General features: G+C 34.1%; 58 protein-coding genes (1 of these 58 running past the window's edge). 40 read left to right on the top strand and 18 right to left on the bottom strand.

The features are described 5' to 3' along the window. Positions 1 to 258, bottom strand: partial view of a hypothetical protein gene (locus H600_RS0112035; protein ID WP_026729013.1) — the 5' portion only. Its footprint begins 591 nt before the window's first position; 258 of the gene's 849 nt are visible here — the first part of the coding sequence; its start codon is at positions 256 to 258; its stop codon lies beyond the left edge, outside the window. 269 nt (positions 259 to 527) lie between these two features. Further along, complete coding sequence (locus H600_RS0112030) at positions 528 to 1277, bottom strand: RDD family protein (RefSeq protein WP_026729012.1); 750 nt, start codon at positions 1275 to 1277, stop codon at positions 528 to 530. Between the two features lie 20 nt (positions 1278 to 1297). Here H600_RS0112030 and H600_RS0112025 point away from each other — a divergent pair, with 20 nt between their 5' ends. From H600_RS0112025 to H600_RS0111960, 14 genes are all read left to right on the top strand, one after another. Then, the gene (locus H600_RS0112025) at positions 1298 to 2269 is read left to right on the top strand and encodes a stage II sporulation protein M (protein WP_026729011.1); all 972 of its coding nucleotides are present in this window, start codon (positions 1298 to 1300) and stop codon (positions 2267 to 2269) included. A gap of 23 nt (positions 2270 to 2292) precedes the next feature. Beyond that, positions 2293 to 3066, top strand: coding sequence for a hypothetical protein (locus H600_RS0112020; RefSeq protein ID WP_026729010.1), 774 nt, complete (start codon positions 2293 to 2295; stop codon positions 3064 to 3066). After that, on the top strand, positions 3059 to 4264 hold the full coding sequence (locus H600_RS0112015; RefSeq protein ID WP_026729009.1) for a DUF4350 domain-containing protein: 1206 nt from the start codon (positions 3059 to 3061) through the stop codon (positions 4262 to 4264). The genes H600_RS0112020 and H600_RS0112015 overlap by 8 nt, the downstream gene beginning before the upstream one ends. A 41-nt stretch (positions 4265 to 4305) precedes the next feature. Next, complete coding sequence (locus H600_RS0112010) at positions 4306 to 5319, top strand: AAA family ATPase (RefSeq protein WP_026729008.1); 1014 nt, start codon at positions 4306 to 4308, stop codon at positions 5317 to 5319. A 79-nt stretch (positions 5320 to 5398) separates the two neighbouring features. Beyond that, the gene (locus H600_RS0112005; RefSeq protein ID WP_026729007.1) at positions 5399 to 6730 is read left to right on the top strand and encodes a DUF58 domain-containing protein; all 1332 of its coding nucleotides are present in this window, start codon (positions 5399 to 5401) and stop codon (positions 6728 to 6730) included. A gap of 33 nt (positions 6731 to 6763) precedes the next feature. Continuing rightward, complete coding sequence (locus H600_RS0112000) at positions 6764 to 7849, top strand: alkaline phosphatase family protein (RefSeq protein WP_026729006.1); 1086 nt, start codon at positions 6764 to 6766, stop codon at positions 7847 to 7849. Positions 7850 to 8009: 160 nt separating this feature from the next. Then, the gene (locus tag H600_RS0111995) at positions 8010 to 8798 is read left to right on the top strand and encodes a TrmH family RNA methyltransferase (protein ID WP_026729005.1); all 789 of its coding nucleotides are present in this window, start codon (positions 8010 to 8012) and stop codon (positions 8796 to 8798) included. A 170-nt stretch (positions 8799 to 8968) separates the two neighbouring features. Further along, a complete protein-coding gene (locus tag H600_RS0111990) occupies positions 8969 to 11188 on the top strand; it encodes a RelA/SpoT family protein (protein WP_026729004.1) in 2220 nt (739 codons plus the stop codon). Between the two features lie 216 nt (positions 11189 to 11404). Continuing rightward, entirely contained in the window at positions 11405 to 11947 is a 543-nt protein-coding gene (locus H600_RS22725; RefSeq protein WP_026729003.1) for a hypothetical protein, read from the top strand. 184 nt (positions 11948 to 12131) lie between these two features. Beyond that, complete coding sequence (locus H600_RS0111980; protein WP_026729002.1) at positions 12132 to 12596, top strand: Fur family transcriptional regulator; 465 nt, start codon at positions 12132 to 12134, stop codon at positions 12594 to 12596. A gap of 97 nt (positions 12597 to 12693) precedes the next feature. After that, on the top strand, positions 12694 to 13965 hold the full coding sequence (locus H600_RS0111975) for an adenylosuccinate synthase (RefSeq protein WP_026729001.1): 1272 nt from the start codon (positions 12694 to 12696) through the stop codon (positions 13963 to 13965). Positions 13966 to 14020: 55 nt separating this feature from the next. After that, the gene (locus tag H600_RS0111970; RefSeq protein WP_026729000.1) at positions 14021 to 14602 is read left to right on the top strand and encodes an NUDIX domain-containing protein; all 582 of its coding nucleotides are present in this window, start codon (positions 14021 to 14023) and stop codon (positions 14600 to 14602) included. Positions 14603 to 14775: 173 nt separating this feature from the next. Next, positions 14776 to 15660: a L,D-transpeptidase gene (locus H600_RS0111965; protein ID WP_026728999.1), complete on the top strand. Its 885-nt coding sequence runs from the start codon at positions 14776 to 14778 to the stop codon at positions 15658 to 15660. A 208-nt stretch (positions 15661 to 15868) separates the two neighbouring features. Then, on the top strand, positions 15869 to 17008 hold the full coding sequence (locus H600_RS0111960; protein ID WP_026728998.1) for an FAD-dependent oxidoreductase: 1140 nt from the start codon (positions 15869 to 15871) through the stop codon (positions 17006 to 17008). 252 nt (positions 17009 to 17260) lie between these two features. Here H600_RS0111960 and guaB read toward each other — a convergent pair whose 3' ends face one another. The 4 genes from guaB to H600_RS0111940 form a co-directional block, all read right to left on the bottom strand. After that, the gene (gene guaB, locus H600_RS0111955; protein WP_026728997.1) at positions 17261 to 18733 is read right to left on the bottom strand and encodes an IMP dehydrogenase; all 1473 of its coding nucleotides are present in this window, start codon (positions 18731 to 18733) and stop codon (positions 17261 to 17263) included. A 281-nt stretch (positions 18734 to 19014) separates the two neighbouring features. Further along, positions 19015 to 20415 (bottom strand): DUF5723 family protein, encoded by a 1401-nt coding sequence (locus H600_RS0111950; protein WP_026728996.1) that lies wholly within the window; start codon positions 20413 to 20415, stop codon positions 19015 to 19017. Then, the gene (locus H600_RS0111945) at positions 20412 to 20969 is read right to left on the bottom strand and encodes a hypothetical protein (RefSeq protein WP_026728995.1); all 558 of its coding nucleotides are present in this window, start codon (positions 20967 to 20969) and stop codon (positions 20412 to 20414) included. The genes H600_RS0111950 and H600_RS0111945 overlap by 4 nt, the downstream gene beginning before the upstream one ends. A 79-nt stretch (positions 20970 to 21048) precedes the next feature. Further along, entirely contained in the window at positions 21049 to 21915 is an 867-nt protein-coding gene (locus tag H600_RS0111940; RefSeq protein ID WP_026728994.1) for a beta/alpha barrel domain-containing protein, read from the bottom strand. Positions 21916 to 22347: 432 nt separating this feature from the next. Between H600_RS0111940 and H600_RS0111935 the strand changes: the two genes are divergently transcribed. Further along, entirely contained in the window at positions 22348 to 22959 is a 612-nt protein-coding gene (locus H600_RS0111935; RefSeq protein ID WP_026728993.1) for a hypothetical protein, read from the top strand. Next, entirely contained in the window at positions 22956 to 23672 is a 717-nt protein-coding gene (locus H600_RS0111930; protein ID WP_026728992.1) for a DUF3307 domain-containing protein, read from the top strand. Before H600_RS0111935 ends, H600_RS0111930 begins: the two co-directional genes overlap by 4 nt. On the opposite strand, the gene H600_RS0111925 is transcribed toward H600_RS0111930, so the two are convergent. Next, positions 23658 to 24692, bottom strand: a complete 1035-nt coding sequence (locus H600_RS0111925) for a quinone-dependent dihydroorotate dehydrogenase (protein WP_026728991.1) — start codon at positions 24690 to 24692, stop codon at positions 23658 to 23660. The two genes, H600_RS0111930 and H600_RS0111925, sit on opposite strands and share 15 nt — an antisense overlap. Positions 24693 to 24998: 306 nt before the next feature. Between H600_RS0111925 and H600_RS0111915 the strand changes: the two genes are divergently transcribed. The 5 genes from H600_RS0111915 to H600_RS0111890 all read left to right on the top strand — a co-directional run bounded on the left by H600_RS0111915 (position 24999) and on the right by H600_RS0111890 (position 30524). Next, positions 24999 to 26219: an OprO/OprP family phosphate-selective porin gene (locus tag H600_RS0111915; protein ID WP_026728989.1), complete on the top strand. Its 1221-nt coding sequence runs from the start codon at positions 24999 to 25001 to the stop codon at positions 26217 to 26219. Between the two features lie 79 nt (positions 26220 to 26298). Continuing rightward, positions 26299 to 27294, top strand: a complete 996-nt coding sequence (locus H600_RS0111910) for a DUF6515 family protein (protein WP_026728988.1) — start codon at positions 26299 to 26301, stop codon at positions 27292 to 27294. 104 nt (positions 27295 to 27398) lie between these two features. Then, positions 27399 to 28538 (top strand): formylglycine-generating enzyme family protein, encoded by a 1140-nt coding sequence (locus H600_RS0111905; RefSeq protein WP_026728987.1) that lies wholly within the window; start codon positions 27399 to 27401, stop codon positions 28536 to 28538. Between the two features lie 120 nt (positions 28539 to 28658). Beyond that, positions 28659 to 29936: a peptidase T gene (gene pepT / locus H600_RS0111895; RefSeq protein ID WP_026728986.1), complete on the top strand. Its 1278-nt coding sequence runs from the start codon at positions 28659 to 28661 to the stop codon at positions 29934 to 29936. Further along, positions 29937 to 30524, top strand: a complete 588-nt coding sequence (locus H600_RS0111890; RefSeq protein WP_084157383.1) for a YdeI/OmpD-associated family protein — start codon at positions 29937 to 29939, stop codon at positions 30522 to 30524. Positions 30525 to 30837: 313 nt separating this feature from the next. On the opposite strand, the gene yajC is transcribed toward H600_RS0111890, so the two are convergent. From yajC to H600_RS0111875, 3 genes are all read right to left on the bottom strand, one after another. Further along, positions 30838 to 31113: a preprotein translocase subunit YajC gene (gene yajC, locus H600_RS0111885; protein ID WP_026728984.1), complete on the bottom strand. Its 276-nt coding sequence runs from the start codon at positions 31111 to 31113 to the stop codon at positions 30838 to 30840. A 49-nt stretch (positions 31114 to 31162) separates the two neighbouring features. Beyond that, positions 31163 to 32074, bottom strand: a complete 912-nt coding sequence (gene nusB / locus H600_RS0111880) for a transcription antitermination factor NusB (protein WP_026728983.1) — start codon at positions 32072 to 32074, stop codon at positions 31163 to 31165. Between the two features lie 381 nt (positions 32075 to 32455). Next, positions 32456 to 33562 carry a Glu/Leu/Phe/Val family dehydrogenase gene (locus H600_RS0111875; protein ID WP_026728982.1) on the bottom strand — a complete coding sequence of 369 codons (1107 nt, stop codon included), beginning with the start codon at positions 33560 to 33562 and terminating at the stop codon, positions 32456 to 32458. 203 nt (positions 33563 to 33765) lie between these two features. Between H600_RS0111875 and H600_RS0111870 the strand changes: the two genes are divergently transcribed. From H600_RS0111870 to H600_RS0111855, 4 genes are all read left to right on the top strand, one after another. Further along, positions 33766 to 35544, top strand: coding sequence for an ABC transporter ATP-binding protein (locus H600_RS0111870; RefSeq protein ID WP_026728981.1), 1779 nt, complete (start codon positions 33766 to 33768; stop codon positions 35542 to 35544). 69 nt (positions 35545 to 35613) lie between these two features. Next, positions 35614 to 35982: a PUR family DNA/RNA-binding protein gene (locus tag H600_RS0111865; RefSeq protein WP_026728980.1), complete on the top strand. Its 369-nt coding sequence runs from the start codon at positions 35614 to 35616 to the stop codon at positions 35980 to 35982. Positions 35983 to 36151: 169 nt separating this feature from the next. After that, a complete protein-coding gene (locus H600_RS0111860; RefSeq protein WP_026728979.1) occupies positions 36152 to 36982 on the top strand; it encodes an alpha/beta hydrolase in 831 nt (276 codons plus the stop codon). Positions 36983 to 37000: 18 nt separating this feature from the next. Then, a complete protein-coding gene (locus H600_RS0111855) occupies positions 37001 to 37546 on the top strand; it encodes an RBBP9/YdeN family alpha/beta hydrolase (RefSeq protein WP_026728978.1) in 546 nt (181 codons plus the stop codon). A gap of 79 nt (positions 37547 to 37625) precedes the next feature. Here H600_RS0111855 and H600_RS0111850 read toward each other — a convergent pair whose 3' ends face one another. Continuing rightward, on the bottom strand, positions 37626 to 37961 hold the full coding sequence (locus H600_RS0111850) for a tRNA-binding protein (protein WP_026728977.1): 336 nt from the start codon (positions 37959 to 37961) through the stop codon (positions 37626 to 37628). A 123-nt stretch (positions 37962 to 38084) separates the two neighbouring features. Here H600_RS0111850 and H600_RS0111845 point away from each other — a divergent pair, with 123 nt between their 5' ends. The 3 genes from H600_RS0111845 to H600_RS0111830 all read left to right on the top strand — a co-directional run bounded on the left by H600_RS0111845 (position 38085) and on the right by H600_RS0111830 (position 40436). Beyond that, on the top strand, positions 38085 to 38978 hold the full coding sequence (locus H600_RS0111845; protein WP_026728976.1) for an alpha/beta fold hydrolase: 894 nt from the start codon (positions 38085 to 38087) through the stop codon (positions 38976 to 38978). Between the two features lie 133 nt (positions 38979 to 39111). After that, on the top strand, positions 39112 to 39666 hold the full coding sequence (locus H600_RS0111840; RefSeq protein WP_026728975.1) for a thioredoxin family protein: 555 nt from the start codon (positions 39112 to 39114) through the stop codon (positions 39664 to 39666). A 374-nt stretch (positions 39667 to 40040) separates the two neighbouring features. Then, positions 40041 to 40436: a GreA/GreB family elongation factor gene (locus H600_RS0111830; RefSeq protein ID WP_026728974.1), complete on the top strand. Its 396-nt coding sequence runs from the start codon at positions 40041 to 40043 to the stop codon at positions 40434 to 40436. 104 nt (positions 40437 to 40540) lie between these two features. Here the strand turns inward: H600_RS0111830 and H600_RS0111825 are convergent, their stop codons facing one another. The 7 genes from H600_RS0111825 to H600_RS0111795 form a co-directional block, all read right to left on the bottom strand. Further along, on the bottom strand, positions 40541 to 40840 hold the full coding sequence (locus H600_RS0111825) for a cytochrome c (protein ID WP_026728973.1): 300 nt from the start codon (positions 40838 to 40840) through the stop codon (positions 40541 to 40543). Positions 40841 to 40940: 100 nt separating this feature from the next. After that, the gene (locus H600_RS0111820; RefSeq protein ID WP_026728972.1) at positions 40941 to 41873 is read right to left on the bottom strand and encodes a peptidylprolyl isomerase; all 933 of its coding nucleotides are present in this window, start codon (positions 41871 to 41873) and stop codon (positions 40941 to 40943) included. A 47-nt stretch (positions 41874 to 41920) separates the two neighbouring features. After that, positions 41921 to 43063, bottom strand: coding sequence for an MFS transporter (locus H600_RS0111815; protein ID WP_245176558.1), 1143 nt, complete (start codon positions 43061 to 43063; stop codon positions 41921 to 41923). A gap of 191 nt (positions 43064 to 43254) precedes the next feature. Beyond that, positions 43255 to 43605, bottom strand: a complete 351-nt coding sequence (locus H600_RS0111810) for a cupin domain-containing protein (RefSeq protein ID WP_026728970.1) — start codon at positions 43603 to 43605, stop codon at positions 43255 to 43257. A 33-nt stretch (positions 43606 to 43638) separates the two neighbouring features. Continuing rightward, positions 43639 to 44511, bottom strand: coding sequence for a sugar phosphate isomerase/epimerase family protein (locus H600_RS0111805; RefSeq protein ID WP_026728969.1), 873 nt, complete (start codon positions 44509 to 44511; stop codon positions 43639 to 43641). 51 nt (positions 44512 to 44562) lie between these two features. Then, positions 44563 to 45108, bottom strand: coding sequence for an NADPH-dependent FMN reductase (locus H600_RS0111800; protein ID WP_026728968.1), 546 nt, complete (start codon positions 45106 to 45108; stop codon positions 44563 to 44565). A gap of 98 nt (positions 45109 to 45206) precedes the next feature. Further along, the gene (locus H600_RS0111795; protein ID WP_026728967.1) at positions 45207 to 45572 is read right to left on the bottom strand and encodes a hypothetical protein; all 366 of its coding nucleotides are present in this window, start codon (positions 45570 to 45572) and stop codon (positions 45207 to 45209) included. 273 nt (positions 45573 to 45845) lie between these two features. Here H600_RS0111795 and trmD point away from each other — a divergent pair, with 273 nt between their 5' ends. The 12 genes from trmD to H600_RS22720 all read left to right on the top strand — a co-directional run bounded on the left by trmD (position 45846) and on the right by H600_RS22720 (position 57233). After that, entirely contained in the window at positions 45846 to 46526 is a 681-nt protein-coding gene (gene trmD / locus H600_RS0111790) for a tRNA (guanosine(37)-N1)-methyltransferase TrmD (RefSeq protein WP_026728966.1), read from the top strand. Positions 46527 to 46759: 233 nt separating this feature from the next. Then, positions 46760 to 47110 carry a 50S ribosomal protein L19 gene (rplS, locus tag H600_RS0111785; protein ID WP_026728965.1) on the top strand — a complete coding sequence of 117 codons (351 nt, stop codon included), beginning with the start codon at positions 46760 to 46762 and terminating at the stop codon, positions 47108 to 47110. A gap of 282 nt (positions 47111 to 47392) precedes the next feature. Continuing rightward, positions 47393 to 49615 (top strand): NADP-dependent isocitrate dehydrogenase, encoded by a 2223-nt coding sequence (locus H600_RS0111780; protein WP_026728964.1) that lies wholly within the window; start codon positions 47393 to 47395, stop codon positions 49613 to 49615. A gap of 152 nt (positions 49616 to 49767) precedes the next feature. Beyond that, positions 49768 to 52152: a TonB-dependent receptor gene (locus H600_RS0111775; RefSeq protein WP_026728963.1), complete on the top strand. Its 2385-nt coding sequence runs from the start codon at positions 49768 to 49770 to the stop codon at positions 52150 to 52152. Positions 52153 to 52179: 27 nt separating this feature from the next. Next, on the top strand, positions 52180 to 53001 hold the full coding sequence (locus H600_RS0111770) for a DUF4249 domain-containing protein (RefSeq protein ID WP_026728962.1): 822 nt from the start codon (positions 52180 to 52182) through the stop codon (positions 52999 to 53001). An 11-nt stretch (positions 53002 to 53012) separates the two neighbouring features. Beyond that, a complete protein-coding gene (locus tag H600_RS0111765) occupies positions 53013 to 53495 on the top strand; it encodes a GyrI-like domain-containing protein (protein WP_026728961.1) in 483 nt (160 codons plus the stop codon). A 13-nt stretch (positions 53496 to 53508) separates the two neighbouring features. Then, positions 53509 to 53961 (top strand): DinB family protein, encoded by a 453-nt coding sequence (locus H600_RS0111760; protein WP_026728960.1) that lies wholly within the window; start codon positions 53509 to 53511, stop codon positions 53959 to 53961. Positions 53962 to 54051: 90 nt separating this feature from the next. Continuing rightward, positions 54052 to 54714 carry a thiamine diphosphokinase gene (locus H600_RS0111755; RefSeq protein WP_026728959.1) on the top strand — a complete coding sequence of 221 codons (663 nt, stop codon included), beginning with the start codon at positions 54052 to 54054 and terminating at the stop codon, positions 54712 to 54714. Positions 54715 to 54800: 86 nt separating this feature from the next. Then, positions 54801 to 55844, top strand: a complete 1044-nt coding sequence (xerA, locus tag H600_RS0111750; RefSeq protein ID WP_026728958.1) for a site-specific tyrosine recombinase/integron integrase — start codon at positions 54801 to 54803, stop codon at positions 55842 to 55844. Between the two features lie 210 nt (positions 55845 to 56054). Continuing rightward, positions 56055 to 56429, top strand: coding sequence for an ArsR/SmtB family transcription factor (locus H600_RS0111745; RefSeq protein ID WP_026728957.1), 375 nt, complete (start codon positions 56055 to 56057; stop codon positions 56427 to 56429). After that, a complete protein-coding gene (merTP, locus tag H600_RS0111740) occupies positions 56426 to 57025 on the top strand; it encodes a mercuric transport protein MerTP (protein WP_026728956.1) in 600 nt (199 codons plus the stop codon). Before H600_RS0111745 ends, merTP begins: the two co-directional genes overlap by 4 nt. Before the next feature lies 1 nt (position 57026). Then, positions 57027 to 57233, top strand: a complete 207-nt coding sequence (locus H600_RS22720; RefSeq protein WP_084157382.1) for a GDCCVxC domain-containing (seleno)protein — start codon at positions 57027 to 57029, stop codon at positions 57231 to 57233. The last annotated feature ends 438 nt before the right edge of the window (positions 57234 to 57671 follow it).

Below are 57671 nucleotides of genomic sequence, written 5' to 3'. Positions count from 1 at the left end.
TGACGGCGTAACATCAAAAGTTTGGGAACGCCCGCTTGCAAAATCAATTTTTGCAATCTGCGAAACATCTAAAACAATAACCACAGTTTCGCCAGGCAAAGAATATTCAACAGTTTTATCAGATATTTTAGCAACCGTACATTCAATAATCTGATAATCTCTTTTTATAATTTTATCTAACTTTTTGCCGCCTTGAGCGAAAACAGCAACACATAGAAATAACATTAAAATCGTAGCAAAAACATTTTTAATTCTCATCTTGATTAAATTTAGATCCCCATTTTTCAGGCTGTTATATAATTCGTTTTCGATTTCAAAGCAAAAACATTATTTTGCCTCAAAACAAAGTTAACAAATCATCTTTCGAAACAGGAATTAAATGACAAAAATTGTTTGAAAAATAACACAATATTTAAGGAGCTGTTCCTGCTGTCCGCTGTATCTTTTTCCTGCTAAAGAAGCAGTAAAAAGGATGCCGCTTCCATCAGGGCTAGGGCATTCATTTTCAAAAGAAATCTTTCAAAAAATCACATATTTTGAGTATAGAAATTATAGTCTTTTAAAATCACTCTGATAAAATCGCTTCCATTCCCAGATTGATTTTTAATTCCGGTTACGCTTTCAATTTTTGCAACTAATTTATAGATAATTTCGAAGTCGTTTTTAGCAACCGCTTTTTTGAAAGTTTCTTTGATGATTCGCATATCATTGTCAGATAATTTGATAACCAATGGGTATGTTGGTACATAAGCTGTTCCAATATCTTCTAAAATCGTATGACTAATATTGATTTTGCTTTTTAAAGTAATCACAGCTGTGCCTGCCGCCATATCGCCAAAACGTTGTGATTTTTTATTTGATATAACCGTAATCAATGCCACAAATCCATATAGTGGCGGAATAAAAAAATCAACTATTCCAAAAAACCAACGAATCAAATAATCACCAAAACCGGCTTGATAGCCATCAATTTTAACCACTCTTATTTTAAGCAATATTTTTCCGATTGATTGTCCTTCAAAAATACTTTCTAAAGCAAGCGAATAAAACATTAGTGGAAGACCAAAAAGCGACATTATAGCTCGTTCTGACCAGCTATCTAAATTATTGATCAAAAGACCAAGCTTTAGCCAATAAAAAAAGATAAAATAAACGATAAGAATATAAGAAATCTTTACCGCTGCATCAATAAAATAAGCTCCTAAGCGCTCTCCTACAGAAGCCGCAATAAAATTTATTTTAACATTTTGTGTTGTGTTAATAGATAATTCTGACATATTTTATATTTTAGCCTGCAATGAGAGAAATCGCCTTCATAAAACAAAATAAAGAAAAATGGCTGGAATTTGAGCTAGCTATTTCGGGTAAAGCTAAAAAAAATCCTGATGAATTAGCCAATTTATACATTCAAATGATGAATGATTTGTCGTATGCGCAAACGTATTATCCTAAAAGTAAAACAGTTATTTACTTAAATCATCTTGCATCACAAATTTATCAGAAGATTTATAAAACAAAAAGAACCGAGAAAAATAAAGTTGTAGAATTTTTTGTAACTGAAGTTCCGTTGCTTGTTTACCAGTACAGACGGTATTTGATTTATGCTTTCATTTTATTTACTGTAACAGTTTGCATTGGCGTGATTTCGGCAAAATATGATCCTAATTTTGTTCGCCTTATTCTTAGCGATGAGTACGTAAACGAAACTTTGGAAAACATCAAAAAAGGAAATCCAATGGCCGTTTATGGTTCTGGAAGCAATTGGGGAAGTTTTATTGCCATTACAATGAACAATCTGTTAGTTGGTGCAAAATGCTACTTTTTTGGCATTTTTGCTGGGATTGGAACTTTTTACATTTGCATGTACAACTCAATTATGCTGGGTTCGTTTCAGTATTTCTTTTATGAGCAAGGCGTTTTCTGGAAAAGCGTTAGAGGAATTTGGATTCACGGCGCCATGGAGATTTTTGGAATTGTAATCGAAACTGCAGCCGGATTCATTTTAGGTGCCTCAATCTTATTTCCAAAGACATTTTCTAGAATAAATTCTTTTAAAATTGGATTCAAAAATAGTTTTAAAATCTATTTGAGTACTTTTCCTTTTACAATTGGTGCAGGATTTCTGGAGGGTTTTATAACGCGATATTCGATTGATATGCCAAATTGGCTAAGCAGTTTTATCATCTTATTTACATTAGGAATAATTTCATTTTACTATTTGGTTTATCCTTTCATCGTTCACAAAAAAACACAACAATTATCAGCCTAAATTAGATTAATTCGGAGACCATAATGAATAAAATTTTCTTCATTTTATTTTTTGCTTTTTGTTGCAGTTTTTCAAATGCACAGGATTCTCTTGTGACAGAAGAACCACCAAAAATCGAATCTATTAAATATACCGAAAAAGACATTCAAATTGATTCGGCAACAATAGCGCCGAAAACTTTTGATAAAGATTTCAAAGAAAAATACAAAAGCGCTGATTTTGTTTACGAAACCAAAACTCCAGAAAAAACATTTTGGGATGATTTCAAAGAATGGCTTGCGCGCGTACTTAGCAAAATATTCACTTTTAGCAATCCGCAAGCTTCTGTGAATTTTGTTGCCATTCTATTTAAAACATTGGCTGTTATAGTTGTTATAATTGTTATTTTCTTGATTGTAAAAGCATTAATCAATAAGGAAGGACAATGGATTTTCGGCAAAAATGCACAAAAAAGAACCATTTACTATTCTGATGCCGAAAAGAATATACATCTTTTAGATTTCGAAAAACTGATTGCAGAAAATATTGAATCTGGTCAAAAAAGAATTGCGATTCGTTATTATTATTTGTGGTTGCTGAAAGTGATGGCACAAAATAATTATATCGAATGGGATATTGAAAAAACAAATTCAGATTACTTATACGAGATTCAAAGCCCCTTGCATAAAGAAGAGTTTACTTATTTATCGTATTTATACAATTACATTTGGTACGGCGAATTTGACATTAATGAGCCTATTTTTCTAAAAGCCCAAAACCGTTTTAAAACAGCCATAAAAACCTTTAGCCATGGATAAAACTATTAAAATATACATAGGTATTCTGGTTTTTATATTTGGCTTGATTTTACTCACAAGCAAAGGACAATCAAAACCAATTGACTGGCGTCCAACGTTTTCTGTACATGACAAAATTCCGTACGGTTTGTATATTTTTGATAAAGAAATCAAAGGTCTTTTAAAAAATCAAAAAATCGAAAGGATTTCCGCCACAACACCTTATGAGTACTTGGATTCTCAATATAATGCAGATACTTTAGTTGAAGATTACCGAATTAAAGGCACTTTTTTGAACATTGCAGCCCAAAATGAAATTGACGAACAGTCTGTAAAAGAACTATTTTATTTTGTTTCAAGAGGCAATAATGCTTTTTTAAGCATGAGAAATTTTCCGCAAATTTTATTGGACAGCTTAAAATTGGACATTCAAAATGATTTAAAGCCATTTCATAAGACTTCAATTTGGATGGCAAATCCAAATGCGAGCAACAAAAAATACATTTTTAAGCAGTCTGTAGAAGATTACTTTTCTAAAATCGACACCGCTGAAACTACAGTTTTGGGTTATCAAAGCACGGCAAAAAATGAAAAACACATTAATTTCATAAAGGTTCGCTACAACGGAGGCTATTTTTATCTGCATACGCAACCGGCAGCTTTTACAAATTATCATTTGCTCAAAGACAATCATTATCAATATGCTGAAAAAGTATTGTCGCAAATTCCAAAAGGGGATGTTTTTTGGTACACCAAAGGGCAAAATAACGAATCCATTTCTGGTTCTCCACTGCGTTACATTTACAGTCAGCCGGGCTTAAAGTGGGCTTATTTACTAAGTATTATCGGAATCTTGATTTTCATTTTTTTCAATGCAAAAAGAAAACAGCGTATTGTTCCAATTGTAAAACCGTTGGTCAATTTGACCGTCGATTTTACAAAAACAATCGGGAATTTATATTATCAAGAAGGTGATCATACCAATATTATCGACAAGAAAATCATTTTTTTCCTTGAAAAAATACGAAACGAATATTTGATTGATACCACAAAACTTGATGCTGATTTTATTAAAAAGTTACATCATAAAACTGGAAAAAACATTGCCGATATTGAGGAACTTGTTTTTTTGATCAATGAACACCGAAAGAGTTACCACGGAAGTCTTAAAGAAGATTTAATCAGAATCAATAATGCAATCGAAAAAGTTATACATTAGTATTTTTAACCGAAATTCACAAAAAGAAAACATACCAAAATATGGACGAAAATAGCATCGCAGAAAACGAAATCACAAACGAAAATGTGAATTTTGAAACTAGAATAAATTTAACACCGCTATTAGAGCACGTTAATGCCATTAAAAAAGAGATTGAAACTGTAATTGTTGGACAACATAAAATGGTCGATCAGCTTTTGGTTGCTATTTTGTCTAACGGACATGTTTTGTTGGAAGGAGTTCCGGGTGTTGCCAAAACTATCACTGCAAAATTATTGGCAAAAACGGTGAATATTGATTTTAGCCGAATCCAGTTTACACCAGATTTGATGCCATCAGATATTTTAGGAACTTCTATTTTTAATTTGAAAAGCTCAGAATTTGAATTCAAAAAGGGACCTATTTTCTCTAATTTAATTTTAATTGACGAAATCAACCGTGCGCCGGCAAAAACGCAGGCAGCACTTTTTGAAGTTATGGAAGAGCGACAAATTACAATTGATGGTTCAGCTTACCAATTAGATGCGCCGTTTTTGGTAATTGCAACTCAAAATCCAATTGAGCAAGAAGGAACATATCGTTTGCCTGAAGCACAATTAGACCGTTTTTTATTCAAAATAGCTGTTGATTATCCAAAATTAAATGAAGAAATCCTCATTATCCAGCGTGAACATTTATTGGAAAATCATGGCAAATTAGAAGCTATAAAGTCTGTACTTTCTGCTTTAGAAATTAAACAATATCAGGCTCTGATAAAACAAATCAGAGTGGAGCAAAATTTATTAGAATATATTGCCAGAATTGTAGTTAATACGCGTGAAAATGCCTTTTTATATTTGGGTGCATCGCCTCGTGCTTCTATCGCTATTTTAAATGCTGCTAAAGGTTTTGCCGCCATCCGCGGACGCGATTTTGTTACTCCAGAAGATATCAAGGAAGCTGCAATTCCGGTTTTACAGCACCGTGTTATCGTCGCTCCAGAAAGAGAAATGGAAGGAATTACAAGTTCTGAAATTATCAAACAGATTATTGAAACAGTCGAGATTCCGCGATAAGTAGTATTCAGTCTCTGTTTGCAGTCACAGTTCAAAACTGCAAACGGAAACTGAAAACCGTGACTGAAAACTAAAAAAGATGAAATTCATAAAAAGTCTATATCTCAACAACTTCTTTTTCTATGTGCTTGCGGGCATTGTAGGATTATTTGTATGTGCTTTTTTCTTTCCAAATATTTATGATGCAGTTTGGTTTGGGGTTTTGATTTTGGTGACTTTTTTAGGTTTGGACATGCTGCTTTTGTACTTGACCAAAACAGGATTTGAAGCAGACCGCGTCACTCCCGAAAAATTATCAAACGGAGACTTGAATCCGATAAATTTGATTCTGAAAAATCATTATACTTTTCCGGTTTCGGTAAAAATAATTGATGAAATTCCGGTGCAGTTTCAAGTTCGTGATTTTAAAATCATCAAAACTGTAAAAGCGTCTGAGCAAAAAGAAATAGGTTACGATCTACGTCCTACAGAGCGTGGGGAATATTATTTTGGTCATTTGAACATCTATGTTTCATCGCCTTTGCGATTGATTTCTAGACGATTTACTTTTAATAATGAACAAATGGTGCCAACGTATCCTTCTTACATTCAATTAAGAAAATACGATTTATTGGCGTTTTCGAATAATTTATTCCAATACGGAATAAAGAAAATCCGCCGAATTGGCCATACAATGGAATTCGAACAAATCAAAGAATATGTTCAAGGCGACGATTTGCGAACACTGAATTGGAAAGCGACTGCAAAGAAAAATGCTTTGATGGTCAACCAATTTCAGGATGAAAAATCGCAATCGGTTTACATGGTAATTGACAAAGGCCGTGTAATGCAAATGCCTTTTGATGGCTTGAGTTTATTAGATTATGCTATAAATTCAACTTTGGTTTTATCCAATGTGATTTTGAAAAAACAAGATAAAGCCGGACTTTTTTCTTTTTCTAAAAAGGTCGAAAACAGAGTTTTTGCAGAAAAAAGAGGTGCCCAAATGCAAAAGATTCTTGAATCGTTATACAATATCAAAACTGATTTTTTTGAAAGCGATTACAGCCGATTGTATGTTGATATCAAGAAAAACATCAATCAGCGAAGTTTGATTATCCTTTATACAAACTTCGAAACAATGGACGGTTTGAACCGACAATTGCCTTATTTGAAAGGAATTGCAAAAAATCATTTGTTAGTTGTAGTCTTTTTTCAAAACACAGAATTGAATTCGATCATCAACAAAAAAACAGACACAATTCAAGAGGTTTACGACAAAATAATCGCCGAAAAATTCATGTTTGAAAAACGATTAATTGTCAATGAATTAAAGAAATACGGAATTCATTCGGTCTTAACGCAACCTGAGAATCTTACGCTTGACGCAATCAATAAATATTTGGAAATTAAAGCGAGAGGAATTTTGTAAATATGAACAATTTCGCATCTTAAATCAAAAAAAATGAAAAAATTATCTTTACTAATATTCCTTTTTGCAAGCTTTTTAAGTTCTGCCCAAAAAACAGAAAACATTATTATCATCACAACAGACGGATTTAGATGGCAAGAAGTTTTTAAAGGCGTAGATAAGGCAATTGCCAATGATAAAAAATTCAATCAAGGTGACAGTGCTTACATTTATAAAAAATATGTCAACGCTGATTTTAAAATTTCACGCAAAAATATAATGCCTTTTTTCTGGTCGGAAATTGCTTCAAAAGGGCAAATTTATGGCAATCGTGATCTTGGAAACAAGGTTGATGTTGCAAATCCGTATTGGTTCAGTTATCCTGGATATAGTGAAATCATGACCGGAAATGTCGATGTAGCTGTAAATTCAAACGGCTACAAAGCAAATCCGAATGTGAATGTTTTGGAGTTTTTGAACAAACAAGCCAAAATTAAAGGAAAAGTTGCAGCATTTGGTGCATGGGATGCTTTTGACCGAATTTTGAATGAAGAAAGAAGCGGATTTCCAGTAATTTCAGCATTTGACAAAATTGGTGGAAATAAGCCAACTCCATCTCAAAAATTATTAAATGAAATGCGTGACAACTCCTACAAGCCATTTCATGATGATGAATGTCTGGATGTTTTCACACATTATCAAGCCATGGACGAACTTAAAACAAAAAAGCCAAAAGTACTTTATATCGCCTACGGAGAAACGGATGAATGGGCGCACCACGGACAATATCGTTCGTATCTTGACGCAGCAAATCAAGTCGACAAATGGATTCAAGAAATCTGGACTTTTGTTCAAAATGATCCGCAATACAAAAACAAAACGACTTTATTTATCACAGTTGATCACGGTCGCGGTGACAAAAACAAAAAACAATGGACAGATCATGGCTCTGATGTTGAGGGAGCATCTCAAATTTGGTTTGCAGCAATAGGTCCAGAAATTGCTCCAAAAGGCGAAATCAAAACGGAATCACAATTGTATCAAAAACAATTTGCGCAGACTTTAGCAAAAATTCTCGGCTATAATTTCACAACAGACCATCCTGTTACTGAAGAGATAAAAGAAGTTTTTGAGAAATAGTTTTTTTCCGCCACAAATTTCACCAATTCTTCACGAATTAGAATTAGTGTAATTCGTGGCGGAAAAACTTTACCGTTAAACCTACAAGGTTCTAAAAACCTTGCAGGAAGAAAAAAACTCTGTACCTTTGCTCCTTTGCAACTTTGAGCCTTAAAACAAAATGAAACAAATCACTTCAGTTCAAAATCCGTTTATCAAATCTTTGGTTTTACTTCAAGAAAAATCCAAAGCCAGAAAACAAACCGGAACATTTTTAATTGAAGGTTTACGTGAAATTTCATTAGCCATAAAAGGCGGTTACGAAATTGAAACCGTTTTATTTTTACCAGAATTGGTTTCTGAATCAGAGATCAACAAACTGATTTCTGCTCCTTTTCAGATCATCGAAATCAATAAAGAAGTCTATCAAAAACTAGCTTATCGCGATACAACTGAGGGGATTTTGGCTGTCGCCAAAACCAAATCGCTAAAATTATCAGATTTAAAATTATCTGAAAACCCATTAATTCTGGTTGTAGAATCCTTAGAAAAACCAGGAAATATTGGAGCTGTTTTACGTACAGCAGACGCAGCTAAATTAGACGCTGTGTTAATTGCCAATCCAAAAAGCGATCTATACAACCCGAATATTGTCCGTTCTAGCGTTGGTTGCTTATTTACTAACCAAATTGCGACTGGAACAACTACAGAAATCATTTCTTTTTTAAAAGAAAAAAACATCGATTTTTACAGTGCGACGTTGCAAAACTCAACTTCGTATCACACTCAAAACTTCACCACGCCAACCGCTTTGGTTGTTGGAACAGAAGCAACTGGCCTAACGCAAGAATGGCGTGATAATGCTACGCAAAACATTATTATTCCTATGCAAGGCGAAATCGACAGCATGAATGTTTCGGTTGCTGCTGCAATTTTAATTTTTGAGGCGAAACGTCAGAGAGGGTTTTGATATAAGGTTCTAAGGTTTAATTTAAAACTTTTCACTTTTCAATTTTTAATTTTTAATTTTCTTTAGCAAAAAATCTATCCCGAGGCTTCGGGACTGCATTCTAAAATCTAAATTTATTCCCTTGCGTATATTCAAACTAATGCGTATTTTTAGTACTTGAATATGCCGTTATGATAGAAATAGATATTGAGAAAGAAAACAAAGCGATTGCGCAAGAATACAAAGAATTACTTCGAATAAGTTATCAGACTTTAACACCTGCCGATAAAAAATTAATTCGGAAAGCATTTGATGTCGCTGTCGATGCTCACAAAGAACAAAGACGCAAATCTGGCGAAGCGTATATCTTTCATCCTATTGCAGTTGCAAAAATTGTTGCCTCAGAAATTGGTCTGGGCGCGACCTCTATTGCCGCGGCCTTATTGCACGATGTAGTTGAAGATACACCAATGACGGTGCAAGAAATTGAGCGATTATTTAACCCGAAAGTTGCACAACTGGTTGAAGGTTTAACTAAAATTTCATTGGTTCAAAAAGACTTGAATGCTTCAATGCAAGCCGAGAATTTTAGAAAAATGATCCTTACATTGAATGATGACGTGCGTGTGATTTTGATAAAATTGGCCGATCGTCTTCATAATATGCAGACTATGGATTCGATGGCGGAATACAAACAAACCAAAATCGCATCAGAGACACTTTATATTTACGCTCCTCTAGCCCATCGCTTAGGACTTTACAATATCAAAACCAAATTAGAAGATTTAGGATTAAAATATACCGAACCAAATGTTTACAATGACATCGTAAGCAAAATCAGAGAAACTAAGGAAGAACAAGATGCATACATCAAAGACATTTCTGACGTTTTAAAAAAATCCCTTGATGCTGAAAATATCGATTACATCATAAAAGGCCGCCCGAAATCTATTTATTCGATTCGCCGAAAAATGCGTGCGCAAAATGTGAGCTTCGATGAAGTTTACGACAAATTCGCGCTTCGAATTGTTTACAAATCAGATCCACATGATGAAAAATTCATTGCCTGGAAAATTTATTCGATTGTAACCGATCATTATAGACCAAGCCCAAGCCGCTTGCGTGATTGGATTTCATCTCCAAAATCAACTGGTTACGAAGCGCTTCACATCACCGTTATGGGACCAAAAGGACGCTGGGTCGAAGTTCAGGTTCGAAGCGAACGTATGGATGAAATTGCGGAAAAAGGTTATGCAGCGCATTATAAATACAAAAATGGGGCTACTGAAGAAAGCGGACTTGACACTTGGTTGAATTTGCTTCGCGAAGCTTTAGAAAATCCAGAAACAAATGCAGTAGATTTTGTGGAAGATTTCAAGATGAATTTGTATTCAAAAGAAATCTTCGTCTTTACGCCAAAAGGAGAAATAAAATCGCTTCCAAAAGGTGCCACTTCATTGGATTTTGCTTTTAGCATTCACTCTGAAATTGGAATCAAAACCAGAGGAACGCGTGTCAATGGACGATTAGTACCGCTAAATCATGAATTAAAAAGCGGTGATCAGGTTGAAGTAATTACATCGGCAAGCCAAAAACCAACCGTGAACTGGCTTGAATATGTGACTACTTCTCGCGCAAAAAATAAAATCAAAAACGTTCTTAACGAGAATACGAAAAAAATTGGCGAAGAAGGAAAAGAACTTCTTACCAGAAAATTAAAACATTTAAAAGTCACACTAAACGAGCAAGTTACAAACGAGCTGGTTAACTTTTTTAAACTAAAAACAAGTTTAGATTTATTTTACAGAGTTGGAATTGGTGCAATCGAAAATCAGCAATTAAAGGATTATGCGGCACAAAAAAGCAATTCGTTTATAAATTTCTTTAAAAATAAAATCAAAAGAAACAAAGATACTGCAGACGAGGATATTCACAAACCAGTCATCAGCAGCAACTACGACATGCTGGTTTTTGGAACTGAACATGACAAACTTGATTACAAGCTTTCGCAATGCTGTAACCCAATTCCTGGAGATGATGTTTTTGGTTTTGTTACCATAAATGAAGGAATAAAAGTGCACAAAAAAGATTGTCCAAACGCAATTGGGATGCAGTCGAATTATGCTTATAGAATTATGAGCGCCAAATGGATTGATTCATCTCAGGAAGAGTTTAAGGCAATTATCAACATTACCGGAATGGACGTTTTAGGGCTTACCAACCAATTGACAAAAGTAATTTCAAACAATATGAGTGTGAATATTCAGAGTATTTCGTTGAGTACAGATGCTGGAATTTTTCACGGACAAGTTGCGGTAATTGTGAAAAACAATACCATTTTGAAAAAAATGATTAATGCTATCAAAAAAATAGATGGCGTAGATAAAGTTACAAGAGAATATCGAACATAATATTCACGACTAAAGAGTGTATAAAAAATATTTTAACACATAGAAACATAGATTTGGAACACGCAAAAAAGGCGTTTCACTTTTAATAACAAACAGAGACTATGTGTTAGAAACTAATTTCTTTTTGCCTTCTTTTTTAGAACTAAAACCTATGTTTCTATGTGTTTAAAATAATTACGCATAAAGAGAACAAACAAGAACTTAAATATTTTTTTTATGGAAAATGAAAACTTAGAAATTCCTGAAATCCATTTTGATACAAATGGCGAACTTATTATTACAGCTTCTGAATCTTCTTCAAAAGATGATTTTGATTTTTTTCAGGGAAAGTCTTTCATTCAAAATAAAAAACTAAAAAAGCGTTTTGCAAATTGCACCGAATGGATTGAGTTTCCATCAACGCAGGAAATGTATAAAATCCTGAACGGAATTGGCAATATTGATAATTTTCTTGCCACATTTGACGGAGAACCTTTTGAAGGAATGACCGTTCGATTGTTTAATCCAAAAACCAAATTGTGGAGCATATATTGGTCTGACTCCAATACAGGAGTTTTAGACAAACCTGTTGTGGGCTCTTTTGAAAACAATGTCGGCCATTTTTTTTCTAAAGATATTTTTGAAGGAAAAGCTGTTATTCAAGTATTTCGTTGGGATGCTAGAGACCAGAAAAACCCAATATGGAGTCAAGCGATGAGTGATGACAAGGGAAAAACATGGGAATGGAACTGGTATATGTTTATGACAAAAGCCAATTAAACATTTGTTAGTTTTATTGCAAATCAAAATAAATATGTTAATAAACTTTTCGTTCAGGGATAAACAAAATATAATGTAAAACCTTAAAAACAGAAGCGTTGACGCCACTAAATTCTGAATTTGAAAGTTAAACTTTGAACCATAAACTTTTATTCATTAAAATAAAAAATTATCTTTGCCAGATATGACACTTATTTCAACTGACAACACTAAGAATCAAGAAATTGTAAAAAATGTATTTACAATGTATCTTGAGCAAAAAGGGCATCGCAAAACTCCTGAGCGTTATGCTATACTTCAGGAAATTTACGATAGCGAGGAACATTTTGATATTGAAAATCTTTATATCAAGATGAAAAACAAAAACTATCGTGTGAGTAGAGCTACTTTATACAACACGATCGAGTTATTGTTGGACTGCGCTTTGGTTAGAAAGCATCAATTTGGACAAAATCAGGCTTACTACGAAAAATCATATTTTGATAAACAACATGACCATATCATTATGACAGATTCTGGTGAGGTAATCGAATTTTGTGATCCAAGAATTCAAACCATCAAAAAGACAATTGAAGAAATTTTTGATATTGAAATTACAAATCACTCGCTTTATTTCTATGGAAATAAAAAGCAAAACTCAAATTCATAGTCTTTTAAAACAGTAGACTTTCAAAAAAGAAAAAAAGAAAAATTAACTACATAATCAGTAGGACAACTTAGATTGTCCCAACGCAAATTAAAACAGAATGACCGTAGATTTATTACTAGGATTACAATGGGGAGATGAAGGTAAAGGAAAAATTGTAGACGTACTTACCTCAAATTATGATATTATTGCACGTTTTCAAGGAGGCCCAAATGCAGGACATACATTAGAATTTGACGGAATCAAACACGTACTTAGAACCATTCCTTCTGGAATTTTTCATAAAAATTCAGTAAACATCATCGGAAATGGAGTTGTAATCGATCCTGTAGTTTTTCAAAAAGAAATCGAAGGTTTGGAGAAATTCAACCTTGATATCAAAAGCAAATTAATCATTTCCAGAAAAGCACATTTAATTTTGCCAACACACCGTTTGCTTGACGCAGCTTCTGAAGCATCAAAAGGAAAAGCAAAAATTGGTTCTACTCTTAAAGGAATTGGGCCAACTTACATGGACAAAACAGGAAGAAACGGTTTGCGTGTTGGAGATATTGAATTAGAAGATTTCAAAGAGCGTTACAGAGCTTTAGCAGACAAACACGAGGCAATGATTGCTTTTTATGATGTTGCTATTCAATATAATTTAGCTGAACTTGAAAAAGAATTCTTTGAAGCTATCGAAGAATTGAAAAAATTAGATTTCATTGACAGTGAAGAATATATGCACCAAGCTCAAAAAGCGGGTAAATCTATTCTTTGTGAAGGTGCTCAAGGATCTTTATTAGATGTTGATTTCGGAACTTATCCTTTCGTAACTTCATCAAACACTACTGCTGCTGGAGCTTGTACTGGCTTAGGAATTGCTCCAAACAAAATCAAAGAAGTTTACGGAATTTTCAAAGCTTATGTTACACGTGTAGGTAGCGGACCTTTCCCAACGGAACTTTTTGACGAAGTTGGTGCTACAATGGCAAAAGTTGGTAACGAATTTGGATCTGTAACAGGAAGACAAAGACGTTGTGGATGGTTAGATTTAGTAGCTTTAAAATATGCTGTTCAAGTAAATGGAGTTACTCAATTAATGATGATGAAAGGTGACGTACTTTCTGGTTTCGAAACTTTGAAAGTTTGTACTGAATACAATTATAAAGGTCAAAACATTTCTCATTTCCCATACAACATTGAACCAGAAAACGTTACTCCTGTTTACAAAGAGTTTAAAGGATGGAAACAAGATTTAACTGGATTGACAACTTATGATCAATTGCCAAGCGAGCTAAAAGAATATATTGAGTTTATTGAGAAAGAAATCGAAGTACCAATCAAAATTGTATCGGTTGGACCAGATAGAAAGCAAACAATTACAAAATAATACTTTTAAACGCTCTGATAATCAGAGCGTTTTTTTATACAAATTTATTCGCCTTATGAAAAATCCAGAAATTAAAATTACAGAAACTAAGTTATTATCAGACAATTGGTATATTTTAAACAAAGTTACGTTTACGTATCAAAAAGAAAATGCCCCGCTTCAAACCCACACGCGCGAAGTTTATGATCGTGGAAACGGAGCTGGAATTTTATTATATAATTCAACCAAGAAAACAGTTATTTTAACGCGTCAGTTTCGTTTACCAAGTTTCCTTAACGGAAATAAATCCGGAATGATGATTGAAGTTTGTGCTGGACTTTTGGACAAAGACAATCCGGAACAAGCCATTATTCGTGAAACCGAAGAAGAAACTGGTTATCGTATCAGCAAAATTCAAAAAGTTTTTGAAACTTATATGTCGCCAGGCGCTGTAACTGAGATTTTATATCTTTTTGTTGGAGAATACGACGAAAGCATGAAAGTAAGCGAAGGTGGCGGACTTGATACAGAACAAGAAAATATTGAGGTTTTAGAATATACTTTTGAAGAAGCATATGCGATGATCGAATCTGGCGAAATTGTCGATGCTAAGACTATTATTTTGTTGCAACATGCAAAAATAAAAGGGCTTATTTAAATTTCAAACGTCGAATTTGCTTTTTATAGCTGCAAAGTAGACCTGATAGGTTTTAAAAACTTGTCAGGTCTACTGATATATATCAAAATGTAAATCCCGAAACCAATTCAAAAAATTGTGTAACGCCTTTGACCTATCCTATTTATAACTTTACTTTCATAAAAATACGTGCTATGAAAAAGTTATATTACTCCGCAAATGCCCTATTGATATTGATGTTGGTTGTACTAGGTTCTTGCAAGAAAAGCGAAACCGTACATTTATCTGAAAATAAAAAAGAAAGAAAAGTTATTGAATATAAAAAACCGGCTTCTGCTATTTCATATCAAGTTCAAAATACAAAAGAATGGCTAAAAATGAACGAAGCCGACAGCAGTAAAATGGGTCTTGTTTATGCTTTAAACAGAACGGATAAAGCGAATTTCAAGAAACTGGATTCGGTTGTAATTCCAGCCGATTTTAGTGGTGATTTGGTTTATTATATGCCGTTTCCGTTACATGTTTCTGCTTTAGAAGAGGTTTCAAAAATTATCATATTCTCCTATCCTACTCAAACTTTTGGTGCTTATGAAAACGGCGAATTAGTTCGTACAGGCCCAACAAATATGGGAAGAAAAAAAGATCCTACACCAACAGGATTGTTTTTTACCAATTGGAAAGCCGAACAAACAACCAGTACTTTTAACGACGAGTGGGATTTAAAATGGAATTTCAACATCGAAAATAAACTTGGAGTTGGTTTTCATGAATATGAATTACCAGGATATCCGGCTTCGCATTCTTGTTTAAGACTTCAAGAAAAAGATGCTAAATATCTTTACAAATTTGCAGACGAATGGATCTTAAAAGACAAAGAAAATGTAAAAGTAAAAGGAACTCCAGTTGTGGTTTTTGGTAGTTATAATTTTGATGACCCAAAACCTTGGCTTCAATTAGCTTCTGATGCAAAAGCTTTAAATATTTCAGAATCAGAAATTGAAAACCAGACCAAACCATTTCTACAAGAAATATTAGAAAATCAAAAACTGAGAGAAGCACAACAAACCGAAACGCTTTAAAAATATATTTCTCTTACAGAAAAGGTCGCAAATTTTGCGACCTTTTTTATTTTAAGTGCATTCTTTTCTGAATTACTTCGTTTTTTTTCAAGAAGTTTTTCTATATAAATGAATAAACATTCATTTATTATTCTATCTTTGCTCGAATTATGTCAGCTTGACAATATTCAAGCAAATATTTCAAACGAATCAAATTCTTTACATAAAAATGAAAGCTTCACTTATCGAAAATAAAAAAATTGCCATTATTGGCGGTGGTCCGGTTGGACTTACAACAGCTCGAATCTTAGAGCTAAATGGTGCTGATGTCACGGTTTACGAAAGAGATGTTAATGCTCAAGCTAGAACTTCTGGAGGAACACTTGACATACATTCAGGTTCTGGTCAATATGCAATTCAAAAAGCTGGGCTTATGGAAGATTTTTATAAATACGCACGCCCGACTGGTGAGAAAATGGCAGATATGAACGGAAATATCACTTCTGACGAAATGCCAGACGAAACCAATGCGTATTCACGACCCGAAATCGACCGTAATGATCTTCGTAAAATCATGCTCGAAAATCTTGAAGAAAATACTGTTGTTTGGGACAGTCAGTTGACAAATCTAGGAAAAACAGAAAACCAATACATTTTAGAATTCAAAAACGGTAAAACTGCAACAGCAGATTTTGTTATTGTTGCAAACGGCGGAAGATCAAATGCTCGAAAATTTGTGAGTGATCAGGAACCTCAACTTTCAGGAACTTATATTATTCAGGGCGAAATTGTAAATCCAGACCACGATTTCCCAGAATTCAAACCTAAATATGGAAACGGAAATGTTATGGCAATGGGAGAACAAAAAATGTTTTACACACATACAATGGGAGACGGTTCAGTACATTTTGGGGTTTCTTTCAAAGCTGATGAAAATTGGATTCTGAATAACGGAATCAATTTTGAAGATGACAAAGCCGTGATTTCTTTTTTAAACGAAAAATTTAAAAATTGGAGCGATGATTATAAAAAATTCTTTGCGGTTTCGACTGAATTTTCGGGTTTACCTTTAAGATTATTTTCTTTAGAAGAATCTTGGAAATCGCATTCAAATATTACATTAGTTGGAGATGCCGCACATTTAATGCCTCCGTTTGCTGGCGAAGGCGTGAACATGGGATTATACGATGCTTTTCATTTAACAGAAAATCTTACCAATGGAAAGTTTGAAACAATTGATGATGCAATTGCTGATTACGAACAAAAAATGTTTGGCTATGCCTTAGAAGCACAAAGAATGACTAAAAAAATGGAAGATTTATTACATTCTGATATTTCTGCTGAAGATATTTTGAATAGCCGATTTTAATAAAAATCTCATAGTTTAGTCACAAATTAGATTAAACCCCAGAGGGGTAAAATATTTATAGAATTTCAATAAAAAAAATAAAACAAAGCTCCAGCGGAGCGACATAATATATTTAGAAAATATGTCGCTCCGCCGGAGGTTTATATTACAAAAGCTAAATTTTTTCTATACACATTTTGCTTCTCCGAAGCTTACAAAAAAAAAGAGCCCTCTTTTTGAGACAGCTCTTTTTGCTATAGTGAAAACTAAAAATTATCTAGAATAATTTGGAGCTTCTTTTGTAATAGTTACGTTATGCGGGTGGCTTTCAGTGATTCCGCTTGAAGTGATTCTCACAAAACGTCCTGTTTCTTGCAAAGTAGGAATATCTTTTGATCCGCAGTAACCCATTCCAGCACGAAGACCTCCGATAAATTGAAGCATACTTTCGTTCAATTCGCCTTTGTAAGGAACACGTCCAACGATTCCTTCTGGAACTAATTTTTTAACATCGTCTTCAACATCTTGGAAATAACGATCTTTTGATCCTGTTTGCATTGCTTCAACAGATCCCATTCCGCGGTAAGATTTGAATTTTCTTCCTTCAAAAATGATAGTTTCTCCTGGAGATTCTTTTGTTCCTGCTAATAATGAACCCAACATTACACAGTCAGCACCTGCAGCGATTGCTTTAGGGATATCTCCTGTATAACGAATTCCACCATCTGCAATAACGGGAACTCCAGTTCCTTTAATTGCGGCAGCTACTTCTAAAACTGCTGAAAATTGAGGAAAACCAACACCAGCAACGATACGAGTTGTACAGATAGAACCAGGTCCGATTCCGACTTTTACACCATCAGCACCATTTTCTACTAAATATTTAGCCGCTTCTGGAGTCGCAATGTTTCCAACAATTACATCGATTTGAGGGAATTTTGATTTTACTTCTTTCAATACATTTACCACGCCTTCTGTATGTCCGTGAGCTGTATCGATAATAATTGCATCTACACCAGCAGCAACCAAAGCTTCAGCTCTTTGAACTGCATCTCCAGTAACTCCAATTGCAGCAGCAACTCTCAAACGACCAAAAGAATCTTTGTTAGCGATTGGTTTTTGAGTCAATTTTGTAATATCTCTAAAGGTAATTAAACCTACTAATTCGTTTTTAGCATTTACAACAGGTAATTTCTCAATTTTATGTCCTTGTAAAACAACTTCTGCTTGTTCAAGCGAAGTTCCTTCGGCAACTGTAACAAGATTTTTGCTTGTCATTACCTCAGCAATTGGTCTTGTTCCATTTTTTTCGAAACGCAAGTCGCGATTAGTTACAATTCCCTTTAAGATTTTGTTTTCGTCAACGATTGGAATACCACCGATTCCGAATTCTTTCATTGCATTTTTTGCATCTGCAATAGTAGAAGTCATTGGCAATGTCACTGGATCGATAATCATTCCAGCTTCAGCGCGTTTCACTTTTCGAACTTTTCCTGCTTGTTGTTCGATAGTCATATTTTTATGTAAAACACCAATTCCTCCTTCTTGCGCCATAGCAATTGCCATTGCACTTTCAGTTACTGTATCCATAGCTGCAGATACAATTGGAACGTTTAATGTGATGTTTCTTGAGAATTTTGATTTAATGCTCACTTCGCGAGGAAGCACATTCGAGTAGTTAGGTACTAATAATACATCGTCGTAAGTTAAACCTTCGCCGATAATCTTGGAGTTGTGTGCTATCATGGTGCAATTTCTAGTTGAATTGCGTGCAAATATAGTGAATAAATTGCTAACTTGAATACTAAGTAATTCATAAAATTGCTTTTACACGAATCACCTTACAAAACCGAATAGCCTAGCCCAGATGGAAATGGAAAGCCACGAAAAGCCAAAAAACATTTTTTTCTAGTTTAAAAAAGCGACCAACGGAAGCTCTTTTTAAACTTTGAAAAAAAGTTTTTTTGGCTCGAGTGCTTGAAATGTACAGCTGGAAATAGCTCTTAATGATTATTCTGAAAATAAATCTAATCTTCTGAATCTTGAAAAACGAAATTTATACCGAGTTGAAATGCCGCACTGCTTGCTTTTGAAATATCTTTATATTCTAAAACATTATTTACTAACGCATAAATATTAAGTTTCCAAATTGTTCCCGAAAGCCCGAGACCAATATTGGTGCTGGAAAATGTATCGACTGTGTAAGTCGCTTTTAGATCTAATTTTTCAAAAATATTTCGTTTATAAAAAGCGGTTACAGCAACGAGCGGTTCTCTAGGAGCTGTCATAGCAAAAAACTGAAGTCCGGCGGCATTCCGATATCTTTCCTTTACTTGTTCTTTGCAATTGCAATCATCATTTGAACGATGTTTCCCAAATGCATATTCTACTGAAGTATATATTTTTGTAGGTCGCCAAGTGGTGTACTTATTGTATAATGTGTCTCGCGGAATTGCTTTCTTAAATTCATCAAAAACATTTTCTGGATCATCTGGATTTGTAAAATCTGGATTTGCTCCTTGATATTGATAAGTGCCTTTATAAGTAAGTGTTTCAATATCTTTGGACTGATTTACAAATCCGAGATCAACAATACTTGCTGTAACCTGAAGATTTTCTTTTAAATAATATGTTACTCCAGCATCTAATCCCAAACCTAAACTTCCGTTGAAAAAGGTATTATTTGCAATGTCGCGTGCTATATTACCATCGTATTCATCTTTTGTAAAAGTCGAAAGTCCGGAAGTTTTTAGCTCTAAATTAGACGAAATAATTTGGGTATATAGATTTGGAGTTCCTAGTTCTTGTACGGTGTAAATAGAACCTGAATTATGAACAGAAGTTGCATTTGCACCACTGGAATAAATTTTGGCACGTGCGCCGAGCACTAATTTGTCATTCATTTTTTTATGAAAACCGACATGAAAAACAGAAAGAACCTCAGCTTTAACATTAAGATCTCCTAGATTAAAAACTTTCCCCATGTAATCCTTATTTCCATCTAAAGCCAATATTGCCAAGTCTTTCGGCATGTACATAAAAAAATCAAATTCCTGATAGACACCAAAAGAAATATACGATCGGCTTTCTCTTCCTCCTACCCTAAAACCTCCTGAGAATATTTCCAATTGCTGATTCGTAACTACTTTATCATTTCGAGAAGATTTATTTACAATGCTCCTAACTTTATCATTAAAATCAACACCATTGTCTGCAAATAAATCATAAACAGAAAAACTGCTCGATCCTAAATTAGCCGAAACACCGGACAATACAGGAAATCCGAAGTAATATTTATAAGAAACATCAGCACCGGGATTTACCAATGAAGATTGCGGAATTGACGTAAAGTTGTATAACACTTCCTTATTTTGAGAAAAACAAGAAAGCTGCAAGAAAAGTGCTAGAATTAGATATTTCTCTCTCATTCTACTTCGATTTCAAAATATGTTGTGGCACTTGATCGTAGCTTTATATTTCCTAAACTGTTTTCATCAAGCGGGACTCCAGAGCTCATTAGGACAACAAAACCTATTTTTTCAGTTTGCTTTAAAAGCTCCAATCTTTGATTTTCAAAAACTTCAGTTGGATATTTAATACTATTTGGAGTTCCCTTATAAGCTGGCACTGCATAAGATGAAGTCGTAAGAATTTCATTTTTTGAATTAAGAAGCAACATGTTTATTACAAAACCGCGTTCGATATTGTTTTCAATTTCTACATCAAATGCAGCTTTTGTCAAATAGTCTCTGAGAAATTGTTTTTTGAAAACATCAAAATTACTGGAATCATAAGCAATCTGGGTTCCTCCGTCGGCAATTAGCTCATTTGCTGGAATATCAAAATAAGCGAGATTGGCAACATATACTGGTTCTAGTTTTAAATCATGTACCTGATCAAAATCTAGATCACTTGAGCACGATAAAAACAAAATCGTTACTGCAAAAACCCTTACTATACTATTGATGCAATTCAATTTCATGATTGAAAGAATTTAAAATAATAGTAACAACTGGGGACTGTTGCTTTTATTGCTTTGATAAGTAAATATAAGATTTTTTTTAATGAAACTTACCAAATAATTTTGAAGCCTCATTATAAGCGCTTTCAAAACTCAACGAATTTAAGCCTGTAATTTTCTTATTTGCGGTAAAATACGAAACTAATTTTTCTGTAGGCATGTTTCCTGTCAGTTTATCAGTTGCCATCGGACAGCCTCCAAAACCTTGAATTGCGCCATCAAAACGTGTACAGCCCGCTTTTGCCGCCGCATCAATTTTTTCGAACCAACTGTCTGGAGTGGTATGCAAATGTGCTCCAAATTCAATATGTGGATATTTAGGAATTAAATTTGAAAATAAATAGGTAATGACATCTGGCGTTGAACTTCCTACGGTATCGGAAAGTGAAAGAATTTTTACGCCCATTCCAGCTAATTTTTCAGTCCATTCACCTACTATTTCAACATTCCAAGGATCTCCGTAAGGATTTCCAAAACCCATTGAGAGATACGTTACCACTTCTTTATTCTTTTTATCACCAATTTCAAGAATTTCTTCTAAAGTGATCAAGGATTCAGCAATCGTTTTATGAGTATTACGCATCTGAAAATTCTCCGAAATAGAAAAAGGAAACCCCAAATATTGAATTGACTCAAATTCTGATGCTAAAGCTGCTCCTTGCGTATTAGCAATGATAGAAAGCAATTTACTTGAAGTCTGCGAAAGATCTAGTTGCGCTAAAACTTCGGCTGTATCCTGCATTTGCGGAATTGCTTTTGGAGAAACAAAACTTCCAAAATCAATAGTATCAAAACCTACTCGAAGCAATGCCTGAATATAAGTAACCTTATTTTTTGTTGGAATAAAGTCCTTGATGCCTTGCATTGCATCTCGCGGACATTCGATAATCTTGATTTCTTTATTCAAAACTTTTTCTTTTGTAAAGGCTAAGTTAGTTTCTTTTTTAAAGAAATAAAAATTATGTCTTTCTGTTTTTTTTAAAACCATATAAGGAATATAAGCTCATTTAAACCGAACTCGAAAAAGCGAAGGTTACTTTTTTTTTTCAGAAAACACATTGGTCAATCTGTTAAAGCAAAATTTTACACATAACGTATTGTAGAGACGCACGGCAGTGCGTCTACACAAAGAGAATCCGTAATATAGTAAAATACCAAACGAAAGACGCACTGCTGTGCGCCTCTACAATACGTGCGTCAGATTATTACTCAAAACTGGAATTACAAATTTTATTACCAAAAAACGTAATAATTAAAAATATTACCAAAAAATGTAATAACAAATTTTATTCCTTATATTTGTAATAGAAAGTTTATATTTTTTTAATTATATTTGATTATGACTAGTGTAATTACAGGTGATATTATTGGTTCAAGACAGCAGAAATCAAATCATTGGGTTGATGATTTAAAAAGAATTCTGAATCCACTTGGCATCACGCCAAAACAGTGGGAAGTCTACCGAGGGGACGAATTTCAAATTGAAGTCAAAAATCCCGAAGAAGCTTTATTGACTGCTATTTTAGTAAAAGCACATTTACGTGCCATAAAATCGGATGCTCGCATGAGTATTGGTTTTGGAGATAAAACGCATAGTGCCGAAAGAATTTCCGAAAGCAATGGCTCAGCTTTTATACATTCAGGAGAACTTTTTGAGACTTTAAAAAAACAGAAAGTAACGCTGGCTATACGAACCGGCAATACAAACTTTGATGAAAAAATGAATTTGATGTTGCAATTGGCCTTGACTTTTATGGATAGTTGGCTAGTTCAATCAGCAGAGTTTGTTGCGTTGGCAATTGAAAATCCAAGTTTATCTCAGGAGGAACTCGGACAAAAATTAGGAATCAATCAAGCTGCTGTGAGCCGAAGACAAAAACGTGCGCAATTTGATTTAGTCCTAAATTTAGATCGATATTTTAGAACACAAATAAAACAACTTGCCTCATGATTTTATTCGTAAAACTTCTTTTAGCACATTTATTAGGCGATTTTATCTGGCAACCTAATTCATGGGTTGCTGACAAAGAAATAAAAAAACATAAAAGCATTTACTTATATGCTCATATTATCCTCCATGGAGTTTTGGCAGCAATTCTCGTTGGAGAAATCTACTTTATCCCTTATGCTATTTTGATTGCTATAACCCACGGCATTATTGATTTGATCAAACTGAATTTCCAAAAAAACAAAACAAAACGCACATGGTTTGTTGTCGATCAAATCGTACATATTTTGATTTTAATTGCTGTTGTACTTCTTTATGAAAACAAAAACATCATTTATTTTTGGCAGAATAATGAATTTTGGATTTTGCTTACCGGTTTTTTATTGGCAACAAAACCTACCTCAATTTTCATCAAAACTATTATTTCAATCTGGAGTCCGGAAAGTCAAAATAGTCATCAAGATAATTCACTTGCCAATGCAGGAAATTACATTGGCATTTTAGAGCGTTTATTAATAATCTGCTTTATTTTGACAAGCCATTTTGAAGCAATAGGATTTCTATTGGCTGCAAAATCTATTTTTAGATTCGGAGATCTAAAAGAAGCCAAAGACAGAAAACTTACTGAATATGTAATGATAGGAACTTTAATCAGTTTCGGGATTGCAATCGTTTCTGGACTTATCATCCAGGCACTTCTTTTACGATTGTCCTAAAACTCTTTTGTTGATTGCTTTTATCAGCGCTGGACCTTCATAAATAAAGCCCGTATACAATTGCACCAAACTTGCACCTGCATTTAGTTTTTCGATTGCATCATTGGCAGAATGAATTCCTCCTACTCCAATAATTGGGAATGCTTTATTGCTTTTTTCCGAAAGAAAACGAATCACTTCTGTAGAACGTTTCGTCAATGGTTTTCCTGATAAACCTCCAGTTTCAGATTGATTTGCAGATTGCAGACCTTCTCTAGAAATAGTAGTATTTGTAGCAATTACACCCGCAATTTGAGTCGTTTTTACAATATCTATAATATCTAATAATTGCTCGTCTGTTAAGTCTGGAGCAATTTTTAAAAGAATTGGTTTTACTTTTTGAGTGCTTGTTTTTTGCTTTTCAACGTTTCTATCTTGCAAGGTCTGCAATAAAGCCGTTAAAGGTTCTTTATCTTGAAGCGCTCTTAAATTTGGCGTATTTGGTGAACTCACATTCACTACAAAATAATCAACATGATCAAACAAGGTGTCAAAGCAAATGATATAGTCTTTAACCGCATCATCATTGTCTGTCACTTTGTTTTTCCCGATATTTCCTCCAATTAAAACGCCTGAATTTTTCTTTAAACGTTCAACAGCTTCTAGAACACCGCCATTGTTAAATCCCATTCGGTTAATAATCGCCTGATCTTCTTTTAAGCGAAATAGACGTTTTTTAGGATTTCCTTCTTGACCAACCGGAGTCACAGTTCCAATTTCAATAAAACCAAAACCAAAATCTCCAAGTTCTTTATACAACTTGGCATCTTTGTCAAAACCTGCTGCTAGTCCAACTGGATTTTTGAATTTGATTCCAAAAACTTCCCTTTCTAATCGAGCATCTTTTACCTCATAGATCGCTCTTATAATTGATGAAACTCCCGGAATTTTTGAAATGAATTTAACGAATGAAAAAGTAAAGTAATGCACTTCTTCAGGATCAAACCAAAAAAGTATCGGACGGATTATCAATTTATACATAAGAATTTTGTTGTGTTGTTTTCGGTTGCAAATTTAAATATTATAGTTGAAAAAGGTGCTTTTTTTTGCAAAAACAAATACTTTCAATTTTGTTCGATTCTTCAAAATCTGTTCAAAAGATTTTAAAATTAAAACTTCTCGTTTTCGTTTCAAACATATAAAAAACTTCTTTTTTGATGTTGCAAATTATAAAATGAAACATGTTCTCATCTCTGAACAAAATGTTTAAACTATATATTCTCTAAATTTGAGTTGCTTAAGTTCAAATTGCATTAAATGATCTTTTTTCACAAATTTATTGAGCGCATGCAGAATACAAACAAAACATTGAACATCTATAGAAGCATTTTTTTTTTCTTGCTAATATTAATTAGCCTAAAAAGTCGCGCGCAGCAAGAAAAAGACACCACCAAATTAATGAATGTCCGCTATGGCAGTAAAGGAATTGAATTGGAAACCCGAGACAAAAAATTCTTATTTCAATTGGCAAGCCGCCTGCAGTTCCGCTTTTCAACACCAAATGACACAGACCCTTTGACTTATGATGATTATAGCCAAGATGCTAAAACAACTTTCAAAATAAATCGTGCCAGATTAAAAGTCGGCGGTCACGCTTTTGAACCTTGGCTTAAGTATTATTGGGAATATGAATTAAGCCAGTCCAATTTATTGGATTTCAGAATTATGATTGAAAAATGGGATTGGTTGAGTTTTAAAGTTGGACAATGGAAGACAGAATTTACTCGTGAACGTTTTATTAGCAGCGGTGAACAACAAATGGTAGATCGATCCTTAATTAACCGACCTTTTACGGTCGACAGACAATTAGGAGTTGAAGTTTACGGTCATTTAAAAGGAGCCGGGATTGCCGATTTTAATTATTGGGCAGCAGCCCTAACAGGAACCGGGCGAGGAAGCACTTCCAACGACGATAATCATTTAATGTATTTTGGAAGAGCACAATGGAACTTCTTAGGAAGATCTCTTGAATTTGAAGGCTGTGATTTGGAATTTCACGAAAAGCTAACGCCGATTATAGCATTTTCAGCCGTAACTAACCGAAGCCCTTACACCCGCTTTTCACAAGCTGGTGGAGGCTCTTTAGACGGATTTGAAAATGGACTTCCTGGACAATACAGAGTCAACCAATGGAACTTTGAAACCGCTTTTATGTATCGTGGATTTTCATGGCAGAGCGAATTGCACAACAAAGAAATCATTGACAAAATCAATAATGACGATGCCACTATTATGAAAGGATACTATGTTCAAGCAGGCTACTTTTTTCATAACGCATTTGACTGGTGGCCACAACATTTAGAAATGGCAGGACGTCATGCCGCTTATAGACCTGATAATTCGATTAGAGAAAATAGACAAGAAGAAACAACTATTGCATTCAACTGGTTTTTTAAAGGACATAAAAACAAATTGACTTCAGAGGTAAGTTATTTTAGTTTTCAGGACAAGACACTGCCTTTGGAACAAGGATGGCGATTTAGGATTCAATGGGATATATCCTTGTAAAGAAAAGCCTTAATTCATTAGTTAAATTTTACAGGGAAAATCTTTTTTTTAATAACTTTATAAAAATAAAACTCTGAAAATGAAAAATATAACAACAGCAATTAGAAAAACAGCAATACTATGTTTTGCTGGATCACTTTTTTTGATTTCGTTTGACAGTTTTGCACAGCGTGGCCGTGGCGGTTTTCATGGAGCAGGTGGAGGAGGAGGAGGTTTTCACGGTGGCGGTGCAACTAGACAAGCAAGACCTGCCAGAGAAGCAAGACCTGCAACACAATCGAGACCTACTGTAAATAGACCTTCCCATACTACAAGACCGGGCGCTAATAATGGTGGTACGAGAATTAATCCTTCGACACATAATAACAATATCCGCAATAATGGAACTGTAAACAACAGAAACAACAACACTAACCGGATTAATAATTCTGGCAACAGAAATACTAATATCAGTGGCAATACAGTAAACAGAAACAGAAACAATGTTAATATCAATGTCAACAACAGTGTACATGTTCGCAACAATCGTAACACGGTAGTACGTCCAGGCGTAAGACCTTATGTTCGTCCTCCATATGTATATGGCGGCTACAGATACAATTGTTATCATCCTTATTTCCCACGCCCTTATGTACCTTTTTATTGGGGGCCCGTTTGGCATCCATGGGGATTTTTTGTAGCAACATTGGCAACTACAGCAATAATTGTTTCAGTCGAAAACCAAAAATATCATTATGATCAAGGAGTTTGGTACACCTCTACAAGCGGAGGCTATACAGCTGTTACCGCTCCAGTTGGAGGCACTGTAAACAATATTCCTAGCGGAGCAGAAACCGTCAATACAGGAACTGTAAACAATTACTATTACGGAGGAACTTACTATGAAAAAGACGGAGGTAAATATACTGTTGTCGCACCAACTGCCGGCACAATTGTAGAGAATTTACCGGAAGGTGGTGAAGAAGTAACAATTGGAGACGCAAAGTATGTGAAATTTGGTGAGACTTACTATCAACCCGTACAAATTGATGGTAAAAATAAATATGAAGTTGTTTCGGTTGAAAAAGAAGGCTAAAAATAAAATAATCTATAAATTCTATAAAATAAATAGACTATTATAATCTTATTTTATAATTTTATCATCCAATTAACAACCACTATATATTAAAAACTATTATAATGAAAAATAAAACCTATTGGATATTTGCATTGCTGACTATTTCAATTATTTCAATTGCTTATGGATACACCAAAATAGTTGTTCCAAATAAAGAAAAAACAGAAGCAATGGCTTGTGCAGAAACTCCAAATACCACAGAAGCATCTGCATTTAAGCCAACTATTGAGAACAAAAACAAACCTGCTGGAAAAGCACCAAAAGGAATGGTCTGGATTCCGGGTGGCGAATTTTCAATGGGATCAAATGTTGAAGATGAAAGCTTATGTAGCATAAAAGGTGTTACAAAAGACGCCGCTCCTATTCACCGTGTGTATGTTGATGGTTATTATATGGATCAAACTGAGGTGACAAACGAAGAATATGAAAAGTTTGTAAAAGCAACAGGATATATTACAGTAGCAGAACAAAAACCAACAAAAGAGGAATTTCCAACTGCTAATGAAGAGGATTTAGTAACTGGATCAGTAATTTTCACTCCAACTCCAAGTGCCGTAAATTTGAATAATTTCCTTCAATGGTGGCGTTACGAACCCAATACAGATTGGAGACATCCTGAAGGACCGCAAAGCTCTATAAAAGGAAGAGAAAAATATCCTGTTGTGCATATCGCTTACGAAGATGCCGAAGCTTATGCAAAATGGGCCGGAAAAAGACTTCCAACTGAAGCGGAATGGGAATTTGCCGCTAGAGGTGGAAAAACCGGAAACCTTTATGCTTGGGGAAATTCATTGAAACCTAACGGAAAATTCCAAGCGAATATTTATCAAGGGCATTTCCCTATTAAAGATGGCGATACAGGCGAGGACGGTTTTAAAGGAATTGCGCCAACCGCACAATATGCTCCAAATGGATACGGCTTATATGATATGGCAGGAAATGTTTGGGAATGGGTGAACGATTGGTACAGCGTTGATTATTACAAAACTCTTGCTGAAAACGGAGGAATAACCAAAAATCCTCAAGGGCCTGATGCTTACAATGATCCTCAAGATCCAACTCAAATCAAAAAAGTCCATCGAGGCGGATCATTTTTGTGCACAGATCAGTATTGCACCCGCTATATGGTCGGAACTCGAGGAAAAGGCGAAATCCGATCTGCAGCGAATCATCTTGGTTTTAGATGCGTAAAAAGCAAATAACAACAATATTAAAAAGGGATTTATAAAATTTATGAATCCCTTTTTTTATTCCTCAACTGCAAATAAAATTTTAAAATCATACCATTGAAAAATTTTTATATTTGCTAAAAAAACAAAAAAATGCAACATATCATAGATCGTTTTATCAGTTATGTAACAATTGATACCGAATCGGATCCAAATTCACAAACAACTCCAAGTACAGAAAAGCAATGGAATCTTGCCAATAAATTAGTCGAAGAACTGAAATCCATTGGAATGCAAGAGGTTACAATTGACGATAAAGCTTATATCATGGCCACTTTGCCTAGCAATGTTGAGCATGAAGTTCCTACAATTGGTTTTGTTTCTCATTTTGATACATCGCCAGATTTTAGCGGAGCGAATGTAAAACCACAGATTGTTGAAAATTACGACGGAAAAGATATTGTTCTGAATACAGAAAAAAACATCATTTTATCTCCAAATTATTTCAAAGACCTATTATTATATAAAGGCCAAACCATCATTACAACCGATGGAACAACTTTGTTAGGCGCCGATGATAAAGCTGGAATTACCGAAATCGTTTCAGCAATGGAATATCTAATTCAGCATCCAGAAATCAAACATGGAAAAATCAGAATTGGGTTTACTCCAGACGAAGAAATTGGTCGTGGTGCGCATCATTTTGATGTTGAAAAATTTGGTGCACAATGGGCTTATACAATGGATGGAAGTCAAATTGGCGAACTAGAATACGAAAATTTCAATGCCGCTGGAGCTAAGATTACTTTCAAAGGAAAAAGTGTTCATCCGGGTTATGCTAAAGGAAAAATGATCAATTCAATGCTTTTGGCAAACGAATTTATCAACGAACTTCCTGCAGGAGAAACACCTCAGGAAACTAAAGGCTATGAAGGATTTTTTCACGTTCATCATATAAAAGGAAATATTGAAGAAACTGTTTTGGAACTGATTATTCGTGATCACAACAAAAAGAAATTCGAAAAACGAAAAGAGCTTATTTTCAAAATTGCAAAAAACTTCAATAAAAAATATGCCAAAAAATTCGGTGAAGATATTGTAATTCCAGTTGTAAAAGATCAATATTACAATATGAAAGAAAAGGTTTTGCCTGTAAAATATATTGTTGATATTGCAGAAAAAGCAATGAGAGAATTAAACATAAAACCGATCATCAAACCTATTCGTGGCGGAACTGACGGATCGCAATTATCCTTTATGGGATTGCCTTGTCCGAATATTTTTGCTGGAGGACATAATTTCCACGGAAAATATGAATATGTTCCTGCAGAAAGCATTCAAAAAGCTACTGATGTAATTGTAAAAATTGCTGAGCTAACTGCAATTCCAGGGATTTTTGACCAATCTGAAAATTCTAAAAAAAGAAAATAATTGGAAACGAAATCTGAAAATAAAGGCATGTGGAAATATGGCGGACAATGGGAAGAAGAATTGATTCTCCTTAAAGCCATTATTGACAAAACAGAACTGACTGAAACCACAAAATGGGGAGGTTGTGTGTATGTTTATGACAAAAAAAACGTCGTTGGAATTGGAGGATTTAAAGATTATTTTGCCTTATGGTTTTTTAATGGCGTTTTCTTAAAAGACGAAAAAAAGAAACTCATAAACGCTCAGGAAGAAGTAACAAAATCTTTGAGACAATGGCGATTTTCTTCAAAAGAAGAAATAGACGAAACAGTCATTTTGGAATACATAAAAGAAGCCATCGAAAACGAAAAACAGGGAAAAGTTATAAAACCTTCTAAAAAAGAAGCCATTGTGTCTGAACTTTTGAACAAAGAAATGACTCAGAATCCAGCTTTAAAAGAAGCTTTTGAGAAGTTTTCTCCTTATAAGCAATATGAGTTCTTGGAATACATTGAAACGGCTAAACAAGAAAAAACCAAAATCTCGCGAATCGAAAAAGTGCTTCCGATGATTTTGGCAAATGTTGGATTGAATGATAAATACAGGTAAGTTCTAGAAATTCATCCCGATAGCTATCGGGACCAAATTCCAATTAAAAACATAGACCTTTGTCAAAGTTTTAAACTTTGACAAAGGTTTTTTTTGTAAAGAAAAATGCAATATAACCTTAAACATAGTTCGTGGTTTCAACCACGAGAGCACAATATTAGGATTATGTTTAATCCATAACGTTTCCCGTGGTTGAAACCACGGGCTATGTTTTTCTATACGATCACTTTTAAATCTTTGCCAAAATTATCAAAACAAAAAAATCCCAAACTCCTTTTGGAATTTGGGATTTAAAATATTTTAATTTAAAAAATTAAGCTTTTTTGTTCAATGCAGCGGTCATTTCCAAAGAAATAGCTGAACGCTCTAATTTTAATTTTCCAGACATTGTTTCAATAACAACAGTAGTTTCTGCTAATTCAGCAATTTTACCGTGGAAACCACTTTTTGTTACTATCTTATCACCTACTTTAAGGCCACTTTCAAATTCTTTTTCATTTTTTACTCTTTTCTGCTGTGGTCTGATCATAAAGAAATAAAGCACCACAAACATTAATAAATAGGGAGCAAATTTTAATAAATCTTGCATAGTTATTGTTTTTGTTATTAATATTATTTTTTTGAATGTATTCGAAATATTACATCAATCCTCTTCCCACTTTAACCATTTTTTTATTGGCTTCAAGCTCTTTTACAAGATTATCTAAAATTCCGTTGATAAAAATACTGCTTTTTGGTGTAGAATATTCTTTTGCAATTTCTAAATATTCGTTAAGAGTTACTTTTACAGGAATTGATGGGAATTTTAAAAATTCGCAAATTGCCATTTTTAAAATAATCGTATCAATTTCTGCAATACGTTCGCTGTCCCAGTTTGGCGTTTTGTCATCATATTCTTTTGCCAAAACAGCTTCATTCAAAACTGTACGTCTGAACAAGTCTTTTGCAAAATCCTTGTCTTCAACATCTTTATACAATTTCGGAACTCTGAAAGCATCTGGATCTTCTGTTTTGATTGCTTTTAATTGCTTAACAATATGAGTGTTTACCACAGGAATATCATCAACCCAAGTTAATTTATCATCTTCCAGATATTCGTATAATTTTTCATTTGGAACAATAACATTTTCAAACAAATCAATAATAAATTGTCTGTCTTCTTCAAATGTATTCACATTGTTCTTCATGTAATTTTTGTAAATATCGCTAGCTTTAACATCATTTAAAAGCAAAATGATATAATCATCGTTTAAAGACCAATTGTTGATTTTACGAGTTTCTAAAGCTATACTAAGCGAATTGCTTTCGGCAAGAAGTTGAAAAATTTTGTTCTTGATAAATTTTTCATTCGGATTACGTTCTGCTGCAGTTGCAAGGTGTTTTTTGCTTGATAAATGCAGGAATACTGATTCTTTTTTGCAAATTTCAATCAATGAAGAAAGCATTATAAGATATAAGTCCTGAATATTATCTATGCTGTAAAAAAGAAATTTTTCTTCTTTTTCCATATTATCAGAACCGCTTTGATGCATTGCATAAATGGATTGCATTACTTTAACGCGTATGTGTCTTCTATTTACCACCTTGTAAGAACTTTTAAAAATTAGTCTGCAAAATTAGGAATTTCAATCCTTATATTAAAATTAATTCGTAAAAAAGTCGCGGTTTTCAGTCGCAGTTTTCAGTTTAATTCAAAAATTTAGTCGCAGTATTCAGTCTCAGTATTGAGTATTCAGTCTTTAGTCTTAGTCTTTAGTCTTTAGTCTTAGTCTTAGTCTTAGTCTTAGTCTTAGTCTTAGTCTTAGTCTTAATCTCAGTCTACTATCCCAATAAAACTAGAAACTGTGACCGAATACTGCGACTGAAAACTAAAAAAAAATCCCAGTTTCCAGATAATCTGAAAACTGAGACTGAGACTGCAAACTAAAAAATTACTTTTTAGCGTTTTCTAATTTTCTTGTGTCAATACGGTTTTGAGCAATTGTAAGCGCCGCTTTATGCGTTGTAATTCCGTTTTTCACAGCATAATCGATAATTTCTAAAGTAGTGTTATAGATATTCTCTGTTTTAGCCATGATCTCAGCTTTACCATAGTTTGCTAATTCCGCATAAACATTGATGATTCCTCCAGCGTTGATCAAGAAATCAGGAGCGTATAAAATTCCTCTTTCTTGCAATCTTGCTCCGTGAACATTCTCATCGGCTAATTGATTGTTGGCAGCACCAGCAATAACTTTAGCTTTAATTTTGTTTACTGTATTATCATTGATTGTTGCTCCCATCGCACACGGCGCATAGATATCAACATCAGCAGTATATAAATCTTCTCCAGTATAAATTGTTGCGTTATATTTTGAAGCTACTTGATATAACTTTTCTTCGTTGATATCCGTAATAGTAACTTGCGCACCTTCTTTAGTCAAATATTCAACTAAAGTTTCACCAACATGCCCAATCCCCTGAACCAAAACTTTTTTGCCATCTAAAACATCAGAACCAAACTGGCTTTTAGCAGCTGCTTTCATACCCAAATAAACGCCATAAGCTGTAACAGGAGAAGGGTTTCCAGACCCACCTCTTTCTTCAGAAATCCCTGTAACATAAGGCGTAACGTCTCTTACAGTGTCCATGTCTTTTGTTTCCATTCCAACATCTTCAGCGGTAATATATCTTCCGCTTAGAGAGTGAACAAATTCTCCAAACTTGCGCATCAACTCAGGCGTTTTTTGCGTTTTAGCATCACCAATAATAACCGCTTTTCCACCACCAATATTAAGTCCGGTAATGGCAGATTTATAAGTCATCCCTCTTGAAAGACGTAAAACATCGTTTAAAGCCTCCCACTCGGTGTTATAATTCCACATTCTAGTTCCTCCCAAAGCTGGCCCCATAACCGAATTATGAATACCAATAATTGCTTTTAAACCTGTATCTTTGTCATTGCAAAATACAATTTGTTCGTGATCGTCAAAAGATAATTGACCAAAAACAGGATCCATTTTTTGAAGTTCCTTTCCAGTTGCGAAAGTTGCATCCATAGCGCTAGTATTAATTAGTTAAAATTATGAATTTGTCAAAAAGACTTCTCAAACATAATTAAAAAATACACATGTGCTAATTTTTTATCTATAAAATAACAATTTTACAATATAATTGTTTTGATTTAATTGCAAATTATTATAATTTTAATTAATGATAATTCATAATTTTAAATCAATTCAATATCACATTTCTTAAAAAAATGAAAGAATTAAGCTATTTAAACAAATATTTCATCAAATATAAATTCAGTTTTTCCTTCGGTATTTTAATCACCATAATCGCACAAATATTCTTTTTATTTACACCAAAATTGGTCAGTCATTCATTTGATGTTATTGAAAGGTTTTTAAAACTATCAGAAGCAGATCAAAATTCTACGATAATCAGAGATTTTTACAAAGCTGATTTAATTCATAATGTACTGTTAATCATCGGAAGCGCCATTGTTGCTGGTTTCTTGACCTTTTTAATGCGCCAAACATTGATTGTAATGTCTCGTCATATCGAATTTGATTTGAAAAATGAGGTTTTTAAGCAATACGAAATTCTTTCACAGAATTTCTACAAACAAAACCGAACTGGAGACTTAATGAACAGAATTTCTGAAGATGTTTCAAAAGTCAGAATGTATGTAGGACCTGCCGTTATGTACTCAATCAATACATTTATACGTTTTGCCATTGTTATTATATATATGTATAATGTTTCGCCTTTGCTGACATTATATACGATTCTTCCATTGCCTATTCTGTCGTATTGTATTTTTAAATTGAGTTCTGAAATCAATAAGCGAAGCACAACATTTCAGCAATACTTATCTAAAGTCTCCAGTTTTACACAGGAAATATTCTCAGGAATTCGTGTTATAAAAGCCTATTCATTAGAAAATCAGCATCAAAACAATATGATTGATCTTGCTGATGAAAGCAAAAAGAAAAGTTTGGATTTAGCCAAAGTACAATCGCTTTTTGGGCCGTTGATGATTGCACTGATCGGAATCAGTAATTTGGTCGTGATTTATTTTGGAGGCGTTATGTACATTAACGGAAGCATTCCGAATATTGGAACTATTGCCGAATTTATTTTATACGTAAACATGCTGACTTGGCCAGTTGCCTCTTTGGGCTGGGTTTCATCAATGGTTCAAGAAGCCGAAGCATCTCAAAAACGTTTGAATGAATTTTTGAAATTGGAGCCAGAAATCAAAAACAACAATCCAAATTCATCTGAAATTCAGGGCTCAATTGCTTTCGAAAATGTAAGCTACACCTATGAAGATACTAATATCGAAGCTTTAAAAAATGTAACTTTTTCAGTTAAAAATGGAGAAACATTAGCCATTTTAGGAAAAACGGGATCCGGAAAATCAACAATTTTATCTCTAATTTCTCGCCTATATGATGTTACTGAAGGTCGAATCATCATTGATGGAAATGAAATTAGCACGTTGAACTTGAATGATTTGAGAAATAATATTGGAATCGTGCCTCAAGATGCTTTTTTATTCTCAGATACTATCAAAAACAACATCAAATTCGGCAATGAAAACGCTACCGATGAAGAGGTTATTGAAGCAGCGAAAAATGCAGTCGTTCACGATAATATTGTGGCATTCAATAAACAATACGACACTATTTTGGGCGAAAGAGGCATTACACTTTCTGGCGGGCAAAAACAGCGTGTGTCAATTGCAAGGGCAATAATTAAAAATCCTGCCATTTTACTTTTTGACGATTGCCTTTCTGCAGTCGATACCGAAACCGAAGAAACAATTTTAAATAATCTATTTGAATTTTGTAAAAATAAAACTACAATTATTGTAAGCCACCGCGTTTCGTCAGCTAAAAATGCCGACAAGATTATCATTTTAGAAGATGGCAAGATAATTCAACAAGGTTCTCATAATCAATTAATAAATCAAGACGGCTATTATTCATCGTTATATTTAAAACAACTTTCGGAAAAAGAATTACTTTAATTGTTGTGTAATAGATAATTTTTTATGATTTTTGAGTACTATTAATTCCAAAAAATGATAGAACGTATTATGAGAGAAAATGACATGTTAGAAAAAGAAGAGATTTTTTCTAAAGTATTACGAGCAGGAAGAAGAACTTATTTCTTTGATGTGAGAGCTACAAAAGCTGATGATTATTATATCACAATTACCGAAAGTAAAAAATTCACTGAAGAAGATGGTTCTTTTCATTTTAAAAAACACAAAATTTACTTATACAAAGAAGATTTTAGTGCTTTTGCTGAAATACTAGAGGAAATGACTTCATACGTCTTGAACCACAAAGGCGAAGAGGTAATCTCTGAAAGACACCAAAAAGATTTTAAAAAAGAATACAGTTCTGATAAAGCTGAAACACAAAGATCTAGCTTTACTGATATTGATTTTGACGATATTTAGTCTCCATATAACTTTTTAGAAAAGTACGAGTCCAATTTGTATAGCATTTTGGACTTTTTTTATATATTTATTTTTGAGATGTGAATTGTAAAATGTGAGACGTACGATTTAGACATCTTCAATTTCCATAAAATACATTTTACATTAAACATTTTACATTCGACAAAAAATGAAAAAATTACTTTCCTTACTCGCTTTTGTTTTCATCAGTTTTACAGCATTTTCACAAAAACTGGATTATGAGACCAAAACAAATATTCAATATTACAACGCAACAGCAAATAAAGCTGACAGCTATATTAACGAAAGATGTGTTTTAGATATTTATTATCCTAAAAACAGCAAAGGTTTTGCAACCATAGTTTGGTTTCATGGCGGCGGATTAACAGGCGGAAGCAAAGAAATTCCTGAAGCATTAAAAAATAAAGGTTTTGCAATAATTGGTGTAAATTACAGACTTTCGCCAAAAGTAAGAGCAGAAAAATGCATTGAAGATGCAGCAGCGGCCGTAAGCTGGGCTTTTAACAACATTAGTAATTACGGTGGTGATGCGTCACAAATTTTTGTCTCTGGACATTCAGCTGGAGCTTATTTAACAGCAATGATTGGTTTAGACAAAAAATGGCTTCAAAAAGAAGGAATTGATGCAAACAAAATCGCCGGACTTGTTCCGTTTAGTTCGCAATGCATCACGCATTTTGAAATTAGAAGACAAAACGGAATTCCAGAAAAACAGCCTACAATCGATGAATATGCGCCTTTATATCATGTCCGCGCGGATGCTCCACCGCTTTTATTAATTACTGGTGATCGCGAATTAGAAATGCTAGGACGCTATGAAGAAAACGCTTATATGGCAAGAATGATGAAACTTGTGGGCCATACGCAAACAAAACTTTATGAATTAGACGGTTATGGACACGGAATGACAGAACCTGGTTTTCCGTTGCTTGTCAATGAAGTAAACCGCATTTTAAAAGAAAAACAGACTAAAAAATAACAACAAAAATCCACGGCAATGGACACACAACTATTAATTCTACCAGGACTCGGAGATTCTGGTGAAAAACACTGGCAGACTTTTTGGCACAAAAAATTCAAAAATTCAATTCGAATTGTACAAGATAATTGGGATCAACCTTTACGAGAAGATTGGATTTCCCGTTTAAATGAAGAAATTTCAAAACTAGAAAGTCCCACCGTTTTAGTTGCGCATAGTCTTGCTGTTTCTTTGGTTTTGCATTGGGCAGAACATAAGTCTAATAAAAATATTATTGGAGCACTTTTAGTAGCTCCTGCTGATGTTGATTCACCAGAACATACACCCGAAGAAGTTAGAAATTTTTCGCCAATGCCTCTTTACAAATTATCTTTTCCATCAATTGTTGTCGCAAGCGAAAATGATCCGTATGCATCATTTGAAAGAAAAAAATATTTTGCAGAAAAATGGGGAAGTGATTTTGTTAACGTTGGAAAACAAGGCCACATCAACTCTGATTCAGATTTGAAATATTGGGAAGAAGGACAGGATATTTTGCAGAAATTAATTGAGAAAATTTCCTAATTTTCAGTCGCAGTTTACAGTCTCAGTTTACAGTCCATAACTAAAAACTGAGACTGTAAACTGAGACTGAGACTAAAAACTAACCAATTCGAAGTCCATTCGGAATCTTAAAATCCGGGGCTAATAAAATAACATCTCCCTCCTCTCCGACTGCGCCAAGAACTAGACATTCACTCATAAATTTGCCGATTTGCTTTTTGGGAAAATTTACAACCGCAACGATTTGACGGTTTAGCAAATCTTCTTTTTTATAACGTTTTGTAATTTGTGCTGATGATTTTCTGATCCCGATTTCAGAACCAAAATCTATTGTTAATTGAAATGCTGGTTTTCTCGCTTCTGGAAAATCATTTACCTCAACAATTGTTCCTACACGCATATCGGTTCTCTCGAATTCATTCCAAGTTAAATCCATTTGAAATTGTTTTTTACAAACCTATAAATTTTGCAAGTAATACGGTTAATTCTATAACCTCTTTTTTTAAAACTCCTTTTAATTTAGTATTGAATTTTTCGAACTAATAACAAAAGAGATAAAATGGAAAATAATGTAATAAATATCAGCACTACTCTAAGAGAATCAGAAACTGATGTGCTTCACCAAAATACAGACAAATACATTGAAACTGCCCAAAATGTGAAACTATACGTTAAAGATTATGGAAAAGGAAACCCCGTAATTTTGATACACGGCTGGCCACTTTCTAATGAAATGTGGGAATATCAAATGAATTTTCTGATTCAGAATAACTACAGGGTTATTGCTTACGATCGTCGCGGTTTCGGGAAATCGTCGCAACCTTGGGATGGATATGACTATAATACCTTGACAGATGATTTGAATGCAATTATCATTCAACTTAAATTAGAAAATGTAACTCTTGTTGGTTTTTCAATGGGTGGTGGCGAAGTCGTTCGTTACTTTAGTCGCTACAAAGGGAAGAATGTTTCTAAAGCGGTTTTGATTTCGTCTATCGTCCCATTTTTATTAAAAACAGAAGACAATCCTGAAGGACGTCCAAAAGAAAAAAGCGAAGCAACCGCAGCAGCTATAAATGAAGACAGAATTGGTTTTCTGGATAACTTTGGCAGAATCTTTTTTGGTGTAAATATCATCAATAAACCGTTGAGCACACCACTTTTAGAATATTATAGAGATTTGTGTGCAATGGCTTCTCCGCGCGCAACTTTGCAATGTGCAGAATCGCTAAATACCACCGATTTTAGAGATGAACTTCAAACGATTAAGGTTCCAACCTTAATAATTCATGGAACGGATGATAAAAATGTACCAATCGAAGTTAGTTCTGAAAAAACAGCCAAAGCAATTGAAAACAATACTTTCATTATTTACGAAGGTGCACCTCATGGCTTGTTTTATACCGAAAAAGACAAGCTAAATAAAGATTTGCTTGAATTTTTGAATTCATAAAACAACTTTTGTCACTCCCGATAGTTATCGGGAGTGGCAAAAAAAAACCTTCACAGCAAAGACAACAATTTTTCTTGTGCGCTTTTATTTACAGAAATTTAAAGTTATTTTTGAAAACTAATTATCTGTAAAAATGGCACGAACTCCTTCAAATATGATTCCGCTTGGAACAATTGCTCCCGAATTTTATTTAAAAGACACCAATTCAAACAATACTTTTTCGTTTGAAGATTTAAGGGGTCCAAAAGGAACGCTTGTTATTTTTATGTGCAACCATTGCCCCTTTGTACTTCACGTCATAAAAGAAATTGTGATGATTGCAAATGATTACCGTGTTCAAGGATTAGGAATTGTTGCTATTTCAAGCAATGACATTGAAAAATATCCAGAAGATTCGCCAGAAAAGATGACCGAATTTGCTTTTAAAAACAAAATCGATTTCCCATATCTCTTTGATGAAACTCAAGAAATCGCAAAAGCTTATGATGCAACCTGCACGCCAGATTTCTTTTTATTTGACAGCCAAAACAAATTATTTTACAGAGGCCAGCTTGATGATTCAAGGCCAGGAAACGGAATCCCGTTAAGCGGAAGTGATTTAAGAAGCGCCATCGATGCTTTGATTTACAATAGAACTTTAAGCGAAATCCAAAAACCAAGTATCGGTTGCAACATCAAATGGAAATAGACATTCAAAAAAGTTTCTTATCTTTGTAAAACAAGCAAAAATACTCATTGTGAGCACTATATTAATATATACAGTTTCAGAATTATTGTTTTCTTCTACAAGAAAACCGCTTTCTGCTGTATTTATTTCACATAGCAAAGCCTTTATTAATTAGGCCTCCGTCTATTTCATTTCTTCTTTAGGGCGGAGGATTTACATTACTTTTTAAACATGATTTTATTTGGCAAAAGCAATTTTGGTCAGATATTTTTTTGTTTTTCCAAATCTAAAAGCATTTCTGAAATCAGTCTTCATCAAGACTCTAAAAACACTTTGCTTTTAAAGATCAAAAGAAGAAAAATCATTCAAAAAATACAATAATAATTCAAACAGATATGAAACCAACACCCACTTTTAGCAAATCAGAATATAACTTTCTGAGAGAATTAATTTTAAAAAGCAAAAATTCAACAAACACTAAAGAGGCCAATCAGTTGTCGCAGGAACTAGATCGTGCTGTCATTAGCAAAGAAAGTGACTTAGACCCCACGGTTATCAGAATTAATTCATTTGTGACAATTGAAGATGTAAAAGCTCAAAAACAAATGAAAATTCAAATTGTTTTACCATCTGCTGCCGATTTAAAACAATCAAAAATTTCAATTCTCGCACCTTTGAGTGTTGCTATTATTGGTTTTAAGAAAAATGACCAAGTAGATTGGGAATTGCCAGCCGGAATCAAAACTTTAAAAATAATTGCCGTTGACAATTCAGAAGTACACACTTCATAACTTTTTGAACACCTCATTTTTATGAAGGTGTTTTTTTATATCTGTCTGAAAACAAAAAAACTATTCAAATTGAATAGTTTTTTTGTTTTTATTCAATTGTAATATTACAATTGTGAATGAATATAGCTTGTTATCGAAGCCATATTAGTATCATCTAATTTTGCTTTTTTCTGCATGCGAACCAAAATTGGTTGCCACTCTTCTTTTGTAAATTTCGTTGGCTCGTACAATTTATGACACTTTGCACAGCTATTTTCATATAAGCTTTTACCAGCAGCAAGCTCTGGAGTCAATTCCTTTGCTTTTGCAGTTTCTGTAACTGCTGGAGTAGCAGACGCTTTTTTCGTACCGCATGATGCTACAAATAAAGCTAAAGCGGCTAAAGTTAATATTTTTGATTTCATTGCTTTGGTTTTGTTTTATTTTAAGTAAATATAAAAAAATCCCATATGCCGCGGCATATGGGATTACTATTTAAAACAATACTAAATTGCTCCTAAATTCTTATTTAACGTCCATTAATTCAACGTCAAAAATCAAAGTTGCGTGTGGTGGAATCACTCCTCCTGCACCTGATGGTCCATAAGCTAAGTCAGATGGAATTACAAAACGAGCTTTATCTCCAACCTGCAATAAAGCAATACCTTCGTCCCATCCTTCGATAACCTGTCCAATTCCTAATTTGAATTCGATTGGTTTTTTTCTTGGGTAAGATGAATCAAAAACTTTTCCGTTTTCTAAAGATCCTTCGTAGTGAACAGAAACTGTTTTTCCTGCTTCAGCTCTTTTCCCTTCTCCTTTTTGAATCATTTTATAACGTAAACCGCTTTCAGTTTTATCAAAACCAGCAGCTAATTGCTCCATTTTTGCTTCAGATTCTGCTTTTAAAGCCGCTTCTCTTTTCATACGAGCACCTTTCAAAGAAATGAAAGCTTCAATTGCATTCCATTTTTGAGCTTCTTCACCAACTCTGATAATTTCTAAAGTTTCCAAAGCATCACCTTGAGCAACTGCATCAACTACGTCTTGTCCTTCTACAACATGCCCAAAAACAGTGTGTTTTCCGTCTAACCAAGGAGTTGGAACGTGAGTAATGAAAAATTGCGAACCATTAGTTCCAGGACCAGAGTTTGCCATAGACAAAACTCCCGGACGATCGTGTTTTAAACTTGAAACGAACTCGTCGTCAAATTTATAACCTGGATCTCCAGTTCCAGTTCCTTTTGGGCAACCACCTTGAATCATAAAATCAGCTATTACTCTGTGAAAATTCAATCCGTCGTAGAATTTTTGCCCTTGAGGTTTCACTTTGTTTTCCATATTTCCTTCTGCAAGAGCCACAAAGTTTCCTACAGTTCCTGGCGTCAAATCGTGTGTCAATTTTACTAAAATCGAACCTTTGCTAGTATTGAATTTAGCGTATATTCCGTTTTCCATTGTTGTATTTTTTTTATTTGAATGCAAATTTACAAATTAATTTTTTATCAATTTGTCTTTCTATTTTTAGATTTATAAGTAAGTCCGTAAACGACAAATGCCAATGCTGATAAGCCAACACATCCAAGCGCAACTGCATGCCATCCTCCCAATTTCCAAAGCAATAATCCGTACGCAGATCCGGCAGCGGTTCCTAAAAAACTAAACGACATGAAAACTGTGTTTAACCTGTTTCTAGCTTCTGGCAATAACGAATAAACTCGAGTTTGATTTGAAATGTGGACACCTTGGATTCCGATATCAATAAATACAATTCCAATTGCAATTCCGATTACGCTTTCTATCGAAAAATAAAAAATCAGAAAGCTTATCAAGATTAATAAACAACCGTAACCAACAGCAATTCTAGAATTTCCTTTATCTCCAATTTTACCAACCAAAGGCGCCGCCAAAGCTCCAGAAGCACCTACAATTCCGAATAAACCAATTGTAGCACTACTAAAACCAAACGGTTCGCCCGAAAGCAACAAAACCATTGTAGTCCAGAAAGCACCAAACTGAGCAAAGCTGAAAACATTTATTGCCGTTGCTTCACGCAAGACTGGCTGCGTTTTTATAAGTGTAAAAAGTGACTTAATCAATTCACCATAAGTACCTGAAAACTGAGGTTTGTTAACTGGAAATGTACTTTGAATGACAAAAAAGATCAAAAGACAAATCCCGGCTGCGATATAAAACATCGATCTCCAACCCAAAACCTGGCCAATAAATCCGCTTAATGTTCGCGAAAGCAAAATGCCGACCAAAAGACCGCTCATAATGGTCCCGATGACTTTTCCTCGTTGTTCGTGTGTACTCAAAGATGCCGCCAAAGGCAGAATAAGCTGAGGCACAATCGACGTAATTCCGATTAACAAAGAAGCAATTTGCAAAATCAAAAAGCTTTTTGCTGTTGCTGCAATCAACAAAGCAATTATAGAAGCAAAAGTGGTTATTAGAATTTGCTTTTTTCGCTCGATTTTATCGCCAAGAGGCACCATAAAAAACAACCCAACAGCATAACCCGCCTGAGTTAAATAAGTTATAGTTCCGGCATCTGCTTCGGGGATTTTAAATTCGTTGGCAATTAATACAATCAAAGGTTGGCAGTAATAAAGATTTGCAACTATAAGACCCGTGCAAACTGCCATAAAAAGGACATTTGTTTTAGATAAATTCATGGTGCAAAAATACCAATCTAATCTTTAGCAAAACTTTAAAAAAACTATAAATTTTAAAATTCATTAAACCATATAAGTCATATAAGTTCATTTGAAAACTATTCGAATCCATAATAAACCTTGAATTTACTTATATCCCTTATATCGTTTATCTTTCAACTTTAATAGTTCAAAAAATCTTCACGGGCAGGGCTGAAAACGTCAGTCAACATTCCTTCTTCCAGACAAACAACGCCGTGAACAGCGTGAGGCGGAATGTAAAAACTATCTCCCTCTTTTAATGTTTCTGTTACACCACTAATGGTTACGTCAAATTTTCCGCTTGCAATATAAGTTACCTGAGAATGATAATGATCGTGTAAAGTACCTATTCCTCCTTTTTCAAAATGAACATTTACAAGCATAACTCGGTCGTCAAAGGCTAGAATTTTACGTTTTATTCCTTCTCCTACTACTTCCCATTCTATTTCATCTCCTTTTATAAATTCTTTGCTAGTGCCAAAATTTTGCATATTTTTTATTTTAATTTTTACAACAATATATCTCTAAAGCAATTGTTTAGAAATAAAATCACAACTCGTTTTTATAGATTCAAAAACATTTGGCACATAATTATTTTCTTGTTCTACAAAAAAATGAACCATTCCAGATTGTTTTGCTTCTTTGAACAAAGGCTTAAAATCAACAAGTCCTGAACCCACTTCAGTATTCAGCGCCTGATTTGCTTTGTCCATATCTTTTACATGCCACATTTTAAAACGTCCCGGATTTTCTTTAAACAATTTTAAAGAATCATTTCCAGATCGTGCGACCCAATATAAATCCAATTCAAAATAAACCAAATCTTTATCAGTTTCTTTCAGCAGAATTTCATAACCTGTAATACCATCATGCTTTTGGAATTCAAAATCATGATTATGATATGCCAATTTCAAACCTGCCTTTTTGCACATTTTTGCAGCCTCGTTTAAACGTGCAGCTATTATTTTATAATTTTCAATACTTTTTCTAAAATGCTGCTCGACCCAAGGAACAGTCAAAAATTCATTCTTTAAGATCTTAGCCGCTTCAATTGCAGCAACAAGTTCGGCTGTATTTCCATCGTATAAAAAGCTTCCTAAATTATAATGCCCACTTACTGCCCTTAGGTTATTATCATCTAGAATCTTTTTCAATTCTTTTGGCGATAATCCCCAAAATTGATCTTTTATAGAAAAACCGTATGTCTCAACGGTTGTGTAGCCTGCTTTTGCGACTTTCTCTAAAGTTGACTTTACATCTTTTGGCAACTCATCACGTAAAGTATATAACTGTAATCCAATTTCTTTTTTGTTCATAGTAAAAGCTAATGATGGAGCAGCTAAAACTGCCGCTGCAGCCAAGCTTGTGTTTATAATAAAGTTTCTTCTTGTTACCATTTTAATTTAAAAATAATCTAAAAGTAAATCTAGTCTTTTTATTGAAACTCCCTACAATTCGTTCAAAAATTGATTTCCAAAATTAGCTATAAAGCTTTCTAGAGCCTTTTCGGTATCCGGATTTGTAATTTTTCCTTCATCATCTATTTTTCCACGAATGCCTTGTATTAAGAGTTGCGCATCATTATTCAATTTGGCTTCAACGGTTTTCATAATAAGCAAAAGTTGCTCATGGCCCATTTCACCAGAAGCAGATGCCGTAATAAGACCTGTATTTTTTCCAGAAAAAACAGTTGATGAAACGCACCATTCAAAAGCATTTTTTAAAGTTCCTGGCAAACTGAAAACATATTCGGGCGTGCAAATCAATATGCCATCAGCCTGAATGATTTTGTTTCTGAATTCAGTAACTTTCTGCGGAGGGATTTCCTGATCTAAATCAGGATTAAAATGTGGCAATTGATCTATTTCTTCAAATATTTCAATTTCAAATTGCGGATTTATTTTTTCTGAAATGTATTTCAGAATTTTGAAATTGCTGGAATTTTTTCGAGTACTGCCCGCAATGGCAAATATTTTTATTTTTTGAGAAGACATTTTTTTAGTTTAAAGAATCTTTTTGGAATTGATTCTTTAAAAATAGTACTTATTTGCAAACGGAATGGAATCTTTTTAAAACAAAATGTTTTACCGAATCACTTCACAGTCAATAAATTCATGCCCGCCAATTTATAAGAGTCAATAGATTGTGGCGGAAAATTTTGTTTTTCATTTCTAAAAGAAGCTACTTTTCCCGATTTATCTACATACATATAAATATAATTCCAATAAAAGGTGCCTGCCATTCTAGAGTCGTGATCTCGATCCTTATCTTTTTCATAGACCTGATCTGCGTAAACCAAAATTTCGCCATTTTCGGCATTGTCGAAAGTCCTCACCGGAGTTCCCCAACTTTTTATAAGATTTTGTTTGGACATCCCGATCCATTTATCTCCAGTATTTTTCGAACTTGAGCATGCATATAACAACATTACAGCAAACCATAGAATTATATTTTTCATTAGATAAAGTTTTTAGATTTAAGGCAACAATTCTGTAAGTAAAAAACTTTGTAATAGTACTTTAAAATTAAGAAATATAAGTTACATAAAAATCTTTTAATGTTATATAATTATTATTTATCAAACTGATAAACAGTTCGTTAAAAAACAAAACACGATATTCAAAATAACTACATTTTGTTAAAAGAAAGCAGTTCTTTTTTTGAATTCCTATTTTTAAAATTTCTCCATATTTACTTTGTATCTTTGCACCCAAACTTTTGAAAAAGAGAAATGCGAATTGATATTATTACACTTTTACCTGAATTATTAAGAAGCCCGTTTGAAGCTTCGATTATGAAACGTGCTATTGACAAAGGCCTTGTCGAAGTACATTTTCATAACCTTCGTGATTATAGCACCAACAGACAAAAAAGTGTAGATGATTATCCGTTTGGCGGTGGTGCAGGAATGGTCATGACAATTCAGCCCATTGACGACTGCATTACACATTTAAAAAGTCAGCGTGAATATGATGAAATAATATATATGTCGCCTGACGGAGAAACACTGAATCAAAAAATGGCCAACAAAATGTCAATGTATAAAAACATCATTATTTTATGCGGACACTACAAAGGTGTTGACCAAAGAGTTAGAGATCATTTTATTACTAAAGAAATTTCAATTGGCGATTATGTTTTATCTGGGGGAGAATTGGGCGCCATCGTTTTATCGGATGCCTTGATCCGATTAATTCCTGGAGTTTTAAGTGATGAAACATCAGCTTTAACAGACAGTTTTCAAGATAATTTATTATCAGGACCAATTTATACAAGACCAGCAGATTACAAAGGATGGAAAGTTCCTGAAATCCTGACCAGTGGCCACGCTGCAAAAATTGACAAATGGCGTGAAGACAAAGCTTTTGAACACACTAAAAATAGACGTCCGGATTTGTTGGAAGAACATTAAATAGTTTTCAATCTCAGTCTCGGTTCTCAGTTTAGATGCTAAATTTATGCGGCAAAAACTGAAAACTGCCACTGAAAACTGAGACTAACATTCAATTTATCAACAACTTAAAATAATTTACAATTTATAATTCATAATTTATAATTATTTTCTACATTTGCACCCGAATTTGACCAACCTCTGGCGAGATCCGTGAATGTTGCTCGATATAAAACTATAATAATAAAATTATCATGGCAGATTTATTAAAATTCGTTCAAGACGAATTCGTTGCTAAAAAAGATTTCCCTGAGTTTGGAGCTGGAGATACTATCACAGTTTTCTACGAAATTAAAGAGGGTGAAAAAACAAGAACTCAGTTTTTTAAAGGAGTTGTTATTCAAAGAAGAGGTTCTGGTAACACAGAAACTTTTACAATCCGTAAAATGTCTGGAGCAATTGGAGTTGAGCGTATCTTCCCAGTTAACTTACCAGCTTTACAAAAAATTGAAATCAATAAGAAAGGTCATGTACGTAGAGCTAGAATTTTCTACTTCAGACAACTTACTGGTAAAAAAGCTAAGATTAAAGATAAAAGAAGATAATCATTTATCTAAATGTTATAAAAAACTCGTTTCACATGATATGAAACGAGTTTTTTTTATGCCTTTTTTTCAGCTACTGTCAAAACTGTAATTTTTTAATATCAAAATCATCGATTTGACAATTTAAGAAGCACGAAATAACAATCTGATAATTCCTCTATTTCTGAGCAAAACTACACCGTTTTCGGACTGTTTTTATTATATTTGCTCCGCTCGTTTTGAGCCGACTATACTTTTCATATCGTCATCCTTTGACGACACGATTATAAAAAAAAAAAAAAAATGACACAGAATTCAAAAATTTTTTACACCTTAACTGATGAGGCGCCATTATTAGCGACTTATTCTTTGTTACCAATTGTGCAGGCGTTTACTTCTACGGCAGGAATCGCTATTGAAACAAGAGACATCTCTTTAGCAGGTAGAATTTTATCTAATTTTCCTGAATCATTAACAGATGCTCAAAAAACAGGAGATGCATTAGCTGAACTTGGCCAACTAGCTACAAAACCTGAAGCTAACATCATCAAATTGCCAAACGTTTCTGCATCTGTACCACAATTAAAAGCAGCTATTGCTGAACTACAATCTCACGGATATAATGTTCCAAATTTCCCAGAAGATCCACAAAACGATGCTGAAAAGGAAATTAAAGCTAAATATGCAAAAGTTTTAGGTTCTGCTGTAAACCCAGTTTTACGTGAAGGCAACTCTGATCGTAGAGCTCCAAGAGCAGTTAAAAACTTCGCAAAAGCAAATCCACACTCAATGGGTGCTTGGTCTGCTGACTCAAAAACTAAAGTGGCTTCTATGTCAGGTGGTGATTTCTACGGAAGTGAGAAATCATTAACTGTTGCTGAAGCAAATGATGTAAAAATTGAATTCGTTGCTAAAGACGGAACTACAACTGTTCTTAAAGCAAGTACGCCACTAAAAGCTGGAGAAATCATTGACAGCTCTGTTTTAAGCGTAAGCAAATTAAAAGCTTTTGCTGCTGATGTTATCGCTGAAGCTAAAGCTGCAGGAGTTTTACTTTCTGTACACTTAAAAGCTACAATGATGAAAGTTTCTGATCCAATTATCTTCGGCGCTATTGTTGAAGTATATTTTGCAGATGTTTTCAAAAAATACGCATCTTTATTCGCTGAATTAAATATTGACACTAGAAATGGTTTAGGTGATATCTATGCTAAAATTGCTGGAAGACCTGAGCAAGCTGAAGTTGAAGCAGCCCTTAATCAAGCAATCGCTAACGGACCTGCTTTGGCAATGGTTAATTCTGATAAAGGAATTACAAACTTACACGTTCCTTCAGACGTAATTGTTGATGCTTCTATGCCGGCAATGATCCGTACTTCTGGACAAATGTGGAACAAAGAAGGAAAAGCACAAGATACATTTGCTGTTATTCCAGACCGTTCTTACGCTGGAGTTTATACTGCAACTATCGATTTCTGTAAAAAACACGGTGCTTTTGACCCAAAAACAATGGGAAGTGTTCCAAACGTTGGATTAATGGCTCAAAAAGCGGAAGAATACGGATCTCACGACAAAACTTTCCAAATGAAAGCTGACGGAGTTGTTCGTGTTGTAGATGCAAACGGAAATGTTTTAATGGAACAAAATGTTGAAGCAAACGATATTTTCAGAATGTGTCAGGCAAAAGACGCTCCTATTCAGGACTGGGTAAAACTAGCTGTAAACAGAGCTCGTTTATCTGATACGCCAGCTGTTTTCTGGTTAGATGAAAACAGAGCACACGATAGAGAATTGATCGTAAAAGTTCAAAAATACCTTAAAGACTACGATACTACAAACTTAGATATCCGCATTTTAAACCCGATTGCTGCTACTGAATTTACTTTAGACAGAATCATCAAAGGTTTAGATACAATCTCTGTAACTGGAAACGTTTTACGTGACTATTTAACAGATTTATTCCCGATTTTAGAATTAGGAACTTCTGCAAAAATGTTATCTATCGTTCCATTAATGAATGGTGGCGGATTGTTCGAAACTGGTGCTGGAGGTTCTGCTCCTAAACACGTTGAGCAATTTACAGAAGAAGGATATTTACGTTGGGATTCTCTTGGAGAGTTTTTAGCTCTAGGTGCTTCTTTAGAGCATTTAGGACAAACTTTAGACAACTCAAAAGCGATTGTTTTATCTGAGACATTAGATCAGGCAAACGATAAATTCTTGGCAAACGATAAATCTCCAGCTCGTAAAGTTGGTCAAATTGACAACCGTGGTTCTCACTTCTATTTAGCATTCTACTGGGCTCAAGCTTTGGCTGCTCAAACTAAAGATGCTGAATTAAAAGCGATCTTTACTCCAATTGCTGCTGAATTTGAAGCTAACGAAGCTAAAATCGATGCTGAATTAATTGGTGCTCAAGGAAAAGCGCAAAATATTGGAGGCTATTACCAACCAACTCCAGAATTAGTTAGCAAAGCAATGCGCCCTAGCGAAACATTCAATGCAATTATCGCTAAAATCAAATAATTTCAGAGCATTACAAATGCGCTACTGCAAATAAATAAAAAAAGACAACCTCATAAGGTTGTCTTTTTTGTTTATCTTAACTAACATTTAACAACCAATTCGTTTTAATATATTAGTAAGAATTCTTAACTATGTAAACCAAAATAAAAAAGATGATTATACGAAAGATTGGCATATTTATTTTTTTAATTATAACTGCGTTTACATCGTATTCTCAAGAAAAATTCACTCTTAGTGGCACTATAAAAGACAACAAAAGCAACGAAACCTTAATTGCCGTAAATGTCTATATTCCTTCTTTAAAAATTGGAACTACAACAAACGAATACGGATTTTACTCTCTGACAATTCCAAAAGGAGAACATCAAATCGAAATCAGTTATGTGGGCTATCAAACATTGCAACAAACCGTCCTTTTAAATCAAAATACCAAAATGAATTTTAGCCTCAGTGAAGGCACAGCTCAGGAACTGCAGGAAGTTGTAATCAAGGAAAACAAAGGCAAAATAAATACCAAATCTCCCGAAATGAGCGCCAACAAGCTCTCAATTGCTACTATCAAAAAGATGCCAGTGGTTTTGGGAGAAGTTGATGTCCTAAAATCTATTTTATTGCTTCCAGGGGTTACAAATGCTGGCGAAGGTGCATCTGGCTTTAATGTTCGTGGTGGTGGCGCTGATCAGAATTTGATTTTATTAGATGAAGCTACTATTTTCAATTCTTCTCACGTTTTTGGCTTCTTCTCCGTTTTTAATCCGGATGCGATTAAAGATCTAAAATTGTATAAAGGCGGTATTCCGGCACGCTTTGGAGGAAGAGCTTCATCTGTTTTGGATATTTATCAAAAAGACGGAAACAGCAAAGAGTTTCATGTAAACGGTGGAATCGGATTAATCTCCAGCCGTCTTTTAGCGGAAGGTCCTTTAGTAAAAGATAAAGGTTCTTTTTTGATTGGAGGAAGAGCTTCATATGCGCATTTATTTTTAAAACTCTCCGAAGACCAAAAAGACAATTCGGCTTATTTTTATGATTTGAACACCAAATTGAGCTATAAATTAAACGACAATAACAGTTTGTACCTATCGGGATATTTTGGGCGCGATGTTTTCAGTTTAAATAAAAGCTTTACTAATATTTACGGAAATTCAACCTTGAATCTTCGTTGGAATCATTTGTATTCTGATAAATTATTTTCAAATTTATCCCTAATCTATAGTGATTATTACTATGGTTTGGATCTTGATTTTGTAGGCTTCAAATGGGATTCGGGCATTCAAAACTATAATATTAAATACGATTTCAAACATTATATTTCAGATAAATGCAAATTGAGCTACGGCTTAAATGGAATTTACTACAAATTCAACCCGGGAAGCATCAAACCAAGTAGTCCAGAATCAGGAATTAATCCAGATCAATTGGATAAAAAATATGCTTTTGAACCTTCTATTTATATTGATGCAGAAAATCAGCTTTCAAACAAAATTACAATCGCTTACGGGTTAAGATACAGCTTATTTTACCGTTTAGGACCTTCAGAAATCAATCTTTATGAAAACAACAATCCCGTTATTTTCAATTCGGATATGCAGATTTATGAAAAAGCGACACCCATTGGCACTGAATATTATGGCAAAAATAAATCAATTAAAAGCTATAACAATCTAGAACCTCGTTTTTCAGTTTCTTATCAATTAAATGATGAAGATGCTATAAAAGGAAGTTATAACCGAATGGCGCAATATCTGCAATTGATTTCAAATACATCATCGCCTACTCCGCTTGATGTCTGGATGCCAAGTGATAATTATATCAAACCACAAATTGCAGATCAAGTTGCTGTTGGTTATTTTAGAAATATAAAAAATGGCGCTTATTCATTGGAAGTTGAAACTTATTATAAAGAAATTCAAAACCGTCTTGATTATATTGATGGAGCCGATTTAATTGCCAATAATGCCATTGAACAAGTAATTTTGAACGGCCAAATGCGTGCTTATGGATTAGAAATCATGGTAAAGAAAAACGAAGGAAAATTTAACGGATGGATTTCTTATACCTTGTCAAAATCGGAACAACAGACTCCGGGAAGAACTCCCGAGGAAACCGGGATCAATAATGGCCAATGGTATAATTCCGCTTATGACAAAACACATAATTTAGCAATAACTTCGGCTTATAATTTGAACGAAAAATGGTCATTTGGTGCTAACTTTGCGTTACAATCCGGAATGCCAGTCACTTATCCGAATGGTCAATACGAATATTTAGGAATCACAGTCCCGAGCTACGGCCTTCGAAACGAAAACCGTTTGCCTGCTTATCATCATTTAGATATTTCAGCAACTTTGACTCCTCGAAAAAACAAAGAACGAAACTGGAAAGGCGAATGGGTTTTCAGCATTTACAATCTATACAATCGTAAAAACGCGGCTTCTATAAATTTCCGCCAAAATGTAGACACTGGCGAAAACGAAGCAGTAAAAACATCAATATTTGGTATTGTTCCAGCGGTGAGTTACAATTTCAAATTTTAAATATAACTTTTTGTCAAAAAGCATATTATGAAAAAAGCATTTTTATTAATTGGAATTTTTATCTCAATCTTCTTTACAAGCTGTGAAGAAGTTGTAGATGTTGATTTAGATACTGCGCCTCCAAAACTTGTTATTGAAGCAGCAATAAACTGGCAAAAAGGCACAACAGGCAGACAGCAAACCATAAAATTAAGCACCACAACAGGCTATTTCGAAAATGTAATTCCGACAGTTTCTGGTGCAAAAATTTACATCAAAAATAATGCAAACGAACAGTTCAATTTCACTGAAGTTCCAAAAACGGGTCGTTATATCTGTACTAATTTCAAACCTGTCCTAAATCAAGAATATACTTTGACGGTGATTTCAAACGGACAAACATATACAGCAACTGAAACCATGCAATCTGTTGCGCCTATAACACATATTGAGCAAAATAACGAAGGTGGTTTTACAGGAAAAGACATTGAAATCAGAGCCTATTACAATGATCCTGCAGATGTTGATAATTTTTATTTGTATAAATATGTTTATTCCAATAAAATCAAATCAAACTACTACGTTGATGAAGATAAATTTTTTCAAGGAAATGAATTCTTCAGCCTTTCCGATGATGATGAATTAAAATCTGGAGATGAAATTGAAATAACACATCTCGGAATTTCTAAGCAATATTACAACTATATGAGCATTTTGGTTAGTATTGCCGGAAGCAACGTTGGCGGGCCTTTTCAGTCGCCTCCTGCAACGGTAAAGGGAAATATTATTAATACAACTGCAAAAGAAAATTATCCTCTTGGTTATTTTTCGTTAAGCGAAACCGATTTAAAAAAATACACAATAAAATAAACGTACCAAAAATGGAAGCCCAAATTAAGATTTTAACCGAAAAGAAATTAGTTGGCAAACATACAACAATGTCGTTTCTTGAAAACCAAACTTTTCAATTATGGAGTGGTTTTATGCCTAGAAAAAAGGAAATTAAAAATACCGTAAATAATAATTTATATTCATTGGAAGTTTTTCCAGTTGGTTATTTTGACAATTTTGACGCCGGCAGAAATTTCCAAAAATGGGCAGCGGTTGAAGTCAAAAACTTTCCAGTGATACCAAAAGAAATGGAAACCTTGATTATTCCGACAGGAATTTATGCTGTTTTTTTACATAAAGGGCCAGCAAGCGATGCTCACAAAACCTATCATTCTATTTTTGCTGAATGGCTCCCAAATTCTGAATACACAGTGGACGATCGACCTCATTTTGCAGTAATGGACGAAAAATATAAAAAAGACGATCCAACTTCTGAAGAAGAAATCTGGATTCCAATAAAAAACCGACCTTAATTAAAACAAAACCATGCTGATCGAAACCCTAAAATCATTATTCGAGCGCGATCTCATCAAACTAAAATTCGAAATCGAATCCTATCAAAATGAAAGCAATCTTTGGGAAATTGATAAAAATATTTCGAACTCGGCTGGAAATCTTTGTCTGCATTTAATTGGAAACCTAAATACTTACATTGGAGCAGAAATTGGAAAAACGGGTTATATCAGAAATCGTCCTTTGGAATTTTCTTTAAAAGATATTCCGAAAGCAGAATTGATTCAAAAAATCGAGGAAACATTAATCGTCGTAAACAATGCCTTAGATTCATTAACAGAAAATGATTTAGAAGCAATTTATCCGCAAATTGTTTTCGAAAAAGAAATGACAACAGGATTCTTTTTAGTGCATCTTTCAACGCATTTGGCGTATCATTTAGGACAGATAAATTACCACCGAAGATTACTTGATTTTAGATTTTAGATTATCAAATTGCACAGATACATTATCTAATTTTCTAATTAACTAATTATCTAATTATCTACCTTTGGCTTCACATTCAAAAAAACACACATGTCATCACATCATATAGTTCGCGACGATCAGGAACCTGCTTTAATTATTGCTAACGGAGCCGCCTGTAGTCCGGAACTATTAGGGCAATTGCTGGAATGGTCGCCTTTGGTTGTTGTTCTGGATTCTGCTATTGAAAGAGTTCTTGAATTGGGAATAAAAGTTGATGTTCTTCTCGGCGATTTTGACCGTGGTTTCGATCCCGAAATTTACCGAACATCACAATATCCTATTGAAATTGTTCACACCGAAGATCAGGAAAAAACCGATCTTGAAAAAGCCTGCGATTATCTTGTTGAACGAGGAATTCCAGCCGTAAATGTTGTTTGGGCAACCGGAAAACGTGCTGACCATACCATAACTAATCTTACGAATATTGTTCGCCATCGGGATTCGCTTAAAATTGTCATTCTTGATGATCATTCAAAAATATTTCTTTTGCCAAGAAAATTCGAGAAATGGTACACATCAAAAACGCCAATTTCTCTAATTCCAATTGGTGTTGTAAATGGCATTTCTTCGACTAATTTAAAATACGAATTGAATAACGATACACTCACAATGGGTTACAGAACCGGAAGTAGCAATTCAGTCGAGAAGGATGGAATTGTAACTATTATGCACAACACTGGCGATTTATTGATGATGGAATGTTTTGATTAATTTTTCTTTTTAAGCATGTTGACACCAACACCTCACTTTTAAATTTGAGGCTTTTTTCTTACTTTAGTAGCCTAAATTGTACAATTATGAATTGGGAAGCTAAAATTATCATCCATAAAAAAGAAAAAAGAATTGCAGTTTATTTTGAAAAAAATGCGGAATTAATAACTCGAATAAAAAAGCAGGCAGGTTCGCGTTGGAGTCAAACTTTAGGCGTTTGGCATCTCCCTGACACTCCTGAAAACAGGATAAAATTTCATTTAATTCCACTTTCTCATTCTTTTCCTTCAGAGGAGGGTTTCGAACAAATAAAAAAATACGTTCAATGGCTTTCTTCAAAGAGATATAGTCCAAACACTATCAAAACATATTCTGAAGCTTTAAAATCATTTTTGATATTCTATAGAGAAAAAAACATTTCCGATATTACCAATGAGGATGTATTTATTTATAACAACGAATATATTCTTAAAAACAACCTTTCTTCTTCCTATCAAAATCAAATCGTCAATGCCTTAAAATTATTTTTCACCACAGTACACGGAACTAAAATTGAAATTGACAAAATTCATCGTCCTAAAAGGTCAAAAATTTTACCCAACGTTTTGAGTAAAGAAGAAATAAAATTGATTTTGAATGCACATTCTAACATCAAACACAAAACAATGCTTTCATTGATTTATAGTTGTGGCTTACGCCGAGGCGAACTTCTAAATTTAAAACCTGCAGATATTGATTCCAAGAGAGGAATTGTTATTATTAGGCAAGCTAAAGGCAAAAAAGACCGAATTTCGCCCCTATCACCTAAAATACTAGAAATGCTTAGGGAATATTATATAATATACAAACCGAGCATTTGGTTGTTTGAAGGTCAAAATTCGGGAGAAAAATATTCAGAACAGAGCTTGCAAAGTGTTTTAAAACAAGCTCTTCAAAAAGCAGGAAACACAAAGCCAGTTACCCTTCACTGGATGCGCCACAGCTATGCTACACATTTATTAGAAAGTGGAACTGATTTGCGTTATATACAAGAATTATTAGGCCATAGCAGCAGTAAAACTACTGAAATTTACACACATGTAAGCACTAAAAATATTCAACAAATTAAAAGTCCGTTTGATGAATTATAAAGAATTATCATATATTTGATTTAAAAACAAAGTATGACGTTTATCATACATATCTACCCCAAATTGAGGGGCTTTGTATGATTTTGTCATACATATATACTAGTTAGTGGCAAGGCTATGACGACACAACCCGTCAGACAAAATCGGGTTCTTTTTGACATTTTATATTTTAGCAGTTGCTTAAATAAGCAAATTGACTACCTTTGTGCTATGGACAACAATTCTTGTATAAGACAACAAGCGGACATTAAACAAATAAACCGCTGTAAAGACCGAGTTTCAGAACTCAACGGCTCGTTTGACTATTTATCGAACGGACTTGAATTGGCAGGAAACAACGTAAGACTGAAAATTCTATTTCTGCTTTATGAAGAAAAACGACTTTGTGTTTGTGATATAAGCGACATTCTCGGTATGACAATTTCAGCAGTTTCACAACACTTGAGAAAACTCAAAGACAGAAAACTTATTGAAACCGAACGAGAAGCACAAACCATTTTTTACTCGTTGACAAAAGAGTATGAAAAAATGCTGAAACCGTTTTTCAAAATACTTGACGAAAACAAAATATTAGAAACATTATGAAAACAGACAACAAACTAATCGGAGCAGGACTTTTAACAGCAATTGCAGCTTCATTGTGTTGCATTACACCTGTCTTGGCTCTCATTGCAGGAACAAGCGGACTTGCCTCAACTTTTTCTTGGCTTGAACCTTTCAGACCTTATTTTATCGGTTTGACAATTTTTGTTCTTGGTTTTGCTTGGTATCAAAAGTTGAAACCAAAAAAGCAAATTGACTGCAACTGTGAAAAAGAAGAAAAACCAAAATTCATTCAGTCAAAAATGTTTTTAGGAATCGTAACAGTATTTGCAATTATTATGCTTGCCTTTCCATACTATTCAAGCATTTTCTACATAAAGACAGAAAAGCACATCATAGTAGTAGACAAATCCAATATTCAAAAAGTAGAATTTACGATTAGTGGAATGACTTGTGCAAGCTGTGGAGAACACATAAATCACGAAGTAAATAAATTGACAGGAATAATAAATTCAAACGCTTCATATGAAAATGGAAATGCAATCGTAGAATTTGACAACTCGAAAACAAATATTTCTGAAATCGAGAAAGCAATAAACTCAACAGGATATTCTGTAACCGACAAAAAAGAAAATTAAAATGGAAATCACATTACAATCAACAATAACTTGTCCCAACTGCGGACACAAGAAAGAAGAAACTATGCCAACAGACGCTTGTCAATATTTTTACGAATGCGAAAAATGCAAACAAGTTCTAAAACCAAAACGAGGCGACTGCTGTGTTTATTGTAGTTATGGAAGTGTTGCTTGTCCACCAATTCAACAGGACAAGAAATGTTGTTGAAAGACGGAAAATAAAGAAGCCCAGCCACTAACAGCGGTTTGGCAAAAGTGGCGGTTCAATGCTTCGTATGACAGTTTTTCGTAAATTTGAAGTGTGTGCTTCGTATGAAAGTTCAGTGGTAAAATCGCCACCTTCGCCAAGCCGCAAAACGTTATGGTGTATAGCTCCGCTGACGAGAATCTGCTGATTTTAATCTGGCGTTTTAGTTCGGAAAATACAATGAAGCTGAAACTGAGCTGACCGAAATCGAAACTGAAAATTACTACTTAATTGTTGCGGACAAACAAACTTGAACCGCTTTTCGGACAACCGAAAGCGGAATTTTTTTTTGTCTCTATTTTTTGAGATTTAGCTAGAGTTTGTAAGTCAAAAGCGGAAACTATTTGGAACGGAAAATTGGAAGGCGGAAAAGCTTGCCGAAGTTGGAATGTCAAATCA

The organism is Flavobacterium denitrificans DSM 15936 (genome assembly GCF_000425445.1).
In the GTDB taxonomy this organism is placed as follows: domain Bacteria; phylum Bacteroidota; class Bacteroidia; order Flavobacteriales; family Flavobacteriaceae; genus Flavobacterium; species Flavobacterium denitrificans.
The sequence above is the reverse complement of the archived record's forward strand: the minus strand, read 5'-3'. Positions and strand labels throughout refer to the sequence as shown.

Coding starts and splice junctions, on each gene's coding strand:
- H600_RS0112030 (WP_026729012.1), bottom strand. CDS start 1,277: ATGTCAGAATTATCTATTAACACAACACAAAATGTTAAAATAAATTTT.
- H600_RS0112025 (WP_026729011.1), top strand. CDS start 1,298: ATGAGAGAAATCGCCTTCATAAAACAAAATAAAGAAAAATGGCTGGAA.
- H600_RS0112020 (WP_026729010.1), top strand. CDS start 2,293: ATGAATAAAATTTTCTTCATTTTATTTTTTGCTTTTTGTTGCAGTTTT.
- H600_RS0112015 (WP_026729009.1), top strand. CDS start 3,059: ATGGATAAAACTATTAAAATATACATAGGTATTCTGGTTTTTATATTT.
- H600_RS0112010 (WP_026729008.1), top strand. CDS start 4,306: ATGGACGAAAATAGCATCGCAGAAAACGAAATCACAAACGAAAATGTG.
- H600_RS0112005 (WP_026729007.1), top strand. CDS start 5,399: ATGAAATTCATAAAAAGTCTATATCTCAACAACTTCTTTTTCTATGTG.
- H600_RS0112000 (WP_026729006.1), top strand. CDS start 6,764: ATGAAAAAATTATCTTTACTAATATTCCTTTTTGCAAGCTTTTTAAGT.
- H600_RS0111995 (WP_026729005.1), top strand. CDS start 8,010: ATGAAACAAATCACTTCAGTTCAAAATCCGTTTATCAAATCTTTGGTT.
- H600_RS0111990 (WP_026729004.1), top strand. CDS start 8,969: ATGATAGAAATAGATATTGAGAAAGAAAACAAAGCGATTGCGCAAGAA.
- H600_RS22725 (WP_026729003.1), top strand. CDS start 11,405: ATGGAAAATGAAAACTTAGAAATTCCTGAAATCCATTTTGATACAAAT.
- H600_RS0111980 (WP_026729002.1), top strand. CDS start 12,132: ATGACACTTATTTCAACTGACAACACTAAGAATCAAGAAATTGTAAAA.
- H600_RS0111975 (WP_026729001.1), top strand. CDS start 12,694: ATGACCGTAGATTTATTACTAGGATTACAATGGGGAGATGAAGGTAAA.
- H600_RS0111970 (WP_026729000.1), top strand. CDS start 14,021: ATGAAAAATCCAGAAATTAAAATTACAGAAACTAAGTTATTATCAGAC.
- H600_RS0111965 (WP_026728999.1), top strand. CDS start 14,776: ATGAAAAAGTTATATTACTCCGCAAATGCCCTATTGATATTGATGTTG.
- H600_RS0111960 (WP_026728998.1), top strand. CDS start 15,869: ATGAAAGCTTCACTTATCGAAAATAAAAAAATTGCCATTATTGGCGGT.
- guaB (WP_026728997.1), bottom strand. CDS start 18,733: ATGATAGCACACAACTCCAAGATTATCGGCGAAGGTTTAACTTACGAC.
- H600_RS0111950 (WP_026728996.1), bottom strand. CDS start 20,415: ATGAGAGAGAAATATCTAATTCTAGCACTTTTCTTGCAGCTTTCTTGT.
- H600_RS0111945 (WP_026728995.1), bottom strand. CDS start 20,969: ATGAAATTGAATTGCATCAATAGTATAGTAAGGGTTTTTGCAGTAACG.
- H600_RS0111935 (WP_026728993.1), top strand. CDS start 22,348: ATGACTAGTGTAATTACAGGTGATATTATTGGTTCAAGACAGCAGAAA.
- H600_RS0111930 (WP_026728992.1), top strand. CDS start 22,956: ATGATTTTATTCGTAAAACTTCTTTTAGCACATTTATTAGGCGATTTT.
- H600_RS0111925 (WP_026728991.1), bottom strand. CDS start 24,692: ATGTATAAATTGATAATCCGTCCGATACTTTTTTGGTTTGATCCTGAA.
- H600_RS0111915 (WP_026728989.1), top strand. CDS start 24,999: ATGCAGAATACAAACAAAACATTGAACATCTATAGAAGCATTTTTTTT.
- H600_RS0111910 (WP_026728988.1), top strand. CDS start 26,299: ATGAAAAATATAACAACAGCAATTAGAAAAACAGCAATACTATGTTTT.
- H600_RS0111905 (WP_026728987.1), top strand. CDS start 27,399: ATGAAAAATAAAACCTATTGGATATTTGCATTGCTGACTATTTCAATT.
- pepT (WP_026728986.1), top strand. CDS start 28,659: ATGCAACATATCATAGATCGTTTTATCAGTTATGTAACAATTGATACC.
- yajC (WP_026728984.1), bottom strand. CDS start 31,113: ATGCAAGATTTATTAAAATTTGCTCCCTATTTATTAATGTTTGTGGTG.
- nusB (WP_026728983.1), bottom strand. CDS start 32,074: ATGCAATCCATTTATGCAATGCATCAAAGCGGTTCTGATAATATGGAA.
- H600_RS0111875 (WP_026728982.1), bottom strand. CDS start 33,562: ATGGATGCAACTTTCGCAACTGGAAAGGAACTTCAAAAAATGGATCCT.
- H600_RS0111870 (WP_026728981.1), top strand. CDS start 33,766: ATGAAAGAATTAAGCTATTTAAACAAATATTTCATCAAATATAAATTC.
- H600_RS0111865 (WP_026728980.1), top strand. CDS start 35,614: ATGAGAGAAAATGACATGTTAGAAAAAGAAGAGATTTTTTCTAAAGTA.
- H600_RS0111860 (WP_026728979.1), top strand. CDS start 36,152: ATGAAAAAATTACTTTCCTTACTCGCTTTTGTTTTCATCAGTTTTACA.
- H600_RS0111855 (WP_026728978.1), top strand. CDS start 37,001: ATGGACACACAACTATTAATTCTACCAGGACTCGGAGATTCTGGTGAA.
- H600_RS0111850 (WP_026728977.1), bottom strand. CDS start 37,961: ATGGATTTAACTTGGAATGAATTCGAGAGAACCGATATGCGTGTAGGA.
- H600_RS0111845 (WP_026728976.1), top strand. CDS start 38,085: ATGGAAAATAATGTAATAAATATCAGCACTACTCTAAGAGAATCAGAA.
- H600_RS0111840 (WP_026728975.1), top strand. CDS start 39,112: ATGGCACGAACTCCTTCAAATATGATTCCGCTTGGAACAATTGCTCCC.
- H600_RS0111830 (WP_026728974.1), top strand. CDS start 40,041: ATGAAACCAACACCCACTTTTAGCAAATCAGAATATAACTTTCTGAGA.
- H600_RS0111825 (WP_026728973.1), bottom strand. CDS start 40,840: ATGAAATCAAAAATATTAACTTTAGCCGCTTTAGCTTTATTTGTAGCA.
- H600_RS0111820 (WP_026728972.1), bottom strand. CDS start 41,873: ATGGAAAACGGAATATACGCTAAATTCAATACTAGCAAAGGTTCGATT.
- H600_RS0111815 (WP_245176558.1), bottom strand. CDS start 43,063: ATGGCAGTTTGCACGGGTCTTATAGTTGCAAATCTTTATTACTGCCAA.
- H600_RS0111810 (WP_026728970.1), bottom strand. CDS start 43,605: ATGCAAAATTTTGGCACTAGCAAAGAATTTATAAAAGGAGATGAAATA.
- H600_RS0111805 (WP_026728969.1), bottom strand. CDS start 44,511: ATGGTAACAAGAAGAAACTTTATTATAAACACAAGCTTGGCTGCAGCG.
- H600_RS0111800 (WP_026728968.1), bottom strand. CDS start 45,108: ATGTCTTCTCAAAAAATAAAAATATTTGCCATTGCGGGCAGTACTCGA.
- H600_RS0111795 (WP_026728967.1), bottom strand. CDS start 45,572: ATGAAAAATATAATTCTATGGTTTGCTGTAATGTTGTTATATGCATGC.
- trmD (WP_026728966.1), top strand. CDS start 45,846: ATGCGAATTGATATTATTACACTTTTACCTGAATTATTAAGAAGCCCG.
- rplS (WP_026728965.1), top strand. CDS start 46,760: ATGGCAGATTTATTAAAATTCGTTCAAGACGAATTCGTTGCTAAAAAA.
- H600_RS0111780 (WP_026728964.1), top strand. CDS start 47,393: ATGACACAGAATTCAAAAATTTTTTACACCTTAACTGATGAGGCGCCA.
- H600_RS0111775 (WP_026728963.1), top strand. CDS start 49,768: ATGATTATACGAAAGATTGGCATATTTATTTTTTTAATTATAACTGCG.
- H600_RS0111770 (WP_026728962.1), top strand. CDS start 52,180: ATGAAAAAAGCATTTTTATTAATTGGAATTTTTATCTCAATCTTCTTT.
- H600_RS0111765 (WP_026728961.1), top strand. CDS start 53,013: ATGGAAGCCCAAATTAAGATTTTAACCGAAAAGAAATTAGTTGGCAAA.
- H600_RS0111760 (WP_026728960.1), top strand. CDS start 53,509: ATGCTGATCGAAACCCTAAAATCATTATTCGAGCGCGATCTCATCAAA.
- H600_RS0111755 (WP_026728959.1), top strand. CDS start 54,052: ATGTCATCACATCATATAGTTCGCGACGATCAGGAACCTGCTTTAATT.
- xerA (WP_026728958.1), top strand. CDS start 54,801: ATGAATTGGGAAGCTAAAATTATCATCCATAAAAAAGAAAAAAGAATT.
- H600_RS0111745 (WP_026728957.1), top strand. CDS start 56,055: ATGGACAACAATTCTTGTATAAGACAACAAGCGGACATTAAACAAATA.
- merTP (WP_026728956.1), top strand. CDS start 56,426: ATGAAAACAGACAACAAACTAATCGGAGCAGGACTTTTAACAGCAATT.
- H600_RS22720 (WP_084157382.1), top strand. CDS start 57,027: ATGGAAATCACATTACAATCAACAATAACTTGTCCCAACTGCGGACAC.